Genomic DNA, 55052 nt, shown 5'->3' with positions numbered 1-55052 from the left:
TGATGCCGCTGCCCATCACATCGCCCACCACCAGCGCGGTCTTGCCGCCGTCCAGCGGGATCACGTCGAACCAGTCGCCGCCGACCTCGCTGGTGGCGCCCGCCGGCTGGTAGCGGGAGGCGACCTCCAGGCCGCCGGTGACCGGCGGATGGCTGGGCAGCAGGCTGCGCTGCAGGGTGAGGGCGGTGTCGCGGGCGTTCTGGTACCAGCGGGCGTTGTCGATCTGCACGGCCGCACGGGACGCCAGCTCCCGGGCGAGCAGCAGGTCGTCCTCGGTGAACGGCAGCGCGTTGCGGGTGCGCTTGAGGTCGAGGGCGCCCAGCACCTCGCCGCGGGCGATCAACGGCACGGCCAGATAGGAGTGGACGCCCGCCCGGGCCAGCCGCTCGGCCGCTTCGGCGGAGCGGGCGATGCGCGGCAGGTCGGCCTCCTCGACCCGGGCCAGCATGACCGGCCGGCCCGTGCGCACGCACTCGGTGACCAGGCGGTCGGGGCCGTAGCGGGCCACCTGCCCCGGCGGGTCGGCCGCCCGCAGCGCCTCCGGGGCGTCGTCCGCGCGCACCGCCAGAGCGCGCATCACCGCCGGCTCCGCCGGCCCGAGAATGCTGCGTCTGCCCGCGACCACCGCGTCCAGCAGGTCCACGGCCGCCACGTCGGCGAGCTCCGGCACGGCCACCTCGGCCAGCTCGCGCGCCGTGCGCTCCAGTTCCAGGGTGGTGCCGATACGGGTCGTGGCGTCCGCGATGACGGCCAGCCGCCGCCGCGCGGCCTCCGCCTCGACGCCCGCCCGGTGCTGCTCGGTGACGTCCACGACCATGGCGGCCACGCCCAGCACGGTGCCGACCGCGTCCTCCAGGCGGTAGAGGGAGACCGTCCAGGCGTGCTCCCGCACCGGATCCGCCGGGGTCCGGCCGACGGTCAGCTGGTCGACGAGGGGGCGACCGGTGCGCAGCACGTCGAGCGCGGCCGACTCGATGGCGTCGACGTCCAGGTGCGGCAGCACCTCGCGCGTCGACCTGCCGATGAGCTTGTCGGCCGGAACGCCGTTGAGCCGCTCGAGTGCCGGGTTGACCGAGACGTAGCGCAGGTCGAGGTCCAGGACGGCCAGCCCGATCGGTGACTGGGCGATCATGCGCGTGGACAGTGCCACGTCCCGCTCCAGCCGCCGTACCGTCGAGCGGTCGGCGCACAGCCCCAGCGCGTAGACGTCACCTCGGTCGTCCAGCAGTCGCATGTTGCGGAACTCCACCAGCCGGGTGGTGCCGTCCTTGCGGCGGATGGGAAAGGCGCCGGCCCAGCTCTGGCCGGTGACCATGACGTCGGCGAAGAGCTTGACCACCAGGTCGAGGTGCTGCTCGTGCACCATGATGCGGGCCGCGTACTGCCCGAGCGCCTCACGCGCCGGGTAGCCGAACAGCTCCTCGGCCTGCGGGCTCCACAGCACGATGCGGCCCTCTGCGTCCAGCACCACCGACGCCATGCCGAGCACGTCGAGCAGGCCGCTCGGCCGCACCGGCTCGTGGCCGTCGGCCACCGGAAACCCGGGTGGACCCATGGCAGGCACCGCCTTCGCCGTTCGCGCGGCACGCCGTCCCCCGTGCCGACTCCCCATCTTCCACCGCGCCCAACCGTCTTGGTGAGGTCTCCGTCGACACCTGCACCATCCCTCGACAGGACCGGGCCGTCGCCGTAGCGGTGACGACACTACCGGGTACGCGGTGTCACCGAACCGGCAGCCTCCGAGACCCACTTGGTCTGTACATGACTCTCCGGTCCGGACAGACTGGCCGCCGAGGAACACCCCGCCCCCCATCGAGGAGCCCTCGCATGCCCCTGCGTGCCCGGCAACGTCGTCACTGCGTCCTGACCGCCGCCCTCGCCCTCGCCGCCGCCGCCGTCCTGTCGGCCGCGCCGCACGCGTCGGCCGCCGACACCTGGACCGAGGTGGGCTCCGACCGTGCCGACCCGCTGACCGAGAGCCAGGGGCTGGCCTCGGTGGAGGTCCCGGCCGGCAGCCCCAACCGCTACACCGGCATCGGCACCATCCCCCTCTCCGTCTCCAGTCGCGGCTGGAACCACGTCGGCGACCCCGACGTCTCCGCCACCGGCTACTACGTCGAGCCGTACCAGGCCGACTCGGGCACCGCGAAGATGTTCCGGGTGCAGGCGCCCGGCGGCGCCTGGTCCGAGTACACGCACACGCTGAGCGCCGGCGAGGCGCTGAACAACTCGTGGGTGGCGATCTCGCCCGACGGACAGTGGATGCTGTCCGGGGAGTACGGCACCATGAGCCGCTTCCTCGTCTTCCCGACGCCCGGCGTCGATGCGGCCACGTCGCCCTCGGCGAACCTCCCGCAGGTCTCCACCGTCGTCCTCGACCACGCCGTCCGCGACGTGCAGGGCTGCGACTTCGTCACCGCCACGCGGCTGCTGTGCTCCTCGGACGACCCCGCGGGCACGTTGTTCGGGGTCACCAAGCCCCTGCTGCAGATCGACCTGTCCGCTCCGGCGAACGGCACGTCCGACGTCACCGGACATGTCACGGCGCTGCGGCAGCTGCCGCTCAGGAGCTCCTGCTCGGGCACGTTCGAGGCGGAGGGCATCGACTACGACCGCCGGGACGGCACCCTGCGCGTCATCGTCGTCTCGCCGGGCTTCTGCGTGCTGACGGACAGCAAGACCTACCGGTTCACCAAGAGCTGAGCCCTCGCTGGTCCGCTGACCGCAGTGGTGCTTTTCTGGGGATGTGACGCGGTTCGCGGGGAACCCGCCCTGCCGCGTCACCTCCACGAGAGGAGCGATCAGGACATGGACCGCGAACGATCGCACGAGGAGCCCGTCTCCCTCGAGATCAGTGGCTGCAGCAAGGAGGACGCCCGGATCGTGTTCGACGCGCTGTGCGCGTGCTTCGAGTCCGACCGCGGCGCCGACGAGGTGCCCCAGCAGCTGCACGAGACCCGGCCGATGGTGTGGCTCGGCACCTTCGAGGTCACCGACGCCCACTCCTGTCCGCCACCCGCCCGTCTGACGTCCTCGGTCTCGGTCGACGCCCAGGGGGGCTACTGGGCGATCGAGCGGCTGCGCAGCACGCTGGATCCGCTGTTCTCCGTGCGCGACCTCTCCTTCGCCTCGGGCGACCAGGAGAGGGAGCTGCATGTGGTTCTGGAGAGCCGCTGAGACGTACGGGGCCGGGTGCGGTGGGTGGCGGGCCGCGGCTTCGTCGTGGCCGGTCGCGCAGTTCCCCGCGCCCCTTCGGGCGCGCTTCAGGACAGCAGGGTGAGGACCGTGCGGCGGTACACGGCGTGGACCTTGGGCAGGTCCGCCAGACGGGCCCGTTCGTCCACGCCGTGCAGTCCCTCGTGGTGGACGCCGAAGCCGGCGGTGGCCGGGATGCCCTCGGCCGCCAGCAGATTGCCGATGTTCGACGGCCCCGCGGTCTTCGCCCGCACGGCGAGCCCCTCACGGGCGGCGGCCTCCAGCAGCGCCGCAGCCGGCTGCCGGTCCTGCTCCAGGCGGTACGGCGGCCAGGACGCCACCGGCGTGATTCCGGTCGGCCGGGGGCCGGGCAGCCGCGCGTCCAGCTCGGTGGCCGCGGCGCGGACGACGGCCTCCGCGTCCTCGGCGCCGAAGCCCGGTGTGGTGCGGATGTCGACGCCCACCTCGCACCGCCCGGGGACCACCGAGTACCCCTCCCCGCCGTGGCAGAAGGTCACCGTCAGCCGGGGTGGCAACGGGAACTCCCCTTCCGCGTCCGGTAGTTCGGCCTCCTCCAGCAGCCGCACCAGCCGGGCGGCGCGGGAGACGGCCCCCGGCGCCGGACGCCTCGATCCCGAGTGGCCGGTCTCGGCGTGCACCGTGAGCGTGGCCCGCCACAGCCCCCGCCCGCCGACCACGACCTCGTCCGGCCCCGGATAGCCGATCATCACCCCGGCCGGGCGCACCGCCGCCGAGTCCGCGAGATACGCGCGGGCGCCCCCGAAGCGGCCGGTGTGCTCGTCGGCGTCCAGCAGCACGGCGAGCCCCCCGCGCAGCTCACCGGCCCGCTCGCGCACCTCGGCGGCGATCCGGCAGAACAGGGCCGCCGCCAGCTTGGAGTCGGCCGCGCCCCGCCCCCGCAGCCACCCGTCCACCACGTCCCCCGCGGTCGGCGGGAACGACCAGGCGCCCTCGTCGCCGTAGGGAGCGGTGTCGACGCAGGCGTCCAGCGTCCACCAGGGCCCGGGGCGGCCGCCGGCGATCTCCACGAGCAGGGCGACCGTCCGGCCGGAGTCGTCCCGCAGCCGCCGTCGCGGCAGGTCGTGCGCGCCCAGCCAGTCGTCGAGGGCGGCGAGGACGGGCCCGTGGTCGTCGATCCCGCCCCGGCTCGGGCGGCGGATCAGTTCCCGGGCCAGCTCGACGGTCTCCGCGGTCATGCGGTGACTGTGCCCGACGGTGGCCGGAGTCACGCCCCCATGGTTGTGCAACTAGTTGCACAAAACCTCGCCCGTCCTCTAGAACTACAGACACGACACCGCGCACGGAGGGGCCCGATGAGCCGTTACCCGCACCTGCTGAACCCGCTCGACCTGGGCTTCACCACCCTGCCCAACCGCGTCCTCATGGGCTCCATGCACGTCGGCCTGGAGGAGGCCGAGCGCGGCTTCGAGCGCATGGCGGAGTTCTACGCCGCCCGGGCCCGCGGGGGAGTGGGCCTCATCGTCACCGGCGGCATCGCGCCCAACGACGCCGGGCGCCCCTACGAGGGCGGCGCGAAGCTCACCACCGACGCCGAGGCCCAGCAGCACACGGTGATCACCGAGGCCGTCCACCGGGCCGGCGGCCGCATCGCGATGCAGATCCTGCACTTCGGCCGGTACGCCTACCACCAGGACCTGGTCGCCCCGAGCCCCCTCCAGGCACCGATCAGCCCCTTCCCGCCCCGCGAGCTCACCGACGCCGAGGTCGAGCAGACCATCGACGACTACGCCCGCGCGGCCCGCCTCGCGAGGCAGGCCGGCTACGACGGCGTCGAGATCATGGGCTCCGAGGGCTACCTCATCAACGAGTTCATCGCCGCGCAGACCAACCACCGCACCGACCGCTGGGGCGGCTCGTACGACAACCGCATGCGCTTCCCGGTCGAGATCGTGCGCCGGGTGCGCGAGGCCGTCGGCGAGGACTTCATCATCGTCTACCGGCTGTCCATGCTGGACCTGGTCCCCGGCGGCTCCACCCTCGACGAGGTCGTCACCCTCGCCAAGGCCGTCGAGGCGGCCGGTGCGACGATCATCAACACCGGCATCGGCTGGCACGAGGCCCGCATCCCCACCATCGCCACCTCCGTGCCCCGTGGCGCCTACACCTGGGTCACCAAGCGCCTGATGGGTGAGGTGTCGATCCCGCTCGTCACCACCAACCGCATCAACACCCCCGAACTGGCCGAGGAGTTGCTCGCCGAAGGGTACGCGGACATGGTGTCGATGGCCCGGCCGATGCTCGCCGACCCCGACTTCGTCGCCAAGGCCGCCGCCGGAACACCGGAGGCCATCAACACCTGCATCGGCTGCAACCAGGCCTGCCTCGACCACACCTTCAGCGGGAAGATCACCTCCTGCCTGGTCAACCCGCGCGCCTGCCACGAGACCGAACTCGTGCTGTCGCCCACCCGGTTGCGCAAGCGCGTCGCCGTCGTCGGCGCCGGCCCGGCCGGACTCGCCTGCGCCGTGACCGCCGCCGAACGCGGCCACGACGTCGTGCTGTTCGACGCCGCGAGCGAGGTCGGCGGCCAGCTGAACGTCGCCCGCAAGGTCCCCGGCAAGCAGGAGTTCGACGAGACCCTGCGCTACTTCCGCCACCAGCTCGACGCGCACGGCGTGGACGTACGCCTCAACACCCCCGTGACCGCCGACGACTTGGCCGACTTCGACGAGGTCGTCGTGGCCACCGGTGTCACCCCGCGCACCCCCGACATCCCGGGAATCGACCACCCGAGCGTCGTGGGCTACCTCGACGTCCTGCGCGAGGGCGTGCCCGTCGGCGACCGTGTCGCCGTCCTGGGCGCGGGCGGCATCGGCTTCGACGTCGCCGAGTTCCTCACCGACGGCGGCGACAAGGCGAGCGAGGACCCGGCGACGTACTTCCGTCAGTGGGGTGTCGACATGGACTACCGGGGCCCCGGCGGACTCGCCGCCCCCGAGCGCCCCGCCCCGCCGCGCACCGTGCACCTGCTGCAGCGCAAGACGTCGAAGGTCGGCGCCGGCCTCGGCAAGACCACCGGCTGGATTCACCGCACCGAGCTCAAGCACCGGGGCGTCACCATGGTGCCCGGCGTGCGCTACGACCGCATCGACGACGCCGGTCTCCACATCACCGTCGGTGAGGAGTCGACCGTGCTGCCCGTCGACACGATCGTGCTGTGCACCGGCCAGGAGCCGCGCCGCGACCTGTACGAGGAGCTGGTCGCCGCCGGCCGCAGCACGCACCTGATCGGCGGGGCGGACGTGGCCGCGGAACTGGACGCCAAGCGCGCCGTCAAGCAGGGCACCGAGGTCGCGGCCGCCCTGTAGCGGCCGTCCCTAGGATGACTCCATGTCCCTCCCGCACGCGATCCTCACCGCCCTGCTCGAGAAGCCGTCCTCGGGGCTGGAGCTGACCCGCCGGTTCGACCGGTCGATCGGCTACTTCTGGTCGGCGACGCACCAGCAGATCTACCGCGAGCTGGGACGTCTTGAGGCCGAGGGACACATCCGAGCGCTGCCCACCGAGCAGCCGGCCCGCGGGCAGAAGAAGAGCTACGAGGTCCTGCCCGCGGGCCGAGCCGAACTCCAGCGGTGGACCGCAGCCGCCCAGGACCCGAGGCCGCACCGCGACACGCTGCTGCTGCGGATGCGCGCGGCGGCCGTCGTGGGCACCGAGGGCATCGAATCTGATCTGCGCCGCCATCTCGCCCTGCACCAGCGGCAGTTGGCGGAGTACGAGGAGATCGAGAAGCGTGACTTCCCGCCCGGCAGGGACAGCGCCCAGGACCGGCTGCGGCATCTCGTGCTGCGGGCGGGCATCGACCTGGAGACCTTCTGGACGCAGTGGCTCGCCCACGCGCTTCAGGAGTGCGCCGAACTGCCCGGCGCGGAGGACGCGTGAAGCTCAGAGCCGGTGGGGCTTGGTGCGGCGGCGCAGGTACCAGGCCGTCGCGATGACACCCGTCCCCACCAGGGCGCTGCCCACGCCGAGTGTCACCGGGCCGTAGTCGCGCACCGCGCCGCCGAAACCGCCCATCACGCCCAGCGACGGCGACGGCGAGGAGGTGGCCGAGATGGTGGGGGACGCGGAGGCCGCCGAGACGATGACGGACTGCGTGCCCGCGGTGCTGTTGTTGAAGGCGCAGATCACGATCACCGTGTAGGTGCCGGGGCTGACGCCCTGCCAGGCGGCCGTCTGGATGCTGGTCGTCCCCGACAGGGCCACCTGGCGGCCCTGGGAGAAGTTCGCCTGGCTGCTGTTGAGCAGTGAGGCGGTGCCCCACATGCCGTTGCTCGCGGTCTGGTTGCACACCGTGGTCGTCACCGACACGGTGGACCCGCTGGTACTCACCGAGATGCCCGAGCCCAGCGCGGCGGCGGGCGTGGCGGCGGCCAGGGCGACGGGCAGCGCGGCGGCGGCTGCCACGGCCAGGCCGGTCCGGATCAGAGGCTGAGAGTTGCGCATGTCGACTGCCCTCCGGCGGCACGGTCGGCGGAACATCCCTTGTGCCGCCGGAGGTCGGGAAACGCCCGTGCTGCCTCGGGGTCAGCCAACGCGGCGCCGTCCCCTCATGCATGCGGAGCGCCGCCGGGCAGGTGACGGACTGCTCCGTCCGGTGCCGGCCGCCGGCTAGCGCGTCGTCACCGATCGCTCCGCCGAGAAGCCGCCCCAGGTGCCGTCGGGCAGCCTGGCGCGGACCCGTACGCGATGCGTGACGCCCGCCTCCCGGCCGACGTAGAAGCTGTAGCGCGCCCGGTCGCGCGGGGCGTCGCCCCCGTACACCAGGGAGGTGGCGGGCTGTCCGTCCAGGTGGATCTGGTACTCCGTGACCACGCCGTCCGTGCGTGGCACGGTCCAGGAGAGGTCGAGGTAGTACGCGCCGCCGTCGCGGTGGCAGCCGGCGCGGAAGGCGGTGGGCGCGGTGCCGCGGCCGTCGTCGGAGCCCGGGGTGGCCAGGTGGACGGTGCCGCCGGGCGGGGAGACGTTGTCGGCGGCGTCGCGGGCGCGGACGGAGAAGGCGTAGCGGGTACCCGGCCGCAGGCCCGTGAGCACGGTCGCCGTCTGGTTCCCGCCCACGCTGTGGATCTTCGAGCCGCCCTGGTAGATGTCGTACGACAGCACGGCCGTGTCGTCCCGGGACGCCGACCAGGACAGCTGGACCTCACGGCTGCCGATCACCCGGCCGCGGGCCGGACCCGGGCGGGTGGGTGCCGTGTCGTCGGCGGCCACCGCCGCCGGGGTCGTCGCGCGCACCGGGCGGCTGGGCGGTCCGAGCCGGCCCTCGCTGTCGCGGGCCCGCACGGTGAAGACGTAGGCGGTGGCGGGGCGGAGGCGGGGGACGTCCACCATGTGCTCGGAGGCCGGCACCTCGGCCGCCTTGGTGGCGCCGCGGTACACCTCGTAGAGCCGGACGCGGGGAGTCGAGGACACCGCGTCCCACATCACGTGCACGCTGGCGGCGCTGCCCGCCGCCGCGGTGACGCCCGTGGGCGCCCCCGGCAGCCGACCGTCGCCGGCGCTCGGGCCTGGCGCCCCGCACGCTGCCGCCCAGACGACAGCGCCGCACAGGGCGAGGAGGCGGCGGGGCTGAACGGCGGTGAGACGCACGGCACGGCCCTCCGAGCGGATGCGGCGGCAATGGTACGGACCAATATGGAGCCCGGCGGCCGACTCGACAAGAGGGCGTTACGGCGCCGTGGCGCCGTACACCCGCTCGCGCGGTGACACTCCTCCCGGCGCAGTCCGCCCTCGCCGCGCTCGGGGGTCGTACGACCCGGTGCGTTGGCGACCGCCCGCGGAGGTTCCGTATGCTGAAGCTCCGTACGGCCGAACTCTCTTCGAGGGCTCGGGAGTTCACGCCGTGGCGCGGGCCGCTGTCGTCGCTGATCCCGCGCCGGGGAACGGGCGGCCGGGGGACCTGGGCCGACGCCGGATCAGGTCCCCGGCCCCTGCCCCCCGTTCGGGTCGTGCACCGTCCGGCCCCCTTGTGGTGGCCGTGCGGGCGCACCGGGGTCAGATTGACTGAGTGTTCGTCAGTGTCCCCCAGGAGAGGCTCCCCCCATCGTGCGTGTCCAGTCGCTGACGCTGGCCGCGGCCTGCGCCGCCCTGCTCGCCCCCACGACGTCGCCCGCAGCCCACGCCCGCTTCGCGGCGCAGCCGGTGGCCTGGCGGGAGGGCGACGTCAGCGCCGCCGACCTGCTCGCCAAGGTGCGCGGCTGCACCCAGGTCTCCCGCGGCCGCTACCGCAGCGACGAGGGGGGACGGGCGACCATCCCCGTCTGCGGCACCCGGGACGCCGTCTTCTGGAAGGCCGACCTGGACGTCGACTGCGACGGCCGGGCCGGTCCGCGCTGCAACCGCCGCACCGACCCGCAGTTCTCCTCCCTGACCGCCTACCAGCAGTCCGACGGCCGCCATCTGAGCGCCGAACGCCTGCCGTACATCGTCGTGCCCGCCGACAGCCGCATCTGGAACCACCGCGACCACGGGGTGCGCGGCGGCTCGGTCGCGGCGGTCGTCTACCGGGACCGGGTGCAGTACGCGGTGGTCGGCGACGTCGGCCCGCGCGACATCATCGGCGAGGCCTCCTACGCCACCGCGCGGGGCCTCGGCATCACCCCCGACCCCCGGCACGGCGGCACGCCCTCCGGGGTCACCTACATCGTCTTCAAGGACTCGCAGGTCAAGCCCATCGAGGACCACGCCGCCGCCGTCGCCACGGGCCGGCGCCTGGCGCGACTGTTCGTGCGGGGCGGATGAGGCACCGAGAGCACGTCGGACGGCGCGCCGCCGGGGCGGGCCCATGGGGGTGGTGTCGAGGGCGTGCGGGCCTGGCGGGACTCGCGGACGGGGCGTCCCTGGGCCGGCGCGCCCGGCGCGCCCGGCGCGTCCGCGTGTGAGGCGTCGCAGGCGCGGCGGGCGGAGTCGGGTTCGACGTGCCGCCGGACCGACGGGTCCGGAGGGGCCGGGCGCCTCGGGCGGCGGGTCCGCGCACGAGGTCGCGGGTGCGCGCCGGGCCGCGGGTCCGCGGATGACGTCCAGGGTGCGCGTCAGACGGCGGACCAGCCGTCGTCGACCGGCAGGACCACGCCGTTGATGTCGCTCGCCGCGTCCGAGGCGAGGAACAGGATGGCGGCCGCCTGCTCCTCGGGCTGGGCGACGCGTCCGAGGTTGACGAAGTGCGGGCCGAGCGCGGCCGGTCCGTGGGCGGCCTGGTCGGCGTCCACGACGATGCCGGTGGCCGTGCCGCCCGGGGCGATGGCGTTCGCCCGGATGCCCTGCCGGCGGTACATCACCGCCAGGGACTTCGTCAGGCCCACCAGGCCGTGCTTGGAGGCCGTGTAGGCGGCGCCCGCCGCGCTGCCGCGCAGGCCGGCCTCGGAGGCGGTGTTCACGATCGCGCCGCGGCCCGCCGCCAGCATGTGCGGCAGCACCGCCCGGGTGAGCAGGAACGGAGCGGTGAGGTTGACCCGCAGGACCCGCTCCCACTCGGCGTCGGTCACGTCCGCCGGCGCCGACATGCTGTCCATGATCCCGGCGTTGTTCACCAGGACGTCCACCCCGCCGAAGCGCTCCACGGCGGTCCGCACCACCTCGTCGACCACACTCTGCTCGCCGAGGTCGCCCACGACCGCGACCGCGACGCCGCCCGCGCCCTCGATGTCCCGGACGACGCCGTCCGCGCCCTTCGCGTCGAGGTCCGCGGCGAGGACCCGGGCGCCCTGGGAGGCGAAGGCCAGCGCGGCGGCGCGCCCGATGCCCGAGCCCGCTCCGGTGACGATCACGCCGCGTCCGTCGAACTGGCCGGCCATGGGGTGCTCCTGTTCCTGGGACAGACCTGGGTGGGGGCCACCCTACGACTTAATGTCTCTGAGCGACATAAAGTCGTGGTGGACAATTCCGGAGGAGTGATCGCCCCCGACCCGGAGGACCGGATGACCGCCGCCCGCGGACGTGCTGGACGACCGCCGCTGACCGACGAGCGCAAGGCCGAGATCCGGCTGCGGATCGCCCGGGCGGCCGTCGAGCTGTTCGTCGCCCAGGGCGTCGCGGCGACCACCGGCGAACAGATCGGCCAGGCGGTCGGGGTCTCCGCGCGCACGGTCTGGCGCTACTTCCCGAGCAAGGAGGCCTGCGTACGGCCGCTGTTCACCGCGGGGATCGAGAGGGTCGCCGACCGGCTGCGGAGCTGGGCGCCGGGCCGGCCGCTCGAGGACGTCCTCGCGCCGGAGGCCACCGCGGAGCTCGGTGAACTCGTCGGCCCCGACCACGAGACCGTGGGCGCTCTGGTACGGCTGACCCGCACGGAGACCGGCCTGCGCGCCGTCTGGCTGCAGACCTACGACGAGGCGGAACCGGCGTTCGCCCGCGCCCTCGCGGAGGGCGCCGGGCTGCCGCCGGACGACCTGCGGCCCGTCGTCCGGGCGGCGATGGTCAACGCCGCCCTGCGCGCCGCGGTCGAGCACTACGCCCTCCACACCGCCGACGCGGGGCCCGGCCGCGCGACGCCGCAGGACGAGTTGACGCGGATCGTCCGCTCGGCCCTGGCCGTCGTCGCGGAGGGGTTCGGATAGGCGCGTTCCCGGCCCGGACCGTCAGACCTTCCGGTAGGTGTACGCATCCGCGGCCGCCGCCTCCACCGCCGCGAGGTCCGCGCCGGTGGCCGCCGTGACCACCGCGGCCACCGCCCCCTCCACGAAGGGGGCGTCCACCAGGCGCGTGTTGCCGGGGAGTTCGTCGCCCTCGGCGAGCAGCGCCTTCACGGTCAGCACCGCGCTGCCGAGGTCGGTGAGGACGGCGACCCCCGCGCCCCGGTCCACGGAGGCGGCCGCCGCGGCGATCAGCTCCGCGCTGGTGCCGAGCCCCCCGCCCTCCGTGCCGCCCGCCGGAGCGACGTGCACCGAAGTGCCCCCGCCCGCCAGGCCCTTGGCCAACTCGGCCACCGACGCGGCCACTTCGGCGCTGTGCGAGACCAGGACGATCCCGACGGTCTTGTCGTCACTCACCGTTGGCCTCCGCGAGTCCCGCGATCAGCAGCGCCGAGGAGGTCGCCCCCGGGTCCTGGTGGCCGATGCTGCGCTCGCCCAGGTAGCTGGCCCGGCCCTTGCGCGCCTGCATGGGTGTCGTGGCCAGCGCGCCCTGCTCGGCGGCGGCCCGAGCGGCGGTGAAACCGTCGCCGAGCGCGTCCACCGCCGGCACGAGCGCGTCGATCATGGTCTTGTCGCCCGGCGCGGCGCCGCCCAGCGTCATGACCGCGTCCACTCCGGCCCGCAGCGCCTCGGCCAGCTCCTCCTCAGTGACCTCGGCGGCGTCCCCGAGGGCCTTGCCGGTACGGCGCAGCAGTGTGCCGTACAGGGGGCCCGACGCGCCGCCGACGGTCGAGATCAACTGGCGTCCGGTGAGCGTGAGGACCGCGCCGGGCGTGACCGGCGCCTCCTTCTCCAGGGTGGCGGTCACCGCCCGGAACCCGCGCTGCAGATTGCTGCCGTGGTCGGCGTCCCCGATGGGGGAGTCGAGGGCGGTGAGCCGTTCCGCCTCGCGCTCCACGGACGCGGCGGTGGCCGTCATCCAACGGCGGAAGAAATCGGCGTCGAGCACTGGATCTCCTTGCGTGGTAGGTACGGCCCGAATGTCCGGTGTCTCACATGCCCCAGCGCAGCCCCGGCGTGTTCACCGGCGCGTCCCACAGCCGCAGCAGCTCCTCGTCGACCTGGCAGATGGAGACCGAGGCCCCGGCCATGTCCAGCGAGGTGACGTAGTTGCCGACCAGCGTGCGGGCGACGGCGACTCCGCGTTCGGTGAGGACGCGCTGCACCTCGGCGTTGAAGCCGTACAGCTCCAACAGCGGTGTCGCGCCCATGCCGTTGACGAGCACGAGCACCGGGTTGCGCGGCGGCATGTCCTCCAGGACGGCGTTCACCGCGAAGTCCGCGATCTCGCCGGAGGTCATCATCGGCCGCCGCTCCCGGCCGGGCTCGCCGTGGATGCCGATGCCCAACTCCAGCTCACCGGCGGGCAGATCGAAGGTGGGGCTGCCCTTGGCCGGCGTGGTGCACGCGCTCAGGGCGACGCCGAAACTGCGCGCGTTCTCGTTGACCTGACGGGCGATCGCCTCCACCCGCTCCAGCGGCTGCCCCTCGTCCGCGGCGGCGCCCGCGATCTTCTCCACGAACAGCGTGCCGCCGACGCCGCGCCGTCCGGCCGTGTAGAGGCTGTCGGTGACCGCTACGTCGTCGTTGACCAGTACCTTGGCGACCTGGACGCCCTCGTCCTCGGCGAGTTCGGCGGCCATGTCGAAGTTGAGCACGTCGCCGGTGTAGTTCTTCACGACGAACAGCACGCCGGCCCCGCTGTCCACGGCCGCTGCGGCGCGCACCATCTGGTCGGGCACCGGGGAGGTGAAGACCTCGCCCGGGCAGGCGGCCGAGAGCATCCCGGGGCCCACGAATCCGCCGTGCAGCGGCTCGTGCCCGGAGCCCCCGCCGGAGATCAGCGCGACCTTCCCGGCGACGGGGGCGTCCCGCCGGACGATCACCCGGTTCTCGACGTCGATCGCCAGTTCGGGGTGGGCGGCCGCCATGCCCCGCAGGGCGTCAGCCACCACGGTCTCAGCGACATTGATGAGCATCTTCATGACTACCTCCGGGAAACGTGTCCGCTGAGCCGCAGTCCCGGCAGCTCACATGGGAAAAGTATCGGCGTTGTCGCGGCGATGGTCACGTGCGCGGTGTTTTCGCCGCCCGGATGTTCTGTCGTCAACTTCCGCACGCAACAGTAACCATGTCCCGGGGAAATAGAACAAGTAAGCGATGAAATTTGCTGATTTCGCGCATTGACCAGGGGCATTCGGACACTGGGTGAAGGGTCAACACCAAGGCCCGAACTCAGGGAGACGGTGCTGAGGCTTCCGCAGACAAGATCCTCGACGAGGTCCGCGACTGTGGCTGGGCGCCGCCCCGGACGACGGGGACGACGCGACGGTGCGGCCCGCCACGAGAGCGGACGGCGCCGAGTTCGCGGCGCGGCCGGCGGTCGCCGTCGACGCCCCCGACGTCGTCTTCGCGCTGTCCCTCGGGGGACGGCGCCTGGTCCGCAGCGGCGGAACCGCGCCGCCCCCGGCCGTCCCCCGCGAGGAACTGCGCTACGAGATCGGGGAGGCCACCAAGGCGTTCACCGCGGCCCTGCTGACCGAACTGATCGGGCACGGTGCCGTGAGCGGGACCGAAACCGCGGCGAGCCTCCTTGCTCCGGGGCGCCACGAGCCCACCTCACCCGCCACCCTCGCGCACCTCATCACCCGCACCGCCGGGCTCCCGGCGCTGCCGGCGGGCTTCCGCCTGCGCGCCCTGCCCGCCCGGCGCACCAACCCCTACGGCCGCTACCCCGCCGAGCGCGTCGTCGACGCGTTCCTGCGGCACCGCACCCGCCGCCGGCACGAGACCGATGGCACTGCTCCAACTCCGGGGTCGCCGTCCTCGGCCACGCGCTCGCCGCGGCCACGCACACCCCCTGGGAGGACCTCGTCCCCGCCCGCCTGCTGCGCCCCCTCGGGCTCGGCGACACGGCCCTGGCGCCGACGAGCGACGGCCGCGACGCCGTGGGCCACGGCAAGGACGGCCGTACCCCCGTCCCGGGCTTCGACGCCGGCGGCGTCCAGGCGGCCGGTGCCCTGCGCTCCACCCCGCACGACCTGCTCACCTTCCTCGAAGCGCACCTCCGGCCCGGCGAGTCGCCCCTGGCGGACGCGTTCAGGGCGACCCGCCGTCCCGTCCTGCGACGAGGCCCGGGGACCGGCACGTGCACACGGTGGCCTGGTTCCGGCACCCGGTCGACGGCGCGGGCATGTACTTCCACGGCGGCGCCACCCTGGGCCGGCAGGCGCCTTCCTCGGATACCGGCCGGACACCGAGACGGCCCTGGTGGCCGTGTGCACCCGGCGGTTCCGGGCGAAGGACCCGTTCGTGGCCACGGCGTAGGGGCTGCTGGCGGAGCTGTAGCGGCGGACAGGCCCGGCGCGCGTGCGCGCTCCCGGGCCCGTCCGGCCTCACCGTCGCCGGCGGCGTCTCACAGACGCTGCCACAGGGTGGGCGTGACGTCCGGCGCCCATGAGCTCTGCGCCTGATGGGACTGCAGACACCGGTAGGTGACCGTCCCGACCGTCACCTCCGCCCCCGCCTCGTACACCCGCCCCGCACGCCAGGCGCGCGCGTCGGACGGCTCGGGCGCCGCGGAGGTCTGCCCCGTGGTCTTCAGCGTGAGACCGAAGTCGGCCAGGATCGGGTTGACCGGCTGGAAGAACGTGGTGCCGCCGCTCGTGCAGTCGCCGGAACCGCCCGACGTGACGCCCTGCGCCTGCGCGCCGGAGATGTACGGGCCGCCCGAGTCCCCGGGCTCCGCGCACACGTCGGTCTGCGTCAGCCCGTCGACCGTGCCCTCGGAGTAACTGACGCTCGTGTCCTGCTCCTTGACGGTGCCGCAGTGCCAGCCGGTGGTCGAGCCCGACCGGCACACCGACGCGCCCACCAGGGCCTGCACCGAACCGGCCACCTCGACCTTCTGGCCGCTCTCCCCCTTGACGTAGGGGGTGGCCGTCCAGCCGGAGACCGTGGCCACCCAGGACATGTCCTTGCCGGGGAACGTGGAGGCCCGGAAGGTTCCCTGGGCGGTGGTCCGGTCGGCCCCGGTGGTCTTGGACCCCGGCTTGCCGCAGTGGCCGGCCGACGCGAAGCCCTGCTGGTCGCCCTTGGTGACGGAGAAGCCGACGGAGCACCGAGCCATGGCGTCGATGTAGTAGGCGTCACCGCCGACGATGTCCGCCATGAGCCGCGGCCGCTCCGCCGACAGGCGCACGGCCGTGCGGCCCGCCGCGGCGCCGGCCGCCTTGACGAACGCGGTCGCCGCCTTGCGGCTCCTGGCCTGCACCACCACCCGGTTCGTCCGCACGTCGACGTACCACACCGGGGTGTCGGCGGTCTTGACGCCGGCCGCCGCCCGGTCCAGCTTCTGCTTCACCGACCGCAGGTCGGCCAGCCCCCACCGGACGGCCACCGGGGTGGCGCCCTGCGCCCGGATCGCGGCGAAGTCGGCGCGGTCCGTGGTCGCGACGGTCAGCTCGGCCGCCGTCGCGCCCTTCACCCAGGCGCCGGCGAAGCGCGTGCCGAGGGTGTTGCGCAGGACGCCCGCCCGGGTGCCGGCCTCTGCCTCGTTGACCAGGCGCGTGGCCGCCTGGTCGGGCGTCAGCCGCAGGTCGCGCTCCAGGGCGTGCAGGACCTTGGGCGACGGCTTGTCGGCGCCGAGCGTCTGGGCGGCGGTGGGAGCCGGGCCGCGGCCCGGTCCGGCCGACGCCGCCGGGTGGATCGCGGTCAGCGCGAGCGTGCCGAGCGCGACCACGGCGGCGCCGCGTACGGTCGCGCGGTGTCCGTCTGCCATTCGGCGTACCTCCTGAAGGGTGCGGTGGTGCGGGTCGTGAGACCACACCCCTAGCCCCCGGTGCGGCGCCGATGCCGCGTGCCGCGGGCTTTTGCGTACTACGGGGGACACCGGCAGCGGCATGTGCAGTAGCGGCCCGCCGGACCCGTTCCCACCCGCCGGACCGGGCCGGTTCACCCGCACCGGTGACCGGCCGCGCGACCGGCGGCCGTCGGCCCAGGGACCAATGGGCACGTCCGGGGACCTGCGGCCGCTCACCATGCCGGGCGCGGCGCACCAGGATCGGTTCCGGGAACCGCCCCACCCGCAGCGACCGGCGCGAGGAGCACTGCCATGTCCGCCACACCCACAGGACGCGAGGCACCGGACCGGGGTCCACGCAAGGCGCTCGGCCTGCCCGCCGCCTCCGCGCTCGTGATCGGCAGCATCATCGGCACGGGCGTCTTCGCCCTCCCGTCGGCCCTGGCGCCGTACGGGCCGATCTCCCTCGTCGCGTTCGCCGTCGTGACCCTCGGCGCCCTCGCCCTGGCGATGACCTTCGGCTCGCTCGCCGGGCGCGTCCCGGCCAGCGGCGGGCCCTACGTCTACGCCCGCGAGGCCTTCGGGGAGTTCACCGGTTTCCTCAACGCCTGGTCGTACTGGATCACCGCGTGGGCGGGGAACGCCGCGATCGTCGTCGCCTGGGTCGGCTACGTCGAAGTGTTCGTCAACACCGGACACCGCACCGGCGTCTCCGTCCTGATCGCACTGGTCGGGCTGTGGATCCCGGCCGCCGTGAACCTCACGGGCGCCCGGAACACGGGCGCCTTCCAGGTGATCACCACCGTGCTGAAGTTCGTCCCGCTGGTCTTCATGGCCACCGTCGGCCTGCTGTTCGTCGAGTCCGCCGACTTCGGCCCCTTCAACGCCTCCGGCCGGTCCGCGGTCGGCGCGATCTCCGCGGCCGGCGCCATCGCCCTGTTCAGCTACCTCGGCCTGGAGGCCGCCTCCGTCGTCGCCGGACGCGTGCGCGAACCCCGGCGCAACGTGCCGCGCGCCACCGTCTACGGCACCCTCGTCTGCGCCGTCATCTACATCCTCGGCACCCTCGCCGTCTTCGGCACCGTCCCGCACGGCAAGCTCGGCGACTCCACCGCACCCTTCACGGACGCCGCGAACAACATCTTCGGCGGCACCTGGGCCGGTGACGTCGTCGCCGCGGCCGCGATCGTCTCCGGCATCGGCGCCCTCAACGGCTGGACCATGCTGTGCGCCGAGATGCCGTACGCCGCGGCCCGCGACGGGCTCTTCCCCGCCGCGTTCGCCCGGCTGCGCGGCGCCGACGGCGTCCCGGTCTTCGGCATCGTCGCCTCCACCGTGCTCGCCTCACTGATCACCGTCTTCAGCTACACCCGCTTCGAGGACGTCTTCACCAAGATCGTCCTGCTGAGCGTGCTGACCGCCGTCATCCCCTACCTGTTCTCCGCGGCCGCCCAGCTGTACTGGCTGCTCGTGCGCGGCCGCGAGGGACTGGGCCGCGGGCGGCTGATCCGGGACGCCACCGTCGCCGCGCTCGCCATGGCCTTCTCGTACTGGTCGATCCAGGGCAGCGGCTACCAGACCGTCTACTACGGCCTGTTCGTGCTGCTCCTCGGACTGCCGGTGTACCTCTGGCTCAAGCGCGACCGCGGCGAGTACGGCGAGAACCCGACCCGGCCCGCCACCGAGACCCACGCGCCGCAGACCCAGCCGCCGACGCCGGCCCCGCGCATCCCGCGGCAGCGCGGACGGCTCGGGAACGCCCTGCGCCACCACGACTGAGACCCGGGAGATGCGCCATGACCACGTTCCACGTCGACTCCGAGGTCGGCCGGCTGCGCCAGGTGATCCTGCACCGCCCCGGACTCGAACTCTCCCGGCTCACCCCCCGCAACGTCGACGCCCTGCTCTTCGACGACATCCTGTGGGCCGAACGGGCCCGCGAGGAGCACGACGCCTTCGCGCAGGTGCTGCGCGACCACGGCGCCCGCGTCCACTACTTCTCCGACCTGCTGGCCCAGACCCTCGACGTGCCCGAGGCCCGCGACTGGCTGCTGGACAGGGTCGTCACCCGCGCCGCCGTGGGACCGGCCCTCCTCGAGCCCGTACGCGGCTTCCTCGCCGTTCTCGACGGCGAGACCCTCGCCGGGCACCTGATCGGCGGGCTGCTGCGCGCCGACCTGCCGTTGGCCGCACCGCACAGCCTGGCCTGGGACGCCCTGGACATCGAGGACTTCGTCCTCGCCCCGCTGCCCAACCACCTCTTCCCGCGCGACAACTCCTGCTGGATCTACGACCGTCTGTCGGTCAACCCGATGGCCAAGCCCGCCCGCAGGCGCGAGACCCTGCACGCCGAGGCCGTCTACCGCTTCCACCCCATGTTCCGTGGCACCGCGCCCGAACCGATCCTCGACGGCGACGTCGGCACCCTCGAGGGCGGCGACGTGCACGTCCTCGGCAACGGCGCCGTGATGGTCGGCATGGGGGAGCGGACCACCGCGCAGGCCGTGGAGAACCTGGCCGCCCGGCTGTTCACCGCCCACGCCGCCGACCGCGTCCTCGCCGTCCAACTCCCCTCCACCCGCGCCTACATGCACCTCGACACCGTGCTCACGATGGTCGACCGCGACGCCTTCACCATCTACCCGGGACTCGCCGACTCGCTGCGTTCCTGGACCCTGCGCCCCGAGCCCGCCCGCGAGATCGGCTTCGACGTCGCGCCCGACTCCGACCTCGCCACCGCCCTCGCCGAGGCGCTCGACCTGGACAAGGTGCGGATGCTGTCCGCGCCGCAGGACATCCGCGGCGCCGAGCGCGAGCAGTGGGACGACGGCAGCAACTTCCTCGCCCTCGCCCCCGGCGTCGTCGTCGGTTACGAGCGCAACGTCACCACCAACACCTACCTGCGCCGACAGGGCATCGAGATCGTCACCGTCGCCGGTGCCGAACTCGGACGCGGCCGCGGCGGACCGCGCTGCATGAGCTGTCCCGTCGAACGCGACGCGGTCCTCTGACCGGCAAGGAGACCTCCATGAACATCGACCTGCGAGGCCGCTCCTACCTGAGCGAACTCGACTTCACCACGGCCGAGGTGCACCATCTGCTCGACCTCGCCGCCGAGTTGAAGAAGGACCGGCGCGCCGGCACCGAGCGGCCCCGGCTCACCGGCCGTCACCTCGCCCTGATCTTCGAGAAGACCTCCACCCGCACCCGCTGCGCCTTCGAGGTGGCCGCCGCCGACCAGGGCGCCGCCACCACCTGCCTCGGCCCCGGCGACACCCACCTCGGCGGCAAGGAGTCCGTCGCCGACACCGCCCGCGTGCTGGGCCGGATGTTCGACGGCATCGAGTACCGCGGCTCCGCCCAGTCGACCGTCACCGAACTCGCCGCCCACTCCGGCGTCCCCGTCTACAACGGGCTGACCGACACCGCGCACCCCACCCAGAGCCTGTGCGACATGCTCACCATGCGCGAGCACAGCCGGAAGCCGCTCACCGACATCAGCTACTGCTACCTCGGCGACGGCCGCAACAACATGGCCAACTCCCTGCTGTCGATGGGCTCCCTGCTCGGCATGGACGTGCGGATCGCCGCCCCCGCCGCGCTGTGGCCCGACCGCGGGCTGGCCGCCGACTGCCGCTGGTTCGGCGAGCGCACCGGTGCGCGGATCACGGTCACCGAGGACGTCGAGACCGCCGTGCGCGGGGCGGACTTCCTGCACACCGACGTCTGGGTCTCCATGGGCGAACCCGCCGAGACCTGGCGCGAGCGCATCGACCTGCTGCTGCCCTACCAGGTCACCGCCAAGACGCTCGCGGCCACCGGCAACCCGGACGTGCGGTTCATGCACTGCCTGCCCGCCCTGCACGACCACCGCACCCGCCTGGGCCGCCAACTCCTGGACACCTACGGCCTCGACGGCCTCGAGGTCACCGACGAGGTCTTCTCCTCGCCCGCCTCGATCGTCTTCGACCAGGCCGAGAACCGGCTCCACACCATCAAGGCCGTGCTCGTCGCCACCCTGGAGGACTGAACCATGCGTATCGTCGTCGCCCTCGGCGGGAACGCCCTGCTGCACCGGGGCGAGCGCCCCGACGCGCAGGTGCAGACCGAGAACATCGTCCGGGTGGCCACCGCCCTGGCCGCGCTCGCCCAGGAGAACGAGCTGGTCATCACCCACGGCAACGGCCCGCAGATCGGGCTGCTGGCGCTGGAGAGCGCCACGGACCCCGCGCTGACCGCCCCCTACCCGCTCGACGTGCTGGGCGCCCAGACCCAGGGCATGATCGGGTCCCTGCTGGTGCGGTCCCTGCACGACGCACTGCCCGGCCGCAAGATCGCCGCACTGGTCACCCACACCCTCGTACGCACCGACGACCCGGCCTTCGACCGGCCGACCAAGTTCGTCGGCCAGGTGTACTCGCGTTCGCGGGCCCAGGCGCTGGCCCGCGAACGCGGCTGGAACGTGGCCCGCGACACCAGGGGCTGGCGCCGGGTCGTGCCCTCGCCGTCGCCCGTGTCCTTCGTGGAGACCGAGACGATCCACGACCTGCTCGCCGCCGACACCCTCGTCGTCTGCGCCGGCGGCGGGGGCGTCCCCGTCGTCGCCGACCCGGACTGCGGCGGGCTCACCGGGGTGGAGGCCGTCGTCGACAAGGACCTCGCCGCCGCCCTGCTCGCCCAGGACCTCAAGGCGGACTTCCTGCTGATCCTCACCGACGTCCCGTGCGTGTACGCCGGCTTCGGCACCGCGGACCAGCGGCCCGTGCTCGACGCCACCCCCATCGAGCTCCGCCGCGGCGGCTTCCCCGCCGGGTCCATGGGCCCCAAGGCCGAGGCAGCCGCCCGCTTCGTCTCCCGCACCGGCGCCCTGGCCGCCATCGGCGCCCTGGACGCGGCGTACGAGATCGTCCACGGCCGCTCCGGCACCCTGGTCCGCCCAGACCTCACGGTCGGTTGACCGATGCGCCGGGGGCGGCATGGGCGGGTCGGCCGTATGCCGGGGCCCGCGCGTGGAAGGGCCGGGGCGGTGGGTCGCCAGTCGGTTCGCCCCGTACCGCCGGCGGGCACGCCGTGCGCACGGGCACGGGCCTGCCGACAGCCGTGCGGGCCGGAGGGCTCGCGGCGCGAGGATGGCGGGGATGGCGGGGATGGCGGGTCGACGGTCGCTTCGGGCTGTGCCTGCTGCGGGCTACGCGTGCGTGCCGGAGTGCCGGAGTGCTGGCGTGGATGAGCCCCTGCGGTGGGCCGGCGGTCGGTTCGGCCCCTGCCGTCGGCGGGCACACGCGTGCGTGCGCCGGTATTGGGGGTGCGGGTGCGGGCGGCAGAACCCGCGGCGCGCGAACAGGGCGGGGCCGGTAGGCGACCGGTGGACTCGGGCGGTGCCGGTGTGCCGGTGTCGGTGGCGGGCAGGGGCGGGCCGGTGCGCCATCTGGGCCGGAGAGCCGGCAGCGTGGGAAGAGGGCGGGTCACGCGTGTGGGGCGGAGGGGCGGCCTGTGGAAGGCCGGGGGTTTCGGCGGCGGCGGGCGGCCGGGGCGTGAGGAAGCCCGTGCACCGGTGGGGTGCACGGGCTCCGCGGCCGCCGACCGAGTCCCGCCCTGTCGAGCTCGGCGGTGCCGCGCGGAAATGGTCCTCGGATGGAGCGTCAACCGGTCTTGTGCCCCCAGCGTGGTCCGACCATGGCCCATTCGGTGTCCCACCCGTTCAGGCGACGCCGGTCCAGGCGCCAGCGCACCACGGCCCCGGCGGCGAACACGACGCCGGCGGTCGCCAGCGAGGCCGCCGTGCCCAGCAGGCCGGCCTCGAATCCCGCCTCCACGCGACCGGGCGGCTGGGAGGTGATCCGGCCCTCGCCGTCCAGCCAGACCTGGACCCGGGCACCGGCCTTCTGCCCGGCGCTCACCAGGGCCCGGCCGGTGTGGGCCGTGCCGTCGGCGGTGGTCCAGCGGACGTCCGCCGATATCCGTTCCGCCGTGTCCCCGCTGGACGAGGCGCTGGGCAGATCGGTGAGGAGCACGGCCCGGACCGGGTGCCGTTCGGCGCGCTGCCGGGCGAGGACGTCGTCGGCCGCGTGGGCGGTGACCAGTCCGGCGATCGCGCCGCCGATGGCGATGGCCAGCCACATCGCCAGGACGACCCAGGCCTCGACGATGTCGTCGTGCCGGCGCAGTGGGTTGTTCCGCCACCGCCACAGCCGCTTCTTCACGGGCTTGCCGCTCATCGGTCCGCACCTCCTCCTCGTGGTCACGGACAAGACGGTGACACCGGCAGGGGCGCGCCGGGATGGGCCGACCAGGCGCTTTCGGGGGACCATCCGGGACCTGCCGCCCGACGCCCTTGGGCCGTTCAGCCCTGCCGAGGCCGCATCGCGCACCACCCGTTGGCCCGCGATCAGCCCGCCGCGCCGGCCAGGTCCCCGACGTCCACCCCGGACGCGAGGGCCTCGCAGAGCCGGCTGTCGAGTGCGAAGACGCCCGCCAGGCCCGCCGCGGCCAGCAGCCGCCGGAAGCCGGGGCTGTCGGTCACCAGCCGCAGCCGGCCCTCGCGCGCCAGGACGCGGTTGCGTACCCGGCACAGCATCCCCAGCCCGGAGCAGTCGATGAAGGTCACATCGCGCAGGTCCAGGACCACGTCGGGACACGGAACCGCGGTCAGCTCGTCGAGCCGGGCCGAGAGCGACGGCACCACGAACAGGTCGATCTCCCCCCGCAGCACCACGACGGTCCGGCCGGCGACGACACGAACCGTCGGCGGTGGGGGATTGGAGTGCATTTCGGCCATGGGCCAAGGCAATCGGGCACAGCCGGGCGGCGGGTAGGGCCGTTCGGTCCACGGGGTGCCTGACGGGGTGGGCCGTCCGGGCATGGGCGGGGCGAGGGACCCGTCCGGCGCGGGCCTGGGGGCCGACCGGCCCAAGCGTCCGCCCGCGGCGTCCGGACAAGCTGGACCTGCGGGGCAATACCGGCGCCGCACCGGCTCGCGGCCCTCCCGGACCACGGGAGCGACAGGCCGAGGAGGGAAGGAACGCCATGAAGGGCTTCGTCTACCACGGACCCGGCAAGTCCTCCTGGCAGGACGTCCCGGATCCGGGTCTCCAGGAACCCACCGACGCCGTCGTGCGCGTCGACGCCGTCACCATCTGCGGCACCGACCTGCACATCCTCAAGGGCGACGTGCCCGAGGTCCCTCCCGGCACCGTTCTGGGCCACGAGGCGGTCGGCGAGATCGTGGAGACCGGCACCGACGTGCGCACCGTGCGCCCCGGCGACCGGGTACTGGTGTCCTGCATCACCGCCTGCGGCCGCTGCTCCTACTGCCGGCACGGCATGTACGGCCAGTGCCGGGGCGGCGGAGGCTGGGCCCTCGGCCACCTCATCGACGGCACCCAGGCCGAGTACGTCCGCGTGCCGCACGCCGACCTGTCCGTGCACGCCCTGCCCAGCACCCTGAGCGCCAAGGAGGCCGTCCTCCTCGCGGACATCTTCCCGACCGCCTACGAGGTGGGCGTCCTCAACGGTCGTATCCGGCCCGGTGACACCGTCGCCGTCGTCGGCGCCGGACCCGTCGGGCTGGCCGCGATCGCCACCGCCCGGCTCTTCAGCCCCGAACGCATCGTCGCGGTCGACCTGGCCGCCGCCCGCCTGGAAGCCGCCAAGCGGCTGGGCGCCGACGCCGTGGCCGACGCGAGCGAGGACCCCGAGCAGCTCGTCGCCGATCTCACCGACGGACTCGGCGCCGACGTCGTCATCGAGGCGGTCGGCATCCCCGCGACGTTCGAGATGTGCACCCGCATGGTGCGCCCCGGCGGGCACGTCGCCAACGTCGGCGTGCACGGTGCCCCGGCGACCCTGCACCTCGAGGACCTGTGGATCAAGAACGTGACCATCACCACCGGCCTGGTCGACACCAGCTCCACGCCGACCCTGCTGCGCATGGCGGCCGCCGGCCGGCTGCCCGCGGGGGCCCTGGTCACGCACACGTTCCCGCTGAACGCCATGGAGGAGGCGTACGACGTCTTCGCCCGCGCCGCCGACACCGGCGCCCTGAAGGTGGTGCTCGGCGAGGACCAGCACGAGGCCGTAGCCGTCCGCACGACGTGACGGACCCGGACCGGAGGGAGTGAGGGGCCATGACCGTACCGACACCGTCGCACCCGCACGAGACCGCCGCGCCGGGCGATCTCGGACGCCGACTCGCCCGGCGACGCGAGGACCTCGGCCTCACCCGTGAGGAGACGGCCGCCCGCGCGGGCATGGCCCTCGGCTACCTGCAGTACCTGGAGGAGCAGCCGACCGCCGCTCCCGGCACCAGCACGCTGCTCAGGCTCGCCGGGGCGCTGCGCACCACCCTGACCGAACTGACCGGCGGAGAGGTGGAGGTGCCGCCCGGTCCCGGGCGGTCGGCCCGCCACGCCGAGCTGATCGAACTCACCCCGCAGCAGTGCCGCGCCCTGCTGGCGACCCACGGCGTCGGACGCATCGCGGTGCCCACCGCCGAAGGCCCTCTCGTCGTCCCCGTCAACTACAGCGTGGTCGACGGCGCGATCGTCTTCCGCACGGCCCCCGGCACCCTGCCGGCCCAGGCCGCGGGCTGCCGGGTGGCGTTCGAGGTTGACCGCATCGACGACGTGTTCAGCCAGGGCTGGAGCGTGCTGGTGCGCGGCCTGGCGCGGACCGTGACCGACCCCGAGGCCGTACGCCGGCTGACCGAACAGGCGCGCGGCGAACCCTGGGCCGGCGGACGGCGCGACACCTGGGTGCGCATCGAACCGCTCGCTCTCAGCGGACGCCGTATCACCGCCTGAGAGGTCCCTTGGCCGACCTGTTCGGGACCGATGGCCCTTAGCCCGCGGTCCCGTCGCGCCAACCATGGAGAGACACATTCCGACCGCCCTGTCCGGGCGGCGGACCACGGGCCGAAAGCGACGGGCTGATGTATCCCAACGACGGATTCCGCGAACTCGAACGGCAGGAGTGCCTGCGTCTGCTGGCGAAGGCGCCCGTCGGCCGTATCGTGCACACACGTCAGGCCCTGCCCGCGGTGCTCCCGGTCAACTTCGCCCTGGACACCGACGGCGCGGTGCTGCTGCGTACCTCGGCCACCTCCGAACTCGTCCGCGCGATCGACGGCGCGGTGGTGGCGTTCGAGGCCGACGAGGTCGACGCCGACGCGCACGCCGGCTGGAGCGTGGTGGTCACCGGCCACGCCGCGATGGTGACCGATCCCGCCGAGCAGGAGCGCCTGCTGCGCACCGGACCCCGTTCCTGGGCGCCCTCCCCGAGGGAGGTCTTCGTGCGCATCGAGCCCGAGCTGGTGACCGGACGCGAACTGATCGCCGGGCGCAGCCTGTACGGACTCGATCTGCAGGCGCCCCGCTGAGCGAACGGACGGCCCCTTGCCGCAGGACCGCACGGCCCTACGGCAAGGGGCCGTCCGGCATCCCCGCCGGGTTCGCGCGGTCCCTGCCGCCGGCGCCCGCACGGCACGACGATCGAGTCGGTGACCGCAGCGGGATCCCGCGAGCCGCACGGCGGCGCGGGCGCCCCGGTCCCGGCGGCTCCTTCCCGCCGCACGGGAAGAGCACGGCACAGAAGGGAAACGGGACATGACTCACCAGCACGTCGTCGTCGGAGTCGACGGCACACTGGTCGCCGTACGCGCCCTGGACCGGGCCGCGGACGAGGCCGCACGGCGCGACGCCGAACTGCGCGTCGTCTACGCCGTGCCCGACCGGGACGAGGCCGCGCCGATCCTGGCGTCCGCCGTGGCCCGCGTCCACACGCGGCGCCCCGCCCTGCGGGTGGTGACGGAGGACGTCCAGGGCAACGCCGTGCGGGCACTGACCGACGCGAGCGAGGGCGCCGCCCTCACCGTCGTCGGCACCCGCGGGTTCGGCGGGGTCACCGGCACCCTGTTCGGCTCGGTGAGCCTGCGGCTGGCCGCGCAGGTGCACGGCCCGCTGATGGTGGTCCGCGGGGACCATCCCGTCGACCACGCCGCCGACCCGCTCGATGCGGGCCGGTACGTCCTGCTCGGCCTGCAGGACGACGGCGACGCGGACGTGGCCGCCTACGCCTTCGAGGAGGCCGAGCGGCGCGGTGTGTGGCTGCACGTGCTGCACTCCTGGAGCCACCGGCACGTCGCCCCCGAGCTGCCTTCGCTGATCCCCGCGACCAGCCCCGGCCAGCAGCGCCTGGCGCAGCACGACCGGGCGGAGGAGGCCGTGCCCCGCTTCAGCCTCGCCCGGCTGCAGGAACGGCACCCCAGGGTCGGCGTCGAGGCCCGCACGGTGCGCGGTGGGCCGGCCCACGCGCTGCTGGACGCCACCGCGGAGGCGTCCGTCGTGGTGATCGGCGCGCACCGCCGCACGGGCCGTGTCGGTCCGCACCTGGGCACCGTCGCGCACACGCTGCTGCACCACGCCCACTGCCCCGTCGTGCTGGTGCCGGCGCAGGAGTGACGCGCCCGCCGCCGGGATCCAAGTGGTCCCGGCGGCGGGGACGTTCGGACCGGCGGCCGGGCCCTGCAGCCCATGCGACGACCGTCGCGAGAGCGGGATATTTGAAAACGTGACGAGGGCTTGGAAAGCCCTCGTGAGACTCCTTCGAGGGGATGAAGATCATGGCAGTGCACGATCACCCGCAGCGTCACCAGGGATTCCACTTCCCGTCTCTGCGCCGGACCGGAACGGCCCCCCGCACCACGGACACCACGGCGACGGCGGCCGTGACCGGCGCGCACGTCCTCGCCGGGCTGCGCCTGCTGACCGGGTTCGTCTTCCTGTGGGCCTTCCTGGACAAGACGTTCGGCTTCGGCTACGCGACCCCGTCCGGCAAGGGCTGGATCGACGGCGGCTCGCCCACCAAGGGCTTCCTGAGCTCGGTGGCGGCCGGACCGATGGAGTCGACGTTCCACGACTGGGCCGGCGCCGGCTGGGCCGACTGGCTGTTCATGCTCGGCCTGCTGGGCATCGGCCTCGCGCTGATGTCGGGCGTGGCTCTGCGTCTCGCGGCCGTCGCGGGCACGCTGATGATGGCTCTGATGTGGATGGCCGAATGGCCGCCGGCCAAGCACCTCTCTGACGGGGCGCCGAGCATGTCGACCAACCCGTTCGTCGACTACCACGTCATCTACGCCGTCGTGATGATCGCCCTCGCGGTCGTCGGCGCCGGCGCCACCTGGGGGCTGGGCAGGCTCTGGGCGCGGCTGCCCTTCGTCAGCCGTAACCGCTGGCTGCTCTGACCGCTCGGTGCACACCGGGCCAGGGGCGCCGCCGCTGAGGGGATCCGATTCCCGCAGCGGCGGCGCCCCTTCGGCGTTCGGCGGGCGGGACCGATCGGTACCGGACAGGGACTTGTGGACCTTCCCGTCACGGGCCGCCGCCGACGAGAGTGGTCCTGACACGAAGGAGGCCGCACACCATGTCCCGAACCCTCACCGTCGGCCTGGACGGCTCGCCCGAAAGCCTCGCGGCCGCCGAATGGGCCGCCCGGGAAGCCCTGTTGTGGTCCGCCGCGCTGCGCACCGTGTACGCCGGGGACCAACAGCCCTCCGCCTACCGGCCGTTCGCGGGTGAGACCGTGCCGGCGCCCGGCGAGGACCGGGCCGAGCGCATGCTGCGGGAGGTCCGCGCCACGCTGACGCACCGTCACCCGGGCCTGGACGTCACCACGGACCGCCTCGAAGGGCGCCCCGCGGCGGCCCTGCTGGAAGCGGCCGGCGAGGCCGAGCTGCTCGTGCTCGGCTCCCGCGGACTGGGCCGGGCCGCCGGTCATCTGCTCGGCTCCGTCGCCTCGGCCGTACTGGCCCGGGCGGAACGGCCCGTCGTGCTCGTACGCGCCGACGACGGTGCGGGGGAGCCGCAGCCGGCGCCGGACCGCGCGGGCGCCGTGGACGGGGATGTGGTGCTCGGCCTGGAACTGCACGACCAGGCCGACGACGCCCTCCTCGCCTTCGCCTTCGAGGCCGCCTCCCGCCGCGGGGCCGCGCTGCGGATCGTCCACGGCTGGCGGCTCCCGGCCTACCCCGACGTGCTGTCCGCCGGCACGGACGAACGAGAGGTCCTGGACGCCCTGCTGCGGCCGTGGCGGGAGAAGTACCCCACGGTCGAGGTGACCGGCGAGGCGGTCGTCGGAGGGGCGGGGCCGCATCTGGTGGACGCCTCGCAGAACGCGGCCCTGGTCGTCGTCGGCCACCGCGGCGGCCACGCCTCGACGGTCGGCTCCGTGGGGCCCGTGACGCAGGAGGTGGTCCGCCACGCGGTCGCCCCGGTCGCCGTCGTACCGCACGGCTGACCGCGGGCAGCACCCCCGCCGCGCCGGCTCAGGCGTCGGCGGGGGCCAGCCGGATCCCCGTCACCAGATCGGGGCGGATGCGCACCGCGTAGTCCATCGCCCGGCCGACCCAGGGACGCAGCAGCTCCTGGTAGCGGGCCAGCTGCTGCGGGTCGGTGACCAGATGGGCGTAGCCCGTCACCACCACGCTCCAGCCCAGGTGGGTTTCCGGGTCGATGACGTCGGCCTCGTAGGCGACCACCACGCCCTGCCCGTCGGCCTGCCGGGTACGGGAGGTCAGGGCCGCGCGCTCGTGCGTGCGGATGACGATGTCGCCGTCGTCGAGGACGTGGTTGACGGGGCGGACCGTCGGCAGCGCGTGCTGCGTGAAGACGATCCGGCCGTACGAGACACTGCCCAGCAGCCGCAGTGCCTCCGCGCTGTCGAGCGCGATGCTCTGGCGGGGTTCCGTGGGAACCGGCTGGGCTTGGTCCAGGGCCATGGGCGGTTTCCGTAGGTTCTCGTGGTTCGCTCGGAGAGTCGGCCCCAGCCGCGTGACGCGGCGGTGTCCGATCGCGCCATGGAAACCGGTCCGGGTCACCGGTCGCTAGGGCCGTTCGGGCCCTGTCCCGGCCCCGGTGGACCCTTCACACCGGTGCGGGGCGCCCGCCCTGGTCAGCCCGTACGCGTCTCCGCGTCCTCGTCCCCGTAGGTGAGGCCGTTGACGACGCCGACGACGCCCTCGATCTTCCACGCCGAGCGGACGGCCGACGCCAGGTCGCTGCTCCGGGGCACCCGGCCGGTCAACGTGACCATGCCGTCCCCGACGGTGACGCCGACGGCCTCAGGCGGCAGGCCCAGCACGCCGACCACGATCCCGTCGACGACCTCGCGGCGGATCGCCGCGTCGGTGCGCGCGAAGACCCGCAGCAGATCGCGCCGGGTGGCGATGCCGATCAGCCGGTCCTCCTCGTCGACCACGGGCAGCCGCTCGATACCGTGCCGCTCCATCACCCGCGCGGCGTCCGAGACGGCCTGTTCCGGGTGGACGGTGACCGCGGGAGTGGACATCAGGTCCCCGGCGGTCAGGGTGCCGGTCCCCGCGCGCGTCAGATCGGTGCCCGACACCACGCCGAGGACCTTGTCGTCGTGGTCGACGACCGGCAGCCCGCTGATGCGGTGCCGGTCCAGCAGCCCGACCAGCTCCTGGAAGGGCGTCGTGCGGTGGGCGAGCACGACCTCACTGGTCATCACCTCGCCGATGATGTGCTGTTCCACAGCGCCTTCTCCCCGGTTCGGACGGGTGGCGGGCAGGGGGCCCTGCCCGCCATGGACGTTCTAGCCTTCTCGCTCCTGGCCCGGGCCGCCCCGCCACGGCGGCGGGGTGGCCGTGCGCCGGGTGCTGTCCCAGCGGTCGGCGAGCCGGTCCAGCCGGGTGCGCAGGCGGGCCTGCAGCCGGTCGGCGAGCTCATGGGCGCTCGCCTCGCTGGCGTGGACGACGAGCAGCTCGCCGCCCACACGGATCTCCGCGCCCGCGGACCAGGGCTGTTCGACATGGTGGGCGGCCGCCTTGGCGACCCGCACCTCTCCGTCGACTGCGGGCAGGCCCGGCCGGTCCAGCGCCGCGGCCACCTTGGACCGGACGTAGGCCACGGCCGCCTCGTCCACATCGCCCTCGGCCCGTACGCGTACGGCGAAGGCAGTGGCGGCCTCGGTGCCGATGTCCCTGGGAGTCATGTGCTCCACCCCTTTGATCGTCTGTGAGCAGTTCCAGACTCCCTCCGGGGTCCGCCGCGCCCCAGGGGCCGCCCGGCCCACGAACGGGGCCGTGGGTCCTCGACGCGGCCCAGGTGCACGCGGGGTGTCCGCGGGTACCCGAGCGGCACGCGGAAGGGGCGGGAATCAGGGCCGACCGGCCCTGGCCACCGGACTCTTGAGCGAGAAGGATCTAGTGATGGAACCGCTTTCGCCCACGCGCGGAACGCGGTACGGCGGAACACGACAGACACGGCGAGGAGCATCTGATGGCGGACAGCCGGCGGCCAGGACCCGACGAACCGATCCGGGTCTTCCTGCTGGACGACCACGAGGTGGTACGACGCGGGGTGCACGACCTGCTCAACGACGAGCCGGACATCTCCGTGGTCGGCGAGGCGGCCACCGCCGAGCAGGCCCTGGTCCGCGTCCCCGCGCTCCGTCCCCACGTGGCGGTCCTCGACGTGCGCCTGCCCGACGGCGACGGCGTCAGCGTCTGCCGCGAACTGCGTTCGCGCATGCCCGAGTTGAGCTGCCTGATGCTGACCTCGTTCGACGACGAGGAGGCCCTCCTGGACTCCATCATGGCGGGCGCCTCCGGATACGTGCTCAAGCAGATCCAGGGCTCCGACCTGGTGTCGGCCGTGCGCACCGTCGCCTCGGGGCAGTCCCTGCTCGACCCCAGCGCCACCACCCGGCTGATGGCGCGGCTGCGCCACGACCAGCGCCAGGAGGAGGAACCGGACGCGCTGCCCGGGCTGACCGACCGCGAGCGGGAGATCCTCGCGCTGATCGGGGAGGGACTGACCAACCGGCAGATCGGCCAGCGGCTCTTCCTGGCCGAGAAGACGGTGAAGAACCACATCTCCCGCCTGCTGGCCAAGCTGGGCGTGGAGCGGCGCATCCAGGCGGCCGTCATCGCCACCCAGGCCCAGGACCGGCTGCGGCAGCAGGGCCACTGACCCGGCCGAGCGGGGTCCGATCGGCCCCAGGGCGCCCCCGGACGGCCCATGCCGGACCAGGGCCGCCTCCCGCAGGCTGGCAGTGCAGCCCGGACACCACCGGGCACCCGAGGAGGGACGGACATGAACGTGCGTGTGGGCATCAACGGCTTCGGCCGCATCGGCCGCAACTACCTGCGCTGCGTGCTGGAGCGCGCGGCGGCCGGCAGCGGCACGGGGATCGAGGTCGTCGGGATCAACGACATCACCTCGCCGGCCACGCTGGCCCACCTGCTGGCCTTCGACTCGACGTACGGCCGGATCGGCCGCACCGTCGAGCACGACGACACCTCGATCACGGTCGACGGGCACCGCATCGCTGTCACCGCCGAGCGCGACCCGGCGGCGCTGGCCTGGGGAGAGATGGGCGTGGACGTCGTCATCGAGTCCACCGGCCGCTTCCGCACCCGCGAGACGGCCGGGGCGCACCTGACGGCCGGAGCGCGCAAGGTGCTGCTGTCGGTACCGGGCAAGGACGTCGACGCCACGCTGGTGATGGGCGTCAACGAGGGGACGTACGACCCCGAGAACCACCACGTGATCTCGAACGCCTCCTGCACCACCAACTGCGTGGCCCCCATGGTCAAGGTCCTCGACGAGCACTTCGGCGTCGTCAAGGGCCTGATGACGACCATCCACGGCTACACCAACGACCAGGTCGTCCTGGACGGCCCGCACAAGGACCTGCGCCGCGGCCGCAGCGCCGCCGTCAACATCATCCCGACCTCGACCGGCGCCGCCCGCGCCGTCGGCCTGGTCCTGCCGGAGCTGGCCGGCACCCTGGACGGCATCGCCGTCCGCGTGCCCGTCGAGGACGGCTCGCTGACCGACCTGAGCATCGTCCTGGAGCGGGCGGTGAGCGCGGAGGAGATCAACGCCGCCTACCGCGAGGCCGCCGACGGACCGCTGAAGGGCGTCCTCCGGGTCTCCGACGCACCGATCGTCTCCCGCGACATCGTGGGCGACCCGGCCTCCTGCGTCCTGGACGCCCCGCTCACCCAGGCGCACGGCGAACTCGTCAAGGTCTTCGGCTGGTACGACAACGAATGGGGCTACACCAACCGGCTGCTGGACCTCACCGAGCACGTGATCGCCAGGCTGCCGCGGAGCTGACCGGCCCGAAGCGTTCCCTCCCACCCGAGATCCCGTATCGTCCCCTCGTCAAGACCGTTACGGTGGCACCTGAGGCCGAGGCCGGTCGGCGACGGCAAGGGGATGTGGAGGATCACGGGTGGGACGCTCCGAAGAGCCCGCGGAGGCTCGCGTGCGGCTGCCCCAGCTCAGGCTCGACGAGCTGCTGGAGGAGCTGCAGGCGCGGCTGGACGCGGCTCGCGGTACTCGCGACCGGGTGCACAGCCTGCTGGAGGCGGTGCTCTCGGTCGGCCGGGAGCTGGAGCTGGAGCAGGTGCTGCGCAGCATCGTGGAGGCCGCGGCGGTGCTGGTCGACGCCGAGTACGCCGCACTGGGCGTCATCGGCCCGGACGGCAAGCGGCTGTCGGCCTTCCACACCGTCGGCGTCGGCCCGGAGGAGATCGCGAGAATCGGTCCCTACCCCGAGGGCCACGGCATCCTCGGGGAGCTCATCCGGCACCCCGAGCCGCTGCGGCTGGCGAAGCTCTCCGAGCACCCCGCCTCGTACGGCTTCCCCGCCCACCATCCGCCGATGAACTCCTTCCTGGGTGTGCCCATCCGGGTGCGCGACCAGGTCTTCGGCAACCTGTACCTGACGGAGAAGCGCGGCGGGGCGCAGTTCGACGAGGAGGACGAGTCGGTCCTGTCGACGCTGGCCGTGGCGGCCGGCGTGGCCATCGACAACGCCCGTCTGTACGAGGAGTCCCGGCTGCGCGAGCGGTGGCTACAGGCCAACGCCGAGATCACGCACAGCCTGATGTCGGGTGGTCCGAGCAGCGAGGTCCTCGGCCTGATCGCCGAGAGGGCCGGCGAGATCACCGACTCCGCCCTGGCGGCGGTCGCGCTGCCCATGGAGGACACCGACTCCCTGGCCGTGGAGTACGCCTTCGGCCTGGACGCCGACGCCCACCGCGGGCTCGTGCTGCCCATGGACCGCAGCCTGATGGGGCTGGCCTTCTCCGGCGCCGCCCCCGTCACCAGCTCCGCCGCCGCGCGCGACCAGCGGATCTCCCTGGAGCCGCCGCGCTTCGAAGGACTCGGCCCCGCCGTGGCCGTCCCCATCGGTGCCGGCGAGGAGGGACCGCGCGGCGTCGTCCTGCTGGCCCGCAAGGAGGGGCGGCCGGTGTACTCGGCCACGGAGATCGAGCCCCTGCAGTCCTTCGCCGCGCAGGCCGCCATCGCGATGGAGCTCGCCGAACGCCGCCGCGACGCGGAGGAGATCGCGGTGCTCAAGGACCGCGACCGGATCGCCCGCGACCTGCACGACCTGGCCATCCAGCGGCTGTTCGCCACCGGTATGACGCTGCAGAGCGCCGGCCGCTTCATCGAGCACGAGGAGGCCGCCGAGCGCGTGGTCCGCGCGGTCGACGACCTGGACGAGACCATCAAGATCATCAGGTCGACGATCTTCGGTCTGCGGGCCCGCGACGGCGGGGCGGGGACTGGACTGCGCGCCCGCGTCGTCCGGTCGGTGGGCGAGGCCACCCCCGTCCTCGGCTTCGCGCCCAGCGTGCGGATGGAGGGCCTGGTCGACACCGACGTACCGCAGGAGACCGCCGACCATGTGATCGCCGTGCTCTCCGAGGCACTGACCAACATCGCCCGGCACTCCGGCGCCCAGCGCGCGGACGTGGCCCTGGAGACCGACGGCCGCGAGGTACGGCTGACCGTGGCCGACAACGGCCGGGGCATCCCCGAAGGCGGCCGTCGCAGCGGGCTGCGCAACATGGCCGAGCGGGCCGAACAGCTCGGCGGCTCCCTGCGGGTGGACTGCCCCGAGGGCGGCGGTACGACGCTGGTGTGGCTGGTGCCGGTGGGGGAGCGCTGACCCGGGCCTGAGGCCGATTACGGGCTCAGCAGGGCACGTCGAGGCCGGCCGCGCCCCCGCGGCCGGTGTTCTCGGCGTACGCGCTGCCGCCGTGGGCGTCGGCCACTCCCCGCACGAAGGCCAGCCCCAGTCCCGACCCCTCGCCGGTGCGGCTGGCCTCGGCCCGGGTGAAGCGGTCGAACGCCCGGGGCAGGAACTCCGGCGCGAACCCCTCTCCCTCGTCCGTGACGCACAGCCGCAGCCTGCGCCGGCGGACCGCGGCCGTGACGCTGACCGTCCCGCGGCCGTGGCGCAGGGCGTTGTCGACCAGGTTGCCGATGGCCGGGCGCAGCCAGCGGGTGTCCACCTCGACGTCCGCGTCGGCGACCTCGACGGCGAGGCGGCGCGCGGACCGCTCCGCGGTGCGCCGGTGCGGGGCCACCGCACTGTCGACGAGGTCGGCCAGCCGGACGCGGGTGCGGGTGACGTGCGCGGTGCCGCCGAGTTCCTCCAGGTCGAGGAGTGCGTTGGAGAGGTCGATCAGGCGCTGCACCTCGGTGTCCACCGAGCGCAGGGTGTCCGTGAGTTCCGCGGCCGAGCGGGGGCGGTGCAGGGCCACGTCGAGTTCGGCCCGCAGCAGGGACAGCGGAGTGCGCAGTTCGTGGCTGGCGTCCGCGACGAACCGGCGCTCGCGTTCCGCGGACGCCTGGAGCCGGTCGAGCATGTGGTTGAGGGTGTGGCCGAGCCGGGTGATCTCGTCGTCGCGGTCGGCCGGCACGTCCAGGCGCAGGTTCTGGGCGCCCTCGGCGAGGGTGGCGGCTCCGCCGCGGTAGCGCTCCACCGGGCGCAGGGCGGCCCGAGCGGTGCGGTAGCCGACGTAGGAGGCGGCGATCAGGGTCAGGGCGGAGGCGAGGGCGAGCTGGGCGAGGAGTTCGCGCAGCGCCTCGTCACGGTGGCCGCGCCGTACGGCGGCGACCACGATCCGGGGCCGTCCGCCCGCGGTCACCCGCCGGGCCTGCAGACGCAACGTGCCGGAGGTGATGGGCAGCAGCGAGCCGACGTCGCGCCGCACCGTGGCACCCCGCGTGACGGCGCGGAGTTCGGCCGGGGTGAGCAGGGTCCGGCGGGGCAGGGCGTCGCTGGAGCGCAGGACGCGGCCCTGCGCGTCGAGGATCTGCCGCAGGCTGCCGCTGGGGCCCGGCGGCAGCTCCTGCCCGGCGCGCACCGCCTGGTCGAGGCTGTGCCGGTACGTCGTCAGGTCGTCGTTGAGCTGCTGATCCAGGGCGGTCCTGACCCGCCAGTAGACCAGGCCGGCGGCCCCGGTCAGGACCAGGGACATGGTGACGGCGACGGCCAGCACCAGCCGGGCCACGACGGGCAGCCGGCGCAGCCGGGCGCGCAGCCCGCCCGGCAGGCTCACGGCGCGGTCTCCAGGCGGTAGCCGCGCCCGCGCAGCGTCGTGATCGTCATACGGCCGAAGGCCCGGTCGACCTTGGCGCGCACCTTGGAGACGTGCACGTCGATGGCGTTGCTGCGCAGGTCGGTCTCGCCGTCCCACACCTCCTCGAGCAGCCGCAGCCGGGTCACCACCCGGCCGGCGTTCTCCATCAGCACTCTCAGGACGTCGAACTCCCTGCGGGACAGATCGAGTTCGCTGTCCGCACGCCAGGCGCGCTGCTGCTCGGTGTCGAGGACGAGGTCACCGACGCGCAGGCGGCCGGAACAGTCGGGACGGCGCCGGGAGACGGCCCGCAGCCGGGCCAGCAGTTCCTCCATGGCGAACGGTTTGACCAGGTAGTCGTCCGCGCCCGCGTCCAGTCCGGCCACCCGTTCGTCGATCGCGCCGCGCGCGGTCAGCAGGATCACCGGCACCTCGACGCCCTCCTCGCGCAGGCTCCGGCACACCTGAACCCCGTCCGTGCCCGGGAGCATCACGTCGAGCACCACGGCGTCCACCCGCGGGTCGCGGGCGGCGGCCAGCCCGGACGGGCCGTCGTAGCGGCCCTCGGCGGTGTGACCGGACTCGGTGAGGTAGCGGACGACCAGGTCCGTGAGGCGGCGCTCGTCGTCGACGACCAGGCAGTGCATGACGGTCAGGCTAATCGGCCCCGTCCCCGGTCAGACACGTCGGGGAGCCTTCATGGTCTGTTCATGTGACATCCCTACCTTCCTTCACGTCGCGGTGCCCCGCGGGCCGCGACCGGTCCGCCGTCCGACGTGCCGCGACGGAAGGGACAGTCATGCACACAGCGGTCACGGTGCTCTCCGCCAAGGGCATCACCGACCACCTCGCCCCCGCGGACCTGCTGGCCCGCGGCGGTCTCGACGTCGTCGCCCTGCTCGTCCTGGTCGGCCTGCTGCACCGCCGCCGCCCCAGCGCACCGGCCATGCCGCTGGTCCTGGCCGCGCTGAACGTCGGCCTGTTCGCCGCGATGAGCACCATCAGCGCCGGGAAGTTCCCGGCCGGAGTCGGCTTCGGGCTGTTCGGCATCCTCTCCCTGGTGCGGCTGCGCAGCGCGGCGTTCACCCTGCGCGACGTCGCCTACACCTTCGTCAGCCTGGTCGTCGCCCTGTGCGCGGGGCTGCCGCAGCGGCAGCCCTGGCTCGTCGTCGCCCTGGTCGCCGCGCTGCTGGTCGCCGTCCTGGTGGTCGACGACCCCAGGAGGTACGAGCCGCCGACGACGCAGGTCAGGATCACCCTGGACCGGATCCACCCCGAGCCGGCCCTCGTCGCCCAGGACGTGGCGCTGCGCCTCGGACAGGCCCCGCTGTCCGTCCTCGTCGAGGAGGTCGACTGCGTACGCGAGACGACCCGGGTCCTGGCCCACTTCCCCGCCGGGCCGCACGAACTCCCGGCCGCCGCGGACGCCGGACCGCGCGAGCAGGTGACGGCGTCATGACCTCCGCGTCTTCCCTCGCGGCCGGGCTGGGGCTGTCCGCCCTGCGCGGCGCGACCCTCGCCGAGGTCGACGCGGCGGCGGCCCTGCAGCACCGCACCGACCGCAAGTACCTCGTTCCGGTCGACCTGGCTCAGACCTTCGTCCGCCTGCTCGCCGACAGCCATCACGTCCTCGACCTGGCGGGGCGCCGCAAGACGAGCTACGTCAGCGTCTACTTCGACACCCCCCGGCTGGCCGCCTGGCATGCCCACGTCCAGGGGCGGCGCCGGCGCTGGAAGGTCCGCACCCGCCTGTACGCGGAGGACGGACTGTGCCGGGTGGAGGTCAAGACCAAGGACGGCCGCGGTGCCACGGTCAAGCACGCCCAGCGCATCCCGGCCGGTGAGCACGGTGAACTTCGCGCCCGCGCCGCCGAGTTCGTCGACGAGACCCTGAGCGGCGCCGAAATCCCCGTCGGCGCCGAACAGTTGGCCCCGGCCGCGGAGGTCCGCTACGTCCGCGCCGCCCTCGCCGACCTCGCCCACGGCACCCGCGTCACCCTCGACGGCGCGCTCACCTTCCGGCACGGCGACCGCACCGCCGCCCTCGACCCCGGCCGCGTGCTCGTCGAGACCAAGGGAGGCACCCGGCCCGCCCCGGCCGACCGGCTGCTGCTGCGCCTGGGCGGCCGCCCCGTCTCCCTGAGCAAGTACGTCGTCGGCCGCTCCCTGCTCACCCCCGGCCTGCCCGACAACGACGTACGCCGTCTCGCCCGCGCCCACTTCACGGCGGGGACGAGCACCGCACCGCTCCTCGAAAGGACCCCCGCCGCATGAACACCCCGCGCCGCCTCACGTGGCCGTACGCCGTGATCGCGCTGCTCGCCGTCGCCGCGGCCGCCTTCGGCCTGCTGCACCCGGCCGCCGCCTCCGCACCCGCGAAGAAGAAGCCCGGAGCGACGGCACTGATCAAGCAGAACCCGCCGCCCACCCTCTTCCCCGACGTCCGGATCGCCACGATCGGCAAGCAGGCGGGGGAGGAGCGCAAGAAAGCCGACGCCCTCTTCGCGCGGTGGAAGGCCGCGCACGGCGGCGCCCGCGACGACGCGGCGTTCGCCGCCTGGGCGGCCCGCCAGGTCCCGGCACCCCCGTCGGCCGAGCGGCGCACCGCCGAACTCCACCAGGTGCAGGCGCTCGCCAGGACCCGCACCGCGGCCGGTGAGAAGGCGGCGTCCTGGCTGGAGCTCTACGGCAAGAAGGACATCTGGAAGCTGTACCTGCACGACCAGCGCGAGCTGATCCCCGCCCGGCAGGGCGCGGCCGAGAAGGCCGAACTCAAGTCCGCGCTGAAGCTGGCCAAGACGATCAGCGACCGGATGGCGGCCCAGGACGCACAGCCGGCCCCCTTCGTCCTGGACCCGACCCTGCGCCCGGACAAGCACATCAAGCCCGGCGCCAAGGGCCCCTACTCCTACCCCTCCCGCCACGCCGCCCGTTCCGCCGCCGCCGTCACCCTCCTCAGCGCGCTCTGTCCGCACCGCGCCGCCGACTACGAGTGGATGCGGGCCGAGGTCCTCTACTCCCGCCTCTACATGGCCGGCCATGTCACCGCCGACCTCCTCGCGGGCACCCTGCTGGGCGACCTGATCGGCGACTACGAACTCGCCGTCGGCGGCCACTGACCCGCTCGCGGCGCTACCGTTCGTGCGCGTGCGGGACGGTGATCACCGGGCAGCGCGCATGATGCAGCACGCCCTGGCTCACGGAGCCCAGCAGCATGCCGGTGAAGCCACCGTGTCCGCGGGTGCCCACGACCAGGCCGAGGGCGTGTTCCGACGCCTTGGTGAGGGCTTCCACCGGGTGGCCGCGCACGACCTCGTGGTGCAGTTCCACCTCCGGATGGGCGGCGGACGGTCCGGCCACCGTCTCCGACAGGGACCGGCGGCACTCCTGGACGGCCGCGTTCTCGTCCAGGACGCCGAGGACCGGCGTGTGCCACACGTACAGGGCCCGCAGGGCCGCGCCGCGCAGCGCGGCCTCCTCGAAGGCGAAGGCGACGGCGGCAGCGGAGTGCGGGCCGGCGTCCACCCCGACCACGAAGTACGGCGGCTGCCGGGTGATGTGCTCCGGTTCGGGGACGACCACCACGGGGCAGGGGGCGTGGGCCACCACCGGCAGGGCGACGGCGGCCGAGGTGAACAGCTCCCGCACGGCGCTCAGGTGCCAGGAACCCAGCACCACCGCCGTGGCGTTCCGCGCCTGCTCCCGCAGCACCCAGGCCGGGTGTCCCTCCGCCAGCAGCCCCGACACCCGGACCCGCGGGGACCGGGACTCGACGAAGGCAACCGCCTCGCCGAGCGCGCGCTCCCCCGACGCGTGCAGCGCCGCGCTCCACTCCTCCCAGGACGGCCGCCCGCCCGTCGGCCGGTACCCGGGGGTCGCCACCCCCTGGGCCAGGACCAGCAACAGCGGCAGGTCCCGACGGTCCGCCTCGTCGGCGGCCCAGGCCAGCGCCGTACGTTTGCCTTGATCCGGGTCCACGCCGACCACGATCGGCTTTCGTTCCTCAAGCTGCGTCATGGTCACCGCCACATGTACGAGGAGGCCGAGGGCCACGGGCAACCGCCATCGTCGGACCGGCCCGGCAGCAGGCGCCGCGCCGGTCACCGCTCCTAGCCAGTAAACAACGGCCGGGCCGGACCCCGCAGCGGGCAGCACCGGTCGTTGTCCGGCCGCACGGAGGGGTCGGCGGAGGTCGCGTGGACGGCGCAACTCGGCGGCACACGGCGTGAATGGGGTCCAGCGGCCGCCCCGCATGACCGGGTGGCCCTGCCCGTGGACCCGGCGCCGGGCCAGGCTGAGAGGCGGAACGCGAAGGGACAGCCCCGTCGCGGCACCCTGCGCCCGGACGGGGTCCGAGCGGCCCTGTCCCGGGGCCCTTCGGCCTCTGCAGGCCGCGCGGCGCGAGCCGGAGGCTGGGGTGACCCGACCGGGAGGAAGCCATGCGGGAGGTGCCATGGACGCTTCCACCGCCGCCTCGCTCTCCGCGTCGCGCACCGCGCACGAGCGGTTCGTCACCTCCCCCGGCACGGCACCGGAAACCCGCCGCCTGGTGGCCGAATCCTGGCGGCGCTGCGCGCGGAGCGCGGTGCGGCCCGACGGCAGCCGGCTGCCGCCGCTGCTGAGGACCGCGGAGAAACTGCTCGCCTACCGCACCGCCCACCCGCTCGCCGCCGCGCTGCCCATGCTCCGCGAGGTGCTGGGCACCGGGGCCGCCGACGACGGGCACGTGTTCGCCGTCGGCGACGCCGACGGAACCCTGCTGTGGGTCGAGGGGGACACCAAGGCCGTCGGACGCGCCGAACGCATGCACTTCGCCGAGGGAGCCGGCTGGTCCGAACGGCAGGCCGGCACCAACGCACCGGGGACGGCACTGCAGTTGGGGTGCGCCGTGCAGATCGTGACGGGGGAGCACTACAGCGCCGCCGTGCACGGCTGGTCCTGCGCCGCCGCGCCCGTCCGCGACCCGCGCACCGGACGCGTCGTGGGTGTCGTCGACCTGTCCGGCGGGCCGACCATCGCCACCCCGCCGGCCCTCGCGGCGGTGCGGGCCGCCGCGCTGGCCGCCGAGGCCGAACTCGCCTGCGTACGAACGCCCCACGGGGACGCGCTGGCACTGTACGCGCTGGGCCGGGACAGTGTCCTGCTGGAGGACGCCGGACGGAGATGCCGGCTCAGCCCCCGGCACAGCGAGATCGTCCTCGCGCTCGCCCTCGCCGGCCACGGCGTGACCGGAGAACGGCTCGCGGTGGACCTGTCCGACCGGGAGGTTCCCGCCTCCACCCTGCGGGCCGAACTGACGCGGCTGCGTGCCGTGCTGGGACCCGAACTGCTCGGCTCACGGCCCTACGCCCTGCTGCGGCCCGTGCGCACCGACTTCGGCGACGTGGCGGAACTCCTCGCCGAGGGAAGGGTGGACGACGCTCTCGCCCGCTATCCCGGCCCGCTGCTGCCCCGCTCCGACGCCCCGGTGATCGTGGAGCAACGCCGTTGCCTGGAGCAGCAGTTGCGCGGCGCCGTCCTGGTCAGCGGGGACCCCGGACTGCTGCGCCGCTGGGTCGACGCCGGCTGGGGCGGCGACGACGCACCCGCCTGGTCGGCGCTCGCCCACACCCTGCCGGGCGGCTCCCCGCAGCGTGCGGCGGCGGCCGCCAGGGCCCGCGCCCTCGGCCTGGAGAGCGGGGTGGTCCCGCAGGTCAGGCGGCATGCAGCGGTATTGCAGCGTCCCCGTTCCTAGCGTGTGGAGCATCAGCGGATCGTCGTCATCGAAAGGGGACGGTCATGAAGTACGAGTCTCCGGGCAGGCCCGGCAGTCCGGTCGACGTGGCGCCACGCTACGAGAACTTCATCGGAGGCAAGTGGCAGGCGCCGACCACGGACCAGTACGCGGTCGACCTGTGCCCGGCCACCGCCAAGCCCATCTGTGAGATTCCGCGTTCGGGGGCCGCCGACATCGAACTCGCCCTCGACGCCGCCCACGCCGCCAAGGACAAGTGGGGCGAGGCCTCCACCGCCGAACGCGCCGCGGTACTGAACAAGGTCGCCGACGCCATCGACGCCCACCGCGAGGAACTCGCGATCGCCGAGAGCTGGGACAACGGCAAGCCGGTCCGCGAGACGCTGGCCGCCGACATCCCCCTCGCCGCCGACCACTTCCGCTACTTCGCGGCCGCGATCCGCGCCGAGGAGAGCGAGATCACCGAGATCGACAAGAACCTGATCGCCTACCACTTCCACGAGCCGCTGGGTGTGGTCGGCCAGATCATCCCGTTCAACTTCCCGCTGCTGATGGCCGCGTGGAAGCTCGCCCCGGCGCTCGCCGCCGGCAACGCCAGCGTCATCAAGCCGGCCTCGCCCACCCCGTGGTCGATCCTGAAGCTCATGGAGGTCGTCGGCGACCTGCTGCCGGCGGGCGTCCTCAACGTCGTCAACGGCCCCGGAGCCGAGATCGGCAAGGCCCTCGCGACCAGCAAGCGCATCGCCAAGGTCGCCTTCACCGGCGAGACCGTCACCGGCCGCCTGATCATGCAGTACGCGGCCGAGAACATCATCCCCGTCACCCTGGAGCTCGGCGGCAAGTCGCCGAACATCTTCTTCGACGACGTCGCCGCCCACGACGACGACTTCCTGAACAAGGCCGTCGAGGGACTCGTCCTGTACGCGTTCAACAAGGGCGAGGTCTGCACCTGCCCCTCCCGCGCGCTCGTCCAGGAGGGCATCTACGAGGAGTTCATGGGCCGCTGCCTGGAGCGCATCCGCGCCATCAAGCAGGGCGACCCGCTCGACACCGGCACCATGATGGGCCCCCAGGTCTCCAAGCAGCAGGTCGAGAAGATCGCGTCGTACGTCGAGATCGGCCTGAAGGAAGGCGCCGAGCTTCTGGTCGGCGGCCACCGGCCCACCATGGACGGCGAGTTCAAGGACGGCTACTTCTTCGAGCCGACCGTCCTCAAGGGCCACAACAAGATGCGCGTCTTCCAGGAGGAGATCTTCGGACCGGTCCTCGCCGTCACCACCTTCAAGGACGAGGCGGAGGCCCTGGAGATCGCCAACGACACGCTGTACGGCCTCGGCGCCGGCGTGTGGAGCCGCGACACCTCCCGCACCTACCGGATGGGCCGCGCGATCAAGGCCGGCCGCGTCTGGACCAACTGCTACCACCAGTACCCCGCGGGTGCCGCGTTCGGTGGCTACAAGATCTCCGGCATCGGCCGCGAGACCCACAAGATGATGCTCGAGCACTACAGCCAGACCAAGAACCTCCTGGTCAGCTACAGCGACAAGCCGCTCGGGCTGTTCTAGGAGGAGTACGGCGACATGTCCGAGAAGGCGGAGAACGGCACCGTCGGGCGCGTCACCGCCACACCGGCGGCGCGCAGGGCGATCACGGCCCTGTGCGCCGCCCACGGCGGGCCGGTGATGTTCGTCCAGTCGGGCGGCTGCTGCGACGGCAGCGACCCCATGTGCTTCCAGGGCGGCGAATTCGCCCTGGGGGACGGCGACCTGCTCGTCGGCGAGATCGACGGCTGCACCTTCCACATGGACGCCGACCAGTACCAGGCGCTCGGCCGCCCCCTGTTCGTCCTCGACGTCGAAGAGGGCATGCCGGGCGGATTCTCCCTCGCAGCCGGGGACGGGCTGCACTTCGTGACCCGGGTCCAGGCGCCCGGAGAACAGACCAGTTGAGGAGCAGATCGATGAAGGCAGCAGTCGTCACCGACTTCGGCAAGCCCCTGGAGATCCAGGACCTGCCCGTCCCCGAGCCCGGACCCGGCCAGGTGCTCGTGAAGATGGAGGCCTCCGGCCTCTGCCACACCGACATCCACGCGGCGCACGGCGACTGGCCGGTCAAGCCCCGGCCGCCGTTCGTCCCCGGCCACGAGGGCATCGGCCCCGTCACGGCCGTCGGCTCGGGCGTCCCCGCCGACCTCGTCGGCAAGCGGGTCGCCGTGCCGTGGCTCGGCTCCTCCTGCGGCACCTGCCGCTACTGCGTCTCCGGCTGGGAGACCCTGTGCGAGTCCCAGGTCAACTCCGGCTACAGCGTCGACGGTTGCTACGCCGAGTACGCCGTCGCCGACGCGAGCGGGATCGTCCACGTGCCCGACGGGGTCAGCTCCTTCGACGCGGCACCCCTGACCTGCGCCGGCGTCACCACGTACAAGGCGATCAAGGTCGCCCGCGTGGTCCCGGCCGAGCGGGTCGCCGTCTTCGGCATCGGCGGTCTCGGCCACCTCGCCCTGCAGTATGCGCGTCTCGTCGGCGGCCTGGTCACCGCCGTCGACCTGGAACCCGACAAGCTGGGCCTGGCCCACCGGCTCGGCGCCGACGAGATCGTCAACGCCCGCACCCACGACCCCGTCGAGGAGATCAGGAAGGCCGGCGGCGCGGACGTCGCCGTCGTGCTCGCCGCGGCCCCCGAGGCCTTCGAGCAGGCGTTCCGGTCGCTCAACCGCGGCGGGCGCCTGGTCATGGTCGCGCTGCCCGCCGACGACGCCGCGATCAAGGTGCCCATCTTCGAGACAGTCCTCGGCGGCATCTCCGTCATAGGCTCGATAGTGGGCACGCGCCAGGACCTGGCCGAGGTCTTCGCCCTGCACGCCGCCGGCCGCACCCAGGTCATCGCCGAGACCCGGCGCCTGGACGAGGTCAACGACTCCTTCGACGAGGTCCTCGGCGGACGGGCCGAGGCCCGGCTCGTCTTCGAGTTCTGAGGCCCGGGAGACCCCCGCGGCCCAGGAGAGAGGCAGCAGATCATGCCACACGTCACCGTAGGTGCCGTACGGGAGCGGGCGCCGGGCGAACGCCGTGTCGCCCTCGTCCCCGAGGCGGTCACCCTGCTCACCCGGGCCGGCATCGACGTCCTGGTCGAGACCGGGGCCGGCTCCGGCGCCTGGTTCACCGACGCCGACTACACCGAGGCGGGCGCAGGCGTCGTACCGGCGGACGAGCTGTACGCGCGCGCGGACGCCGTGCTGTGCGTGGGCCCGCCGGACGCCGAGAGCGCACGGTCGCTGCGCGCCGGACAGACCCTGATCGGCCTGCTCGAACCGCTGCGCCACCCCGCCCTCGTGCGGGAGCTGACCGAGCGCGGGGTGCGCACGGTGAGCCTCGATCTGCTGCCGCGCACCCTCAGCCGCGCCCAGTCCATGGACGCGCTGACCTCCCAGGCCAACGTCGCCGGCTACAAGGCGGCCGTGCTCGCGGCCGACTCCTACGACCGGTTCTTCCCGATGCTGACCACCGCGGCGGGCACCATGCGCCCCGCACAGGTCCTGGTCCTGGGCGCCGGAGTGGCCGGGCTGCAGGCGATCGCCACCGCCCGCCGCCTCGGTGCCGTCGTCACCGCCTACGACGTACGCCCCGAGTCGAAAGGGGAGGTGGAGTCGCTGGGCGCCCGGTTCCTGGACATCCGGAGCCAGGCGCCAGGGGAACCGGGCGCCGGACAGGGCGGCTACGCACGGGAGCTGACCGAGGAGGAGCAGCGGGCCCAGCGCGCGGCCCTGGACGCGCACATCGCCCGCACCGACATCGTCATCACCACCGCCCAGGTCCCCGGCCGAAAGCCGCCGCTGCTGGTCACCGCGGCCGCGGTCAGGGGCATGAAGCCCGGCTCGGTCGTCGTCGACCTCGCCGCCAGCGACCTCGGCGGCAACGTCGAGGGATCCGAACCCGACAAGACGGACGTCCTCGCAGGCGGCGTCACCGTCATCGGCGCAGGCCGGCTGCCGTCCGCCATGGCGACCGCGGCCTCCACGGCGTACGCCCGCAACCTCGTCGCGCTCCTGCGCCACCTCGTGCGCGACGGCGAACTCGTCCTCGACCCGGCCGACGAGATCACGGCCGCGCTCCTGGGCGCAGCGTCACCGAAGGGAGGCGCGACCTCATGAACGAGCTCGATCTCCTCACCGCGATCACCGTGTTCGTGCTGAGCGTCCTGGTCGGCGTCGAGGTCATCAGCAAGGTCCCCGCGACCCTGCACACCCCGCTGATGTCCGGTTCGAACTCCGTGCACGGCATCGTCGTCATCGGCGCCATGCTCATCGCCGCCGAGTCGCACACCTGGCTCGGCTACGTCCTGGCCTTCGTGGCCATGGTGTTCGGCGCGATGAACGTCGTCGGCGGATACCTCGTCACCGACCGGATGCTGGAGATGTTCAAGGCCCGGCCCGCCGAGAAGAAGGACGTGTGAGCGCCATGGACACCGTCTCCAACGCCGTCCACTACGTCTTCCTCGGCACCGCGGCCTGCTTCGTGCTCGGCCTGCACCTGATGAACCATCCGCGCACCGCCCGCCGCGGCAACGCGATCTCCGCCGGCGCGATGGCCGTCGCGATCGCCGCCACCGTGTGGCTGGTGATCCACGAGGGCACGATCACCACGACCGGCTGGCTGGTCCTCGTCTCCGGCGGCCTGATCGGCGCCGCGCTCGGCCTGTACGCCGCGCGCGAGGTGAAGATGACCGCCATGCCCCAACTGGTCAGCCTGTTCAACGCCGTCGGCGGCGGAGCGGCCGCCCTCATCGCGGTCAACGACCTCCTCCAGGCCGACCACCCGGCCGCCCTCGGCGCCCGCGTCTCCCTGCCGGGCGCCCTGGACATCGTCATCGGCGCGGTCACCTTCTCCGGCTCGCTGATCGCGGCCGGCAAGCTCCAGGGCGTCGTCTCCGGCGCGCCCGTCGTCTTCCCCGGCGCGCGCCTGCTCAACGTGCTGCTGCCGGCGTCCTTCGTCGTGGGCACCGTGTGGCTGGTGCTGTCGCCCGACTCCCTCGTCGCCCTCTACGGCCTGGTGGCCGTCGCCCTGCTGTTCGGCGTGACGATGGTGCTGCCCATCGGCGGCGCGGACATGCCGGTCGTCATCGCCCTGCTGAACGCCTTCACCGGATCCGCCGTCGCGATGGCCGGCTTCGTCCTCAACGAGACCGCGCTGATCATCGCGGGCATGCTGGTCAGCTCCTCCGGTGGCATCCTCACCAAGCTGATGGCCGACGCCATGAACCGGTCGATCGCCAACATCGTGGTCGGTGGCTTCGGCACCGGCGACAGCGCGCCCGCGGCCGTCGCGGGTGGCGCCGCCGCCCAGGTGCGGCCGGTCTCCGCGGACGACGTGGCGATCCAGCTGGCGTACGCGAGCAAGGTCATCTTCGTGCCGGGCTACGGCCTGGCCGCCGCCCAGGCCCAGCACGAACTCGGCGACCTCGCCAAGCTGCTCACCGACCACGGCGTCGACGTCAGCTACGCCGTCCACCCGGTCGCCGGCCGCATGCCCGGGCACATGAACGTGCTGCTGGCCGAGGCCAACGTCCCCTACACCCAGCTGAAGGAGATGGACGACGTCAACCCCGAGTTCCCGCAGGCAGACGTCGCGCTCGTCATCGGCGCCAACGACGTCACCAACCCCATCGCCCGCAAGCCCGGCAACGCCATCTCGGGCATGCCGATCCTCGACGTCGACAAGGCCAAGAGCGTCGTGGTCATCAAGCGCTCGATGGGCCACGGGTACGCGGGCATCGACAACGAGCTCTACACCGACCCCAAGACCGGGATGTTCTTCACCGACGCGAAGAAGGGACTGAGCGAACTGAAGTCGGCTGTCGGCGAGTTCGTCGGCTGAACCGCGCAGGACAGCGCCCCCGCGGTCACCCGCGGGGGCGCTTCGTGTGGCGTGTCAGGCGCCGGAGTCCTCCTCGGGCACCATCTCGATGGCTCCGCACGGGCACTCCGCCGCGCACAGCCCGCAGCCCTTGCAGTAGTCCAGGTCGATTTCGAAGCCCTTGCCCGGGCCCAGCTTCCTGATGGCGTTGTCCGGGCAGACGCCGTAGCAGTTGTCGCACTCGAAGCAGTTGCCGCAGGACATGCAGCGCCGGGCCTCGAACAGCGCGGTGGACTCGTCGAGTCCCTGCACGACCTCGTCGAACGTCGAGACGCGGCGGGCCAGTTCGAGGCGCGGCCGCACCGAGGCGGGGGCGTCGGAGTAGTACCAGGTGTTGAGCAGGTCGAAGTCGGCCGGGGCGTGCTTGGCGCCGGGGTCGTAGGCGGTGCCGCGCAGATACGCGTCGATGTGCCGGGCCGCCTTCTTGCCGTGACCCACGGCCACGGTCACGGTGCGCTCGGCGGGCACCATGTCGCCGCCCGCGAAAATGCCCTGACGTCCCGTCATGAGGCCGTCGGCCACCCGCACCATGCCGTGGTCCACGGCCAGCTCCGGTACGTCCCGCAGCAGGGACAGGTCCGAGTCCTGGCCGAGCGCCAGCACCACGCTGTCCGCCTCCAGTTCCTCGAACTCGCCCGTGGGCTGCGGGAATCCGGTCTCGTCGAGTTCCATCCGCTCGATGGTCAACCGGCCCTCGTCGGCGTGCTTGATGGTGGAGAGCCACTTCATCCGCACGCCCTCCTCCAGCGCCTCCTCGACCTCGATGTCGTGCGCGGGCATCCGGTCCCGGGTGCGCCGGTAGACCACCACGGCGTCCGTGGCGCCCAGCCTGCGGGCGGTACGGGCGGCGTCCATGGCGGTGTTGCCGCCGCCGTAGACGGCGACCCTGCGGCCCAGCAGCGGCGGGCCCTCGCCCTCCATGCTGCCCAGCAGGGACACCGCGTCCAGGACGCGGGCGCTGTCGCCGGCCGGGATGTAGGCACGCTTGCCGATGCCCGCGCCCACGGCCAGGAACACGGCGTCGAAGCCGCCCTCCGCCTGCGCCGTGAGCACGTCCTCGACCTTGGTGCCCAGCTCCAGCGTGACGCCCAGTGCCATGATCCGGTCGATCTCCGCGTCCAGCACCTCGCGCGGCAGCCGGTAGCGCGGGATGCCGTAGCGCATCATCCCGCCGGGGCGGTCCTGCGCCTCACGGATCGTCACCTCGTGGCCGAGCAGCCGCAGATGATAGGCGGCCGACAGCCCGGCGGGCCCGGAGCCGATCACCAGTACCCGCTTGCCGCTGGTCTCCTGCGGAGCCTCGACGGTCCAGCCCCGCCGGATGGCCTCGTCGCCCAGGAACCGCTCGATCGAGTTGATGCCGACGGCGTTGTCGACCTGGACGCGGTTGCATGCGGTCTCGCACGGGTGGTAGCAGACCCGGCCCATCACGGCGGGCAGCGGGTTGTCCCGCATCAACTGCCGCCACGCGGACTCGTAGTCGCCGCTCTCGGCGTGGAACAGCCACTGCTGGATGTTCTCTCCGGCCGGGCACGCCTGGTTGCACGGCGGCATCCGGTCGACGTACCGGGGACGTTCGGTGCGCCAGGCGCCAGTCCGGTTGGCCAGGCTGGAGCCCACGTCCAAAGTGATCGCGAACGGCTTCTCCTTCACGACGACGCCTCCTCCTGCGCCAGCAGCCCGAATCGGGCGATGTTGCGGTCGGCGGTCCGCTGCAGGCGGGCGATGACATCCGTGCGCAGCACCGGCCGGAACAGATGGGCGTACCGCTTCTGCGGCCGCAGGTACTCCTCCACCGGCACCCGCCGCCGGATGGGTGTGACGTCGGTGACCACTCCACCGGTGGCCTCGAACACCGGGAACAGCCCGGTCTGTTCGGCCAGCCGGGCGATGCGCACCGTGTCGTGCGAGGCCGTGCCCCAGCCCAGCGGGCAGGGCACCAGCACGTGCAGATAGCGGGCGCCGCGCATCCCCATCGCCCGGTGCACCTTCGCCTCCAGGTCGCGCAGACCCGCGACGGTGGCCGTGGCGACGTAGGGGATCTCGTGCGCCATCGCGATCAGCGGCAGGCTCTTGCCCTGCCCGAAGGGGGCGCCGGGCAGCTCGCCCACCGCCTGCGTGGTCGCCGTGCGCGCGGTCGGGGGAGTGGCCCCAGAGCGCTGCACGCCGGTGTTCATGTACGCCTCGTTGTCGTAGCAGATGTACAGCACGTCGTCGTTGCGCTCGAACATGCCTGACAGGCAGCCCAGGCCGATGTCGACCGTGCCGCCGTCCCCGCCCTGCCCGACCACCCGCACGTCCGTGCGGCCCTTGGCGCGCAGCGCGGCGGCGACGCCCGCGGCGACGGCGGGCGCGTTGCCGAACAGGGAGTGCAGCCACGGCAGTTGCCAGGACGTCTCCGGATACGGCGTGGAGAACACCTCCAGACAGCCGGTCGCGTTGACGGCGATGACCTTTCCGCCGGCCGCGCGCTGGGCCGCGTCCAGGGCGTAACGGGCGCCGAGCGCCTCGCCGCAGCCCTGGCAGGCGCGGTGGCCGCAGGTCAGCGCGTTGGAGCGGCCGGGATCGGCCTGCTCGGACTGCAGCTCCGGACCCAGCAGCCGGTTGCCCGCGGCGAAGCTGCCCACCTGGTAGAACTTGACCTCGCGTGCGGCAGTCATCGGTTGCTCCCCACATCGCGCAGGATATTCTCCGCGGACGGACCCGACCGCCTGGTCTTCGCCATCCGCGCGAGCTCCCGCTCCACCAGTTCGGTGTTGAGGTCGAGGAAGGTCAGCTGCTCCAGCCGTCCGGCGACCGCGTCGTCGAACAGCCGGTGCAGCGACTCCTTCGTGATCGGGCGTCCGCCGAGCCCGGCGACCACGGTGTGGCCGGCGAGGTGGATCCCGGACAGCGCGGTGCGCACGTTCGATGACACGATCCCGCCGATGCCGACCGCCAGCGCCCGCTCCAGTACGACGACCTGGCGCGCCCGGCCCAGCGCCGCCCGAACCTCCTCCAGCGGGAACGGCCGGAAGGACGTGATCGCCAGCGCTCCGATCCGGACCCCGCTCTCGCGCATCTCGTCGACGACGTCGCACACCGTTCCGAAGACCGAGCCCAGGGCCACGATGATCGTTTCCGCGTCCTCGCAGGCGTACGGATGCACCAGCCCGCCCGAGGAGCGCCCGAAGACCTGCCGGAACTCCTCCGCGACGCGCGGGATCGCCTCCAGCGCCTGCATCTGCTTGGCGTGCGCCAGATAGCGCACCTCGGTGAACGCGTCCGGGCCGACCATCGCGCCGATCGACACCGGCTCGTCGGGGTCCAGCACCTGCCTCGGGTCGTACGGCGGCAGGAACGCGTCGACCTGCGCCTGCTCCGGGACCTCGATCCGCTCCCAGGCGTGGGTGAGCACGAAGCCGTCCATGCACACCATCACCGGCAGCGACAGCTCCTCGGCCAGCCGGAAGGCCTGCGGGTGCAGGTCGGCGGCCTCCTGGTTGTCGCGGGCGTACAGCTGGATCCAGCCGGAGTCGCGCTGGGACATGGTGTCGCTGTGGTCGTTCCAGATGTTGATGGGGGCGCCGATCGCCCGGTTCGCCACCGTCATCACGATGGGCAGGCCGAGACCGGAGGCGTTGTACAGCGCCTCCACCATGTACAGCAGCCCCTGGCTCGCGGTCGCCGTGTAGGTGCGGGCGCCGGCCGCGGAGGCGCCGATGCACATGGACATCGCCGCGAACTCCGACTCGACGTTGACGTACTCGCAGGGCTTGAGCGCACCGGATTTCACCAGGCGGCTGAGCTCCTCCACGATGTGGGTCTGCGGTGAGATGGGGTAGGCGGCGATCACCTCGGGACGGCAGTACGCCACCGTCTCCGCGACCGCGCGCGATCCCTCAGTCTGCTTGAGCATGGACGAGCTCCTCACGCTCGGCGCGCACATGGTCGAACGCCTCCCGGGCCGCCGCGGCGTTGGCCGCGCCCAGCTCGCCGGGGAAACGGTCCTGGATCGCCGCGGTCAGCGAGTCGATCCGCACACACCCGGTGAGTGCGGCCAGACCGCCCAGCAGCACGGCGTTGGGCACCGGACGCCCGAAGTGGCGCAGCGCGAGCGCGGTGGCCGGCACGGTCAGCGCGACGGCGTGCGGCACCGTCTCGGCGAGGTCGGCGAGGCCCAGTTCCTCGATCGGGCGCGGCGAGTTGATCAGCACGGCGCCCTCCGGGTGGAGGCCCTCGAAGACGTTCACCTGGTGCAGCAGCGTGGCGTCCTGGACGACCAGGGCGTCGGGCCGCATCACGGGCTCGCGCACCCGGATGGGCCGGTCGTCGATACGGCAGAACGCCATCACCGGCGCGCCCGTGCGCTCCGAGCCGAAGCTCGGGAACGCCTGCGCGTGACGGCCCTCCAGGAACGCCGCCACCGACAACAACTCCGCGGCCGTCACGGCACCTTGCCCACCGCGACCGTGGATGCGTACCTGAAACACGACGCCCTCCTCCCGGAGCCCTGTCATCCAGTCGTATCTCCGGCTCCCCGCGCCGTCGCAGGGGCCGAAGGTCCCCGGGCGGGGGCCGAGGGGGCATGCCGGGCCGCGGCCCCGTTCGGGGCCGGGAACGGGCCGGTGCGAGGGATCCCGGGGCAGGGCGCGGACCGCCGTGCGCAGTGCGTGGACCTGCGGAGGGACCGGTACGAGCGGCGGACCGCGGCCCCGGGCAAGGGGCCGCGGCGACGGGACCCGCTCCGTGGGCCCCGAAACGGCGTGCGGCCGGCCGGGGGCGTCAGGTGTGCGGGACGATGGCGACCGGGCAGTGCACGTGGTGCATCACCGCGTGGGCCACCGGACCGGTGTGCGTGCCGAGCCGGCCCGCGCGGGCCTTGCGGCCGACGACCAGCAGACCGGCGTCGGTCGTCGCGTGCAGCAGCTCCTGCGCCGGATGCCCGTTCTCCACCAGCTCGCGCACCTCGACCGTGGGGAACTTCTCCCGCCACGGCCGCACGACGGCGGCCAGTTCCTTCTCGGCCACGGCCTGCGCCGCCGCGTTCGCCTCCTCGTCCGCCGGGCGCGACAGCCGCGGCTGCTGCCACAGGTGCACCACCAGCAGCGGTGCGACGCGCAGCGCGGCGCTCTCGAAGGCGAACCGCAGGACCTCCTCGCACGGATGACCGGTGTCCACCCCCACGACGACCTCGCGGTACGGCTCTCGCGCCGACGGCCGCCCGGCCGGATCCGGGATGCGTTCGTCCTCGGGAGCCTGATCGGCCCGCACCAGCACCACCGGCCGCGCCACGTGCGCGACCGTCGCCAGCGCCACGGACCCGGCCATGAACCCGCCGAAGCCACTGAACGCACGACTGCCCAGCACCAGCAGCTCCGCCTGCGCACCGGCCCTGACCAGCGCCTCCGCGGCGGGCCGGACGATCTGCTCGGAACTCAGGGCGACCTGCGGATACTGCTCGTTCAGCCGGTCCAGGGCGGCGCGCAGGATCCGTCCCGCCCAGTAGCGGGGCGCCTCCAGCTCCGGCAGGTCCGACGCGTCGGGCGGCAGCCCCTCGTACGCGTGCACAAGCCGCAGCGGCAGCCCGCGCCGCAGCGCCTCCCTGGCAGCCCAGTCGGCGGCGGCGAGGCTCTCACGAGAACCGTCCAGTCCCACGACAACAGGGCGAAGCACGGTCAACACCTCCCCGGATCGGTGCCCGCGCGGTCTGCACCGGCACGGGTCATGCCATCAGAATCGGCGCGCGCAGGGCGGCCCGGGCAGGGGCTGGCCGTCCTCGGCACCAGGCCGAACGGCCCTGCTCCCCGCCCGGGCCGCCCCGGGATCAGTGGGCCGCGCCGACCGGCTTCCGGTGGGTCAGCGCCCGCCGCACCTCGGTGCCGGTGAAGACCAGCGCCGTCGCCGCGACCCCCGCCAGCAGCAACAGGCCGACCGCGTAGCTTCCGTAGGAGCCGTAGAGCGAGCCCATCACCAGCGGCGGGACGAAGCCGCCCAGGCCGCCGGCGGCGCCGACGACGCCGGTGACCGAACCGGTGCGCTCCGGCGGGGCGAGCAGGGCCACGAAGGCGAAGGTCGCGCCGCTGCCGGCGCCGAGTGCGGCCGCCATGAGCAGGAACGCGATCGTGCCCATCGGTGCCAGCGTCGGTGTCGCCGACTGCACCAGCGCGCCGGTCACGACCAGCGCCAGCGAGACGGCCAGCACGCGCACCGGGCCGACGCGGTCCGACAGCCAGCCGCCGACCGGCCGCATCGCCACGGCCAGCAGCACGAACCCGGCCATGCGGTTCGCGGCGTCGGCCTGGGTGAGGCCGTAGCCGTTCTTCAGATACGTGGGCAGGTACACGGAGAAGGCGACGTAGCCGCCGAAGGCGACCGCGTAGAGCGCCGAGGCCTGCCAGGTGATGCCGAGCCGCAGCGTGGCCGCGAGCCGGGTGCTCAGCGGCTCCGTCGGCACGACGCGGTCCGGGGCGTCCCGCAGGACCAGGGCGGCCACGACCGCGTACGCCAGCAGGACCGCGGCGGTGATCAGGAACGGCGTCTGGACGCTGTGCGCCTTGACCAGCTTGACCGTGCTCAGGGCGCTGATCGCGGTGCCGCCCATGCCCATGCCGAACAGGCCGATGGCCAGCCCCCGCCGCTCGGGCGGGAACCAGGCGTTCACGAAGGGCACCCCGACGGCGAAGGCGGTGCCGCCGACGCCGAGGAAGAAGCCCCCGACCAGCAGCGCCGTGAGCGAGGAATGCCCGGCCAGTCCCAGGTACAGCACCGGCACCACGGTCACGACGGACACCAGCGGGAACATCAGCCGGCCGCCGTAGCGGTCGGTGAGCGCGCCCACCGGGATGCGGCCCAGCGAGCCGACGACGACCGGCACCGCCACCAGCAGCGACTGCTGGAAGGAGGACAGTCCCAGGGAGTCCTTGAACCGCGGGCCGAGCGGGCTGAGCAGCGCCCACGCCCAGAAGTTGACGGCGAATCCGATGGTGGCCAGGGCCAGCATCAGCCAGGCTCGCCCTGGGACCGGCGCCGGCGGAGCCTGTTGCGGGTTCCTCGACGACTGGAGCATGGCGCTGGTCCCTTCTGCGGGTGGATGACTGACGCCAGCGTTGACGATCAGCCGCGCCGGCGGTGTGGGCCGAAGGACCTCGACCTGCGGCCGGTCGGGACCCCCCTCAGGCCGTTCGGCCCACGGCCGGGCGGTCGGCGCCCCGCATAGCGTCCCGGTCCATGGAGAACGACCGCGGGGCCGCTCGCCCCGGCCCTCGGACCGTTCTCCCGGAACGGGCCACCGGGGAACGTGCGGTGGCCCCGGGCCGCCCGCCCGGCTTCCGGTGGGGGGAAGCCGGGCGGG

Annotated in this window: 52 protein-coding genes and 1 pseudogene (1 of these 53 running past the window's edge); 30 read left to right on the top strand and 23 right to left on the bottom strand. The window is 73.4% G+C overall.

The genetic code is table 11. From position 1 onward, the window contains the following. A protein-coding gene (locus LN251_RS32705) for a SpoIIE family protein phosphatase (RefSeq protein ID WP_458247767.1) crosses the window boundary here: on the bottom strand, positions 1–1555 show its 5' portion. Its footprint begins 509 nt before the window's first position; only the first 1555 of its 2064 coding nucleotides appear in the window; it begins with the start codon at positions 1553–1555; its stop codon lies beyond the left edge, outside the window. A 272-nt stretch (positions 1556–1827) separates the two neighbouring features. Between LN251_RS32705 and LN251_RS32700 the strand changes: the two genes are divergently transcribed. Together LN251_RS32700 and LN251_RS32695 are read left to right on the top strand one after the other, a co-directional pair. After that, positions 1828–2703: a hypothetical protein gene (locus LN251_RS32700; RefSeq protein ID WP_458247766.1), complete on the top strand. Its 876-nt coding sequence runs from the start codon at positions 1828–1830 to the stop codon at positions 2701–2703. A 105-nt stretch (positions 2704–2808) separates the two neighbouring features. Further along, a complete protein-coding gene (locus tag LN251_RS32695) occupies positions 2809–3177 on the top strand; it encodes a hypothetical protein (RefSeq protein ID WP_458247765.1) in 369 nt (122 codons plus the stop codon). 86 nt (positions 3178–3263) lie between these two features. Here the strand turns inward: LN251_RS32695 and LN251_RS32690 are convergent, their stop codons facing one another. After that, positions 3264–4412: a M20 family metallopeptidase gene (locus tag LN251_RS32690; RefSeq protein WP_458247764.1), complete on the bottom strand. Its 1149-nt coding sequence runs from the start codon at positions 4410–4412 to the stop codon at positions 3264–3266. A gap of 117 nt (positions 4413–4529) precedes the next feature. Here LN251_RS32690 and LN251_RS32685 point away from each other — a divergent pair, with 117 nt between their 5' ends. Next, entirely contained in the window at positions 4530–6545 is a 2016-nt protein-coding gene (locus LN251_RS32685; protein ID WP_458247763.1) for an oxidoreductase, read from the top strand. Positions 6546–6567: 22 nt separating this feature from the next. Further along, the gene (locus tag LN251_RS32680; RefSeq protein ID WP_458247762.1) at positions 6568–7119 is read left to right on the top strand and encodes a PadR family transcriptional regulator; all 552 of its coding nucleotides are present in this window, start codon (positions 6568–6570) and stop codon (positions 7117–7119) included. Positions 7120–7122: 3 nt separating this feature from the next. Here LN251_RS32680 and LN251_RS32675 read toward each other — a convergent pair whose 3' ends face one another. After that, positions 7123–7683 carry a hypothetical protein gene (locus LN251_RS32675; RefSeq protein WP_458247761.1) on the bottom strand — a complete coding sequence of 187 codons (561 nt, stop codon included), beginning with the start codon at positions 7681–7683 and terminating at the stop codon, positions 7123–7125. A gap of 165 nt (positions 7684–7848) precedes the next feature. Then, positions 7849–8826 carry a fibronectin type III domain-containing protein gene (locus LN251_RS32670; RefSeq protein WP_458247760.1) on the bottom strand — a complete coding sequence of 326 codons (978 nt, stop codon included), beginning with the start codon at positions 8824–8826 and terminating at the stop codon, positions 7849–7851. A 456-nt stretch (positions 8827–9282) separates the two neighbouring features. Here LN251_RS32670 and LN251_RS32665 point away from each other — a divergent pair, with 456 nt between their 5' ends. Continuing rightward, positions 9283–9978, top strand: a complete 696-nt coding sequence (locus tag LN251_RS32665) for a glycoside hydrolase family 75 protein (protein ID WP_458247759.1) — start codon at positions 9283–9285, stop codon at positions 9976–9978. A 290-nt stretch (positions 9979–10268) separates the two neighbouring features. On the opposite strand, the gene LN251_RS32660 is transcribed toward LN251_RS32665, so the two are convergent. After that, a complete protein-coding gene (locus tag LN251_RS32660) occupies positions 10269–11030 on the bottom strand; it encodes an SDR family NAD(P)-dependent oxidoreductase (RefSeq protein ID WP_458247758.1) in 762 nt (253 codons plus the stop codon). 123 nt (positions 11031–11153) lie between these two features. Here LN251_RS32660 and LN251_RS32655 point away from each other — a divergent pair, with 123 nt between their 5' ends. Continuing rightward, complete coding sequence (locus LN251_RS32655) at positions 11154–11792, top strand: TetR/AcrR family transcriptional regulator (protein ID WP_458248213.1); 639 nt, start codon at positions 11154–11156, stop codon at positions 11790–11792. A 21-nt stretch (positions 11793–11813) separates the two neighbouring features. On the opposite strand, the gene LN251_RS32650 is transcribed toward LN251_RS32655, so the two are convergent. From LN251_RS32650 to dhaK, 3 genes are read right to left on the bottom strand one after another with little or no spacing between them, the layout of a single operon-like run. Continuing rightward, the gene (locus tag LN251_RS32650; RefSeq protein WP_458247757.1) at positions 11814–12224 is read right to left on the bottom strand and encodes a PTS-dependent dihydroxyacetone kinase phosphotransferase subunit DhaM; all 411 of its coding nucleotides are present in this window, start codon (positions 12222–12224) and stop codon (positions 11814–11816) included. Further along, positions 12217–12816 (bottom strand): dihydroxyacetone kinase subunit DhaL, encoded by a 600-nt coding sequence (dhaL, locus tag LN251_RS32645; protein ID WP_458247756.1) that lies wholly within the window; start codon positions 12814–12816, stop codon positions 12217–12219. The genes LN251_RS32650 and dhaL overlap by 8 nt, the downstream gene beginning before the upstream one ends. Before the next feature lie 43 nt (positions 12817–12859). Then, a complete protein-coding gene (dhaK, locus tag LN251_RS32640; RefSeq protein WP_458247755.1) occupies positions 12860–13852 on the bottom strand; it encodes a dihydroxyacetone kinase subunit DhaK in 993 nt (330 codons plus the stop codon). Between the two features lie 346 nt (positions 13853–14198). On the opposite strand from dhaK, the pseudogene LN251_RS32635 reads away from it, so the two are divergent. Then, positions 14199–15340: pseudogene (locus tag LN251_RS32635) on the top strand (serine hydrolase domain-containing protein). On the opposite strand, the gene LN251_RS32630 reads toward LN251_RS32635, so the two are convergent. Continuing rightward, entirely contained in the window at positions 15283–16647 is a 1365-nt protein-coding gene (locus LN251_RS32630) for an alpha-lytic protease prodomain-containing protein (RefSeq protein WP_458247754.1), read from the bottom strand. The pseudogene LN251_RS32635 and the gene LN251_RS32630 overlap by 58 nt on opposite strands. A 414-nt stretch (positions 16648–17061) precedes the next feature. On the opposite strand from LN251_RS32630, the gene LN251_RS32625 reads away from it, so the two are divergent. Genes LN251_RS32625 through LN251_RS32610 form a run of 4 tightly spaced genes read left to right on the top strand, consistent with a single transcriptional unit; the run spans position 17062 to position 21625 of the window. Further along, positions 17062–18447 (top strand): APC family permease, encoded by a 1386-nt coding sequence (locus LN251_RS32625; RefSeq protein WP_458248212.1) that lies wholly within the window; start codon positions 17062–17064, stop codon positions 18445–18447. Positions 18448–18464: 17 nt separating this feature from the next. After that, complete coding sequence (locus LN251_RS32620; protein ID WP_458247753.1) at positions 18465–19679, top strand: arginine deiminase; 1215 nt, start codon at positions 18465–18467, stop codon at positions 19677–19679. 17 nt (positions 19680–19696) lie between these two features. Beyond that, positions 19697–20698: an ornithine carbamoyltransferase gene (gene argF, locus LN251_RS32615; protein WP_458247752.1), complete on the top strand. Its 1002-nt coding sequence runs from the start codon at positions 19697–19699 to the stop codon at positions 20696–20698. Positions 20699–20701: 3 nt separating this feature from the next. Further along, on the top strand, positions 20702–21625 hold the full coding sequence (locus tag LN251_RS32610; protein ID WP_458247751.1) for a carbamate kinase: 924 nt from the start codon (positions 20702–20704) through the stop codon (positions 21623–21625). A 685-nt stretch (positions 21626–22310) separates the two neighbouring features. Here LN251_RS32610 and LN251_RS32605 read toward each other — a convergent pair. Together LN251_RS32605 and LN251_RS32600 are read right to left on the bottom strand one after the other, a co-directional pair. Further along, entirely contained in the window at positions 22311–22886 is a 576-nt protein-coding gene (locus LN251_RS32605; protein ID WP_458247750.1) for an Rv1733c family protein, read from the bottom strand. A 170-nt stretch (positions 22887–23056) separates the two neighbouring features. After that, a complete protein-coding gene (locus LN251_RS32600; RefSeq protein ID WP_458247749.1) occupies positions 23057–23446 on the bottom strand; it encodes an STAS domain-containing protein in 390 nt (129 codons plus the stop codon). 248 nt (positions 23447–23694) lie between these two features. Between LN251_RS32600 and LN251_RS32595 the strand changes: the two genes are divergently transcribed. From LN251_RS32595 to LN251_RS32570, 6 genes are all read left to right on the top strand, one after another. Then, a complete protein-coding gene (locus LN251_RS32595; protein ID WP_458247748.1) occupies positions 23695–24765 on the top strand; it encodes a zinc-dependent alcohol dehydrogenase family protein in 1071 nt (356 codons plus the stop codon). Between the two features lie 29 nt (positions 24766–24794). Then, on the top strand, positions 24795–25469 hold the full coding sequence (locus LN251_RS32590) for a helix-turn-helix domain-containing protein (protein ID WP_458247747.1): 675 nt from the start codon (positions 24795–24797) through the stop codon (positions 25467–25469). Positions 25470–25597: 128 nt separating this feature from the next. Then, positions 25598–26044 carry a pyridoxamine 5'-phosphate oxidase family protein gene (locus LN251_RS32585; RefSeq protein WP_383678709.1) on the top strand — a complete coding sequence of 149 codons (447 nt, stop codon included), beginning with the start codon at positions 25598–25600 and terminating at the stop codon, positions 26042–26044. A gap of 226 nt (positions 26045–26270) precedes the next feature. Next, the gene (locus LN251_RS32580) at positions 26271–27125 is read left to right on the top strand and encodes a universal stress protein (protein WP_458247746.1); all 855 of its coding nucleotides are present in this window, start codon (positions 26271–26273) and stop codon (positions 27123–27125) included. Positions 27126–27286: 161 nt separating this feature from the next. Then, positions 27287–27907: a hypothetical protein gene (locus tag LN251_RS32575; protein ID WP_458247745.1), complete on the top strand. Its 621-nt coding sequence runs from the start codon at positions 27287–27289 to the stop codon at positions 27905–27907. 179 nt (positions 27908–28086) lie between these two features. Continuing rightward, positions 28087–28959: a universal stress protein gene (locus LN251_RS32570; protein ID WP_458247744.1), complete on the top strand. Its 873-nt coding sequence runs from the start codon at positions 28087–28089 to the stop codon at positions 28957–28959. Between the two features lie 28 nt (positions 28960–28987). On the opposite strand, the gene LN251_RS32565 is transcribed toward LN251_RS32570, so the two are convergent. The 3 genes from LN251_RS32565 to LN251_RS32555 all read right to left on the bottom strand — a co-directional run bounded on the left by LN251_RS32565 (position 28988) and on the right by LN251_RS32555 (position 30675). After that, on the bottom strand, positions 28988–29440 hold the full coding sequence (locus LN251_RS32565) for a pyridoxamine 5'-phosphate oxidase family protein (protein ID WP_458247743.1): 453 nt from the start codon (positions 29438–29440) through the stop codon (positions 28988–28990). Positions 29441–29613: 173 nt separating this feature from the next. After that, a complete protein-coding gene (locus tag LN251_RS32560) occupies positions 29614–30216 on the bottom strand; it encodes a CBS domain-containing protein (RefSeq protein WP_458247742.1) in 603 nt (200 codons plus the stop codon). 60 nt (positions 30217–30276) lie between these two features. Continuing rightward, positions 30277–30675, bottom strand: a complete 399-nt coding sequence (locus tag LN251_RS32555; RefSeq protein ID WP_458247741.1) for a hypothetical protein — start codon at positions 30673–30675, stop codon at positions 30277–30279. Between the two features lie 287 nt (positions 30676–30962). On the opposite strand from LN251_RS32555, the gene LN251_RS32550 reads away from it, so the two are divergent. The 3 genes from LN251_RS32550 (at position 30963) to LN251_RS32540 (ending at position 34653) form a co-directional block, all read left to right on the top strand. Beyond that, positions 30963–31655, top strand: coding sequence for a response regulator (locus LN251_RS32550; RefSeq protein ID WP_142149240.1), 693 nt, complete (start codon positions 30963–30965; stop codon positions 31653–31655). A gap of 123 nt (positions 31656–31778) precedes the next feature. Further along, positions 31779–32807: a type I glyceraldehyde-3-phosphate dehydrogenase gene (gene gap / locus LN251_RS32545; RefSeq protein ID WP_458247740.1), complete on the top strand. Its 1029-nt coding sequence runs from the start codon at positions 31779–31781 to the stop codon at positions 32805–32807. Between the two features lie 118 nt (positions 32808–32925). Beyond that, complete coding sequence (locus LN251_RS32540) at positions 32926–34653, top strand: GAF domain-containing protein (protein ID WP_458247739.1); 1728 nt, start codon at positions 32926–32928, stop codon at positions 34651–34653. Between the two features lie 25 nt (positions 34654–34678). Here the strand turns inward: LN251_RS32540 and LN251_RS32535 are convergent, their stop codons facing one another. Both LN251_RS32535 and LN251_RS32530 read right to left on the bottom strand, forming a co-directional pair. Beyond that, on the bottom strand, positions 34679–36052 hold the full coding sequence (locus LN251_RS32535; RefSeq protein WP_458247738.1) for an ATP-binding protein: 1374 nt from the start codon (positions 36050–36052) through the stop codon (positions 34679–34681). Next, the gene (locus LN251_RS32530) at positions 36049–36720 is read right to left on the bottom strand and encodes a response regulator transcription factor (RefSeq protein WP_063824498.1); all 672 of its coding nucleotides are present in this window, start codon (positions 36718–36720) and stop codon (positions 36049–36051) included. The genes LN251_RS32535 and LN251_RS32530 overlap by 4 nt, the downstream gene beginning before the upstream one ends. Before the next feature lie 152 nt (positions 36721–36872). Between LN251_RS32530 and LN251_RS32525 the strand changes: the two genes are divergently transcribed. Genes LN251_RS32525 through LN251_RS32515 form a run of 3 tightly spaced genes read left to right on the top strand, consistent with a single transcriptional unit; the run spans position 36873 to position 39192 of the window. After that, complete coding sequence (locus tag LN251_RS32525) at positions 36873–37532, top strand: DUF4956 domain-containing protein (RefSeq protein WP_458247737.1); 660 nt, start codon at positions 36873–36875, stop codon at positions 37530–37532. Then, positions 37529–38347, top strand: a complete 819-nt coding sequence (locus LN251_RS32520; RefSeq protein ID WP_458247736.1) for a polyphosphate polymerase domain-containing protein — start codon at positions 37529–37531, stop codon at positions 38345–38347. The genes LN251_RS32525 and LN251_RS32520 overlap by 4 nt, the downstream gene beginning before the upstream one ends. Next, entirely contained in the window at positions 38344–39192 is an 849-nt protein-coding gene (locus LN251_RS32515; RefSeq protein ID WP_458247735.1) for a phosphatase PAP2 family protein, read from the top strand. Before LN251_RS32520 ends, LN251_RS32515 begins: the two co-directional genes overlap by 4 nt. Positions 39193–39205: 13 nt before the next feature. On the opposite strand, the gene LN251_RS32510 is transcribed toward LN251_RS32515, so the two are convergent. Continuing rightward, the gene (locus tag LN251_RS32510; protein ID WP_458247734.1) at positions 39206–40090 is read right to left on the bottom strand and encodes a universal stress protein; all 885 of its coding nucleotides are present in this window, start codon (positions 40088–40090) and stop codon (positions 39206–39208) included. A 436-nt stretch (positions 40091–40526) separates the two neighbouring features. Here LN251_RS32510 and LN251_RS32505 point away from each other — a divergent pair, with 436 nt between their 5' ends. The 7 genes from LN251_RS32505 to LN251_RS32475 are packed head-to-tail and all read left to right on the top strand — an operon-like array spanning position 40527 to position 47680. Then, the gene (locus LN251_RS32505; protein WP_458247733.1) at positions 40527–41807 is read left to right on the top strand and encodes a GAF domain-containing protein; all 1281 of its coding nucleotides are present in this window, start codon (positions 40527–40529) and stop codon (positions 41805–41807) included. Between the two features lie 44 nt (positions 41808–41851). After that, positions 41852–43372, top strand: coding sequence for an aldehyde dehydrogenase family protein (locus LN251_RS32500; RefSeq protein WP_458247732.1), 1521 nt, complete (start codon positions 41852–41854; stop codon positions 43370–43372). A 15-nt stretch (positions 43373–43387) separates the two neighbouring features. After that, the gene (locus LN251_RS32495; RefSeq protein ID WP_458247731.1) at positions 43388–43756 is read left to right on the top strand and encodes a DUF779 domain-containing protein; all 369 of its coding nucleotides are present in this window, start codon (positions 43388–43390) and stop codon (positions 43754–43756) included. An 11-nt stretch (positions 43757–43767) separates the two neighbouring features. Beyond that, complete coding sequence (locus tag LN251_RS32490) at positions 43768–44781, top strand: zinc-dependent alcohol dehydrogenase (protein WP_458247730.1); 1014 nt, start codon at positions 43768–43770, stop codon at positions 44779–44781. Positions 44782–44823: 42 nt separating this feature from the next. Then, positions 44824–45957, top strand: a complete 1134-nt coding sequence (locus tag LN251_RS32485) for an NAD(P) transhydrogenase subunit alpha (protein WP_458247729.1) — start codon at positions 44824–44826, stop codon at positions 45955–45957. Continuing rightward, on the top strand, positions 45954–46259 hold the full coding sequence (locus LN251_RS32480; protein ID WP_458247728.1) for an NAD(P) transhydrogenase subunit alpha: 306 nt from the start codon (positions 45954–45956) through the stop codon (positions 46257–46259). Before LN251_RS32485 ends, LN251_RS32480 begins: the two co-directional genes overlap by 4 nt. Before the next feature lie 5 nt (positions 46260–46264). Beyond that, on the top strand, positions 46265–47680 hold the full coding sequence (locus LN251_RS32475; RefSeq protein ID WP_458248211.1) for an NAD(P)(+) transhydrogenase (Re/Si-specific) subunit beta: 1416 nt from the start codon (positions 46265–46267) through the stop codon (positions 47678–47680). 54 nt (positions 47681–47734) lie between these two features. Here LN251_RS32475 and LN251_RS32470 read toward each other — a convergent pair whose 3' ends face one another. From LN251_RS32470 to LN251_RS32445, 6 genes are all read right to left on the bottom strand, one after another. Then, complete coding sequence (locus tag LN251_RS32470; RefSeq protein WP_458247727.1) at positions 47735–49372, bottom strand: NAD(P)-binding protein; 1638 nt, start codon at positions 49370–49372, stop codon at positions 47735–47737. Continuing rightward, positions 49369–50379, bottom strand: a complete 1011-nt coding sequence (locus LN251_RS32465) for a thiamine pyrophosphate-dependent enzyme (RefSeq protein WP_458247726.1) — start codon at positions 50377–50379, stop codon at positions 49369–49371. The genes LN251_RS32470 and LN251_RS32465 overlap by 4 nt, the downstream gene beginning before the upstream one ends. Further along, a complete protein-coding gene (porA, locus tag LN251_RS32460; protein WP_458247725.1) occupies positions 50376–51617 on the bottom strand; it encodes a pyruvate ferredoxin oxidoreductase in 1242 nt (413 codons plus the stop codon). The genes LN251_RS32465 and porA overlap by 4 nt, the downstream gene beginning before the upstream one ends. Beyond that, positions 51601–52218 carry a 2-oxoacid:acceptor oxidoreductase family protein gene (locus tag LN251_RS32455; RefSeq protein ID WP_458247724.1) on the bottom strand — a complete coding sequence of 206 codons (618 nt, stop codon included), beginning with the start codon at positions 52216–52218 and terminating at the stop codon, positions 51601–51603. The genes porA and LN251_RS32455 overlap by 17 nt, the downstream gene beginning before the upstream one ends. A gap of 265 nt (positions 52219–52483) precedes the next feature. After that, a complete protein-coding gene (locus LN251_RS32450; RefSeq protein ID WP_458247723.1) occupies positions 52484–53374 on the bottom strand; it encodes a universal stress protein in 891 nt (296 codons plus the stop codon). A gap of 151 nt (positions 53375–53525) precedes the next feature. After that, complete coding sequence (locus LN251_RS32445; RefSeq protein WP_458247722.1) at positions 53526–54701, bottom strand: MFS transporter; 1176 nt, start codon at positions 54699–54701, stop codon at positions 53526–53528. Between the last annotated feature and the right edge of the window lie 351 nt (positions 54702–55052).

It is taken from the genome of Streptomyces sp. MAI_2237, assembly GCF_054189285.1.
This window is presented reverse-complemented; position numbering and strand designations above follow the sequence as displayed.

What these genes read in the sequence shown, in the direction of transcription:
- LN251_RS32700 (WP_458247766.1), top strand. Translation starts at nt 1,828, where the DNA reads ATGCCCCTGCGTGCCCGGCAACGTCGTCACTGCGTCCTGACCGCCGCC.
- LN251_RS32695 (WP_458247765.1), top strand. Translation starts at nt 2,809, where the DNA reads ATGGACCGCGAACGATCGCACGAGGAGCCCGTCTCCCTCGAGATCAGT.
- LN251_RS32690 (WP_458247764.1), bottom strand. Translation starts at nt 4,412, where the DNA reads ATGACCGCGGAGACCGTCGAGCTGGCCCGGGAACTGATCCGCCGCCCG.
- LN251_RS32685 (WP_458247763.1), top strand. Translation starts at nt 4,530, where the DNA reads ATGAGCCGTTACCCGCACCTGCTGAACCCGCTCGACCTGGGCTTCACC.
- LN251_RS32680 (WP_458247762.1), top strand. Translation starts at nt 6,568, where the DNA reads ATGTCCCTCCCGCACGCGATCCTCACCGCCCTGCTCGAGAAGCCGTCC.
- LN251_RS32675 (WP_458247761.1), bottom strand. Translation starts at nt 7,683, where the DNA reads ATGCGCAACTCTCAGCCTCTGATCCGGACCGGCCTGGCCGTGGCAGCC.
- LN251_RS32660 (WP_458247758.1), bottom strand. Translation starts at nt 11,030, where the DNA reads ATGGCCGGCCAGTTCGACGGACGCGGCGTGATCGTCACCGGAGCGGGC.
- LN251_RS32655 (WP_458248213.1), top strand. Translation starts at nt 11,154, where the DNA reads ATGACCGCCGCCCGCGGACGTGCTGGACGACCGCCGCTGACCGACGAG.
- dhaK (WP_458247755.1), bottom strand. Translation starts at nt 13,852, where the DNA reads ATGAAGATGCTCATCAATGTCGCTGAGACCGTGGTGGCTGACGCCCTG.
- LN251_RS32630 (WP_458247754.1), bottom strand. Translation starts at nt 16,647, where the DNA reads ATGGCAGACGGACACCGCGCGACCGTACGCGGCGCCGCCGTGGTCGCG.
- LN251_RS32620 (WP_458247753.1), top strand. Translation starts at nt 18,465, where the DNA reads ATGACCACGTTCCACGTCGACTCCGAGGTCGGCCGGCTGCGCCAGGTG.
- argF (WP_458247752.1), top strand. Translation starts at nt 19,697, where the DNA reads ATGAACATCGACCTGCGAGGCCGCTCCTACCTGAGCGAACTCGACTTC.
- LN251_RS32610 (WP_458247751.1), top strand. Translation starts at nt 20,702, where the DNA reads ATGCGTATCGTCGTCGCCCTCGGCGGGAACGCCCTGCTGCACCGGGGC.
- LN251_RS32605 (WP_458247750.1), bottom strand. Translation starts at nt 22,886, where the DNA reads ATGAGCGGCAAGCCCGTGAAGAAGCGGCTGTGGCGGTGGCGGAACAAC.
- LN251_RS32600 (WP_458247749.1), bottom strand. Translation starts at nt 23,446, where the DNA reads ATGGCCGAAATGCACTCCAATCCCCCACCGCCGACGGTTCGTGTCGTC.
- LN251_RS32595 (WP_458247748.1), top strand. Translation starts at nt 23,695, where the DNA reads ATGAAGGGCTTCGTCTACCACGGACCCGGCAAGTCCTCCTGGCAGGAC.
- LN251_RS32590 (WP_458247747.1), top strand. Translation starts at nt 24,795, where the DNA reads ATGACCGTACCGACACCGTCGCACCCGCACGAGACCGCCGCGCCGGGC.
- LN251_RS32585 (WP_383678709.1), top strand. Translation starts at nt 25,598, where the DNA reads ATGTATCCCAACGACGGATTCCGCGAACTCGAACGGCAGGAGTGCCTG.
- LN251_RS32580 (WP_458247746.1), top strand. Translation starts at nt 26,271, where the DNA reads ATGACTCACCAGCACGTCGTCGTCGGAGTCGACGGCACACTGGTCGCC.
- LN251_RS32575 (WP_458247745.1), top strand. Translation starts at nt 27,287, where the DNA reads ATGGCAGTGCACGATCACCCGCAGCGTCACCAGGGATTCCACTTCCCG.
- LN251_RS32570 (WP_458247744.1), top strand. Translation starts at nt 28,087, where the DNA reads ATGTCCCGAACCCTCACCGTCGGCCTGGACGGCTCGCCCGAAAGCCTC.
- LN251_RS32565 (WP_458247743.1), bottom strand. Translation starts at nt 29,440, where the DNA reads ATGGCCCTGGACCAAGCCCAGCCGGTTCCCACGGAACCCCGCCAGAGC.
- LN251_RS32555 (WP_458247741.1), bottom strand. Translation starts at nt 30,675, where the DNA reads ATGACTCCCAGGGACATCGGCACCGAGGCCGCCACTGCCTTCGCCGTA.
- LN251_RS32550 (WP_142149240.1), top strand. Translation starts at nt 30,963, where the DNA reads ATGGCGGACAGCCGGCGGCCAGGACCCGACGAACCGATCCGGGTCTTC.
- gap (WP_458247740.1), top strand. Translation starts at nt 31,779, where the DNA reads ATGAACGTGCGTGTGGGCATCAACGGCTTCGGCCGCATCGGCCGCAAC.
- LN251_RS32530 (WP_063824498.1), bottom strand. Translation starts at nt 36,720, where the DNA reads ATGCACTGCCTGGTCGTCGACGACGAGCGCCGCCTCACGGACCTGGTC.
- LN251_RS32525 (WP_458247737.1), top strand. Translation starts at nt 36,873, where the DNA reads ATGCACACAGCGGTCACGGTGCTCTCCGCCAAGGGCATCACCGACCAC.
- LN251_RS32520 (WP_458247736.1), top strand. Translation starts at nt 37,529, where the DNA reads ATGACCTCCGCGTCTTCCCTCGCGGCCGGGCTGGGGCTGTCCGCCCTG.
- LN251_RS32515 (WP_458247735.1), top strand. Translation starts at nt 38,344, where the DNA reads ATGAACACCCCGCGCCGCCTCACGTGGCCGTACGCCGTGATCGCGCTG.
- LN251_RS32510 (WP_458247734.1), bottom strand. Translation starts at nt 40,090, where the DNA reads ATGACGCAGCTTGAGGAACGAAAGCCGATCGTGGTCGGCGTGGACCCG.
- LN251_RS32505 (WP_458247733.1), top strand. Translation starts at nt 40,527, where the DNA reads ATGGACGCTTCCACCGCCGCCTCGCTCTCCGCGTCGCGCACCGCGCAC.
- LN251_RS32500 (WP_458247732.1), top strand. Translation starts at nt 41,852, where the DNA reads ATGAAGTACGAGTCTCCGGGCAGGCCCGGCAGTCCGGTCGACGTGGCG.
- LN251_RS32495 (WP_458247731.1), top strand. Translation starts at nt 43,388, where the DNA reads ATGTCCGAGAAGGCGGAGAACGGCACCGTCGGGCGCGTCACCGCCACA.
- LN251_RS32490 (WP_458247730.1), top strand. Translation starts at nt 43,768, where the DNA reads ATGAAGGCAGCAGTCGTCACCGACTTCGGCAAGCCCCTGGAGATCCAG.
- LN251_RS32485 (WP_458247729.1), top strand. Translation starts at nt 44,824, where the DNA reads ATGCCACACGTCACCGTAGGTGCCGTACGGGAGCGGGCGCCGGGCGAA.
- LN251_RS32480 (WP_458247728.1), top strand. Translation starts at nt 45,954, where the DNA reads ATGAACGAGCTCGATCTCCTCACCGCGATCACCGTGTTCGTGCTGAGC.
- LN251_RS32475 (WP_458248211.1), top strand. Translation starts at nt 46,265, where the DNA reads ATGGACACCGTCTCCAACGCCGTCCACTACGTCTTCCTCGGCACCGCG.
- LN251_RS32465 (WP_458247726.1), bottom strand. Translation starts at nt 50,379, where the DNA reads ATGACTGCCGCACGCGAGGTCAAGTTCTACCAGGTGGGCAGCTTCGCC.
- porA (WP_458247725.1), bottom strand. Translation starts at nt 51,617, where the DNA reads ATGCTCAAGCAGACTGAGGGATCGCGCGCGGTCGCGGAGACGGTGGCG.
- LN251_RS32455 (WP_458247724.1), bottom strand. Translation starts at nt 52,218, where the DNA reads ATGACAGGGCTCCGGGAGGAGGGCGTCGTGTTTCAGGTACGCATCCAC.
- LN251_RS32445 (WP_458247722.1), bottom strand. Translation starts at nt 54,701, where the DNA reads ATGCTGGCCCTGGCCACCATCGGATTCGCCGTCAACTTCTGGGCGTGG.